Below are 57,671 nucleotides of genomic sequence, written 5' to 3'. Positions count from 1 at the left end.
TGGCGCGGGCGCTCAAGCACTTTGCGCTGGCCGAGGTGAGCGGCCATTTCCACGACACCTACGGCCAGGCGCTGGTCAACATCTACGCCTGCCTGCAGATGGGCGTGCACTGCTTTGACGCCAGCGTGGCCGGCCTGGGCGGCTGCCCCTATGCCAAGGGCGCCACCGGCAACGTGGCCACCGAAGACGTGGTCTTCATGCTCGACGGCCTGGGCATCGAGACCGGCATCGACCTGGATGCGCTGGTCGAGGCCGGCGGCTATATCAGCGATGTGCTGGGCCGGCCGCCGGTGTCGCGCGTGGGCCGGGCGCTGCTCACGCGCAAGGGCCGGGTGTTTGCATGAGCGAGCACGGCAACCCGAGCGCGCCGGACGCCGGCTTGAACGACCGGCCCGAGGGCTTTCGCCGCGTGGCCGCGGCGCTGGCCGAGCGCGGCCATCCGCACCCGGCGCGCTGGCTGGCGCAGTCGGCGCGCACCTGCGCCGAGGCCGCCCAGGCGCTGGAGGTGCAGGTGGGCCAGATCGCCAAGAGCGTGATCTTCCGGCGCAAGGCCGCCAACCCGGCCGACGAGGTGGCGGTGCTGGTGGTGGCCAGCGGCGACAAGCGAGTGGATACCGCCAAGCTCACCGCCCTGGTGGGCCCGGTGGGCCGCGCCGATGCCGAGTTCGTGAAGTCGCGCACCGGCTTCTCGATCGGTGGCGTGTCGCCGCTGGCGCACGCCACGCCGCCGGTGGTGCTGATCGACCGCGAGCTGTTCCGCTTTGACACCGTGTGGGCCGCCGCCGGCCATCCCAACGGCGTGTTTGCCGCGGCCCCGGCCGAGCTGCTGGCCCTGACCGGCGCGCCCGCTGTCGACGTGACGGAGGCCTCATGAACGCGCCGGGCCGCCCCAAGGGCCAACCCCCGACGGCTCGGGCTGACGATGGCCCCGTGGGCGCCGCCACGCCGGTGGCCAGCCCGTGCATCAATGTGTGCCGCATGAACGCGGCCAGCGGCTGGTGCGAGGGCTGCCTGCGCAGCCTCGACGAGATCGCCGCCTGGGGCCGGCTGGACGAGCACGCCAGGCGCGCGGTGTGGGCCCAGCTGGACCCGCGGCGCCAGCAGCTGGCGCAAACGCAGGCGCCAATACAGCCGCAAACGCAGGCGCAAAAGCTGACGCCGGCAGGCCCCACCCCCGAGCCGGGGCGCCGGGGTTTTCCCGGCTAAGTCCCGTTGTTTCCTGCATGGTGAAACAAAGCCTACGGGTTGCACCTGAAATTGTCAGCTTCTGTTGGCTTGGCGTCAGACATCGGTCAGACGTTGCTTCGACAGTCCGGCCCACGCGGCGTGCCATCCGGTGCGCTGCTCCTCGGAAAACGGAGACGTCAGCATGGCAACAGCCAACATGGGCATGAAAGGCGGTGGCGCGGCAGCGCCCATGACCGCCGAAGAGAAGAAGGTGATCTTCGCCTCGTCACTCGGCACGGTCTTCGAGTGGTACGACTTCTACCTCTACGGTTCGCTGGCGGCCATCATCGCCAAGCAGTTCTTCTCGGGCCTCGATCCGTCGGCGGCCTTCATCTTTGCGCTGCTGGCCTTTGCCGCGGGCTTCATCGTGCGCCCCTTCGGCGCGCTGGTGTTCGGCCGCCTGGGCGACATGATCGGCCGCAAGTACACCTTCCTGGTCACGATCCTGATCATGGGTCTGGCCACCTTCATCGTGGGCATCCTGCCCAACTACGCCACCATCGGCGTGGCCGCACCGGTGATCCTGATCGCGCTGCGCATGCTGCAGGGCCTGGCACTCGGCGGTGAGTACGGCGGTGCCGCCACCTACGTGGCCGAGCACGCGCCGCACGGCCGCCGCGGTGCCTACACCGCGTGGATCCAGACCACCGCCACGCTGGGCCTGTTTCTCAGCCTGATGGTCATCCTGGGCACCCGCACCATCATCGGCGAGGCGGCGTTTGCCGACTGGGGCTGGCGCGTGCCGTTCATCGTCTCGATCCTGCTGCTGGCCATCAGCGTGTGGATCCGCCTGTCGATGAACGAATCGCCGGCCTTTAAGAAGATGAAGGAAGAGGGCAAGGTCTCGAAGGCGCCGCTGTCCGAATCGTTCGGCCAGTGGAAGAACCTGAAGATCGTGATCCTGGCGCTGTTCGGCCTGGTGGCCGGTCAGGCCGTGGTCTGGTACTCGGGCCAGTTCTACGCGCTGTTCTTCCTGAGCAACGTGCTCAAGGTTGACGGCCCCACCGCCAACATCCTGGTGGCGGTGTCGCTGATCATCGGCACGCCGTTCTTCGTGGTCTTCGGCACGCTGTCCGACCGCATCGGCCGCAAGCCGATCATCATGGCGGGCCTGCTGCTGGCCATCCTCACCTACTTCCCGCTGTTCGAGGCGCTGACCAACGCGGCCAACCCCAAGCTGGCCGCTGCGCAGAAGAACGCCAAGGTGACGGTGACTGCCGGCGTGGGTGATTGCTCGTTCCAGGGCAACCCGGTGGCGCGCGAGATCGACTTCACCAAGTCCTGCGACATCGCCAAGCGCTACCTGGCGCAGCAGTCGGTGAGCTACGACAACGTCAACGCCACGGCCGCCGGCCCGGCCGTGGTGCAGATCGGCGACAAGCAGATCACCGCCCCGGTGGGCACCGTGGTGAACCAGAAGTTCGACGAAGCCAGCACCAAGGCCATCGCCGCGTTCAAGAAGGACGTGACCGAGGCGCTGAAGGCCGCCGGCTACCCGGCCAAGGCCGACCCGATTGCACCGCTGTCGGGCGCCTGGTGGAAGATCGTCGGCATCCTGAGCGTGCTGGTGATCTACGTGACCATGGTCTACGGCCCGATCGCCGCGATGCTGGTCGAGCTGTTCCCCACCCGCATCCGCTACACCTCGATGAGCCTGCCGTACCACATCGGCAACGGCTGGTTCGGTGGCCTGATGCCCACCATCGCCTTCGCGATGGTGGCCGCCAACGGCAACATGTACCACGGCCTGTGGTACCCGATCATCATCGCCTCGATGACGCTGGTGATCGGCATGCTGTTCGTGCGTGAGACCAAGGACGTCGACATCTACGCCGGCGACTGATCGCCTCGCGGCCGCGGCCGGTTGCCACGGTGGCAGCCAGCCCGGCGCGGCCCCGGCCCGAGCCGGTGCCGCGGGCAACACCAAGGTTCCGGCCGCAGTTCGCTGCGGCCGATTTCATTGCCGCGCGCCGATGGCCTGCCCGGCTGCCCCGGTGTCCGGGCGCTGCGGCACCGAGCGGCGCCTTGACAGTGCGCCGTCAGCGCCCGGCGCGATACTGGCCGGTCAGGCCCGCCGTCCCTGGCGGCGGCACCGCGGCCCGGTGTTTCGCGCCCCCTCTTTCCTCCTTCTTCTTTTTGCGGCAACGCGTCTTTCTTTCAGGAACACACAACCATGTGGAAGCTGGTTCTCGGATTCATCGTCTTCGCCGCGCTGGCGCTGTTCATCCTGGCCAAGAGCGGTGGCGACATCGACATGAGCGGTGAAAAGCACGGCGGTGACGTGGGCCACGGCCCGGCTGCGTCCGAGCCGGCCACGGCCGCGCCGGCTGCGGCCAGCGTGCCGGCGGTGGCGGCTTCGGCCGCTGCCAGCGCCGCGTCAAACTGATCTGGCGCAGGCCCCGCAGCGGGGCCGCCGCGCGGCCTGGCCCGCATTGACCAAGGTCAATGCGCAGACCGGGGTGCGCGGCCACCATGGCGGCAATCTCACTGCACTCCCACAGGGATCCGCCATGTTCAAGAACCTTTTCGTGCCGATTGACGGCAGCGCGCTGTCAGAGCGCGCCATGCAGACCAGCATCGCGCTGGCCAAGCAGCTGGGCGCCGCGATCACCGGCTTCGTTGTCGAGCCCGACGCGCCGCTGCCCACGCCCGGCGTGCAGATGTCGCAGTACGAGCGCAGCACCGCCGCGCACCTCGAGAAGACCGACACCCATGCGCGCAAGCTGCTCACCGCCTTCGAGGCGCGCGCGGCCGAGTCGGGCGTTCCTTTCACCGGCCTGCATGCCAATGCCACGGGCGTGGATCAGGCCATCGTCGAGCAGGCCGAAAGCGCCGGCTGCGACATGATCGTGATGGTCACCCACGGACGCGGCACCTTTGGCGAGCTGCTGTTCGGCTCGCACACCAAGACCGTGCTGTCGCACAGCAAGCTGCCGCTGCTGGTGCTGCACTGAGTCAGCGGCCCGGCCAGGCCAGGCCACAGGCGGGGGGCGCGGCGGCCCGGCCCTCGGCCCGGTTGGCCAGCCCTATGGCGTGGCCTGCAGCAGCGGCAGGCGGTTCAGGCGCTGCTCGATGCCTGCCAGCATGGCGCGGTAGGCCGGTGCATCCACACCGCCAAAGCGGCGCTGAAACTCCGGCTCGGGCAGGTTCTCGGGCAGGTCGCTCACATCGGGCAGCAGGTCGCGGTCACCCAGCGGTGCTGCCAGGCGCTGCTGCAGGGCCTGGGCATCGCGCCGGGCGCGCTGGCCCAGGCGGGTGCCGGCGCGGTCGGCCGTCAGGTCGTTGAAGCTGAAGCCCGAGCCGCCGCGCGAATCGGACACCTCCTTGTACAGGCCGATGGCATCGGCCAGCCGGCCACCGCCTTCGGCCGCCAGCACGGCCGACACCAGATAGTGCAGCGGCGTGTCGGAGCGCCCGTGCAACACCACCACCATCGGCCGCACACGGGCCCACTGGCGAGACGACGGCACCAGCTCGGCCAGCGCGCGCGGATGGGTGGCCACCAGGGTCAGGGCCAGCAGCGCGGCGCGGTTCTCCTGCTCGGCACTCTGGCCCGAATCGGTGCGCTGGCGCGCCAATGCAAACAACGGCGGCAGCAGCGCGGCCAGCGCCACGCGGCGGCTGGACTGGCCCGCCGGCGCCACGGCGGCCAGCCGCTCCACATACATGCGCAGGCGCTCCTGCTCGTCGGGCTGCAGCAGGCTGGCGGCCAGGGTTTCGCGCAGGTGGGCGGGCCAGGCAAAGGCCACCACGCCAAACTGGCCGGTGAACTGCACCCGGCTCACGATGCGTTGCGCCAGATCGCCCTGGGCCTGCAGGCCCAGGGCCTCGAGCAGTCGCGGCAGTGCGCGCTCGGCCAGCCAGCCGGGCACCGGCAGCGCGCCCAGGCGCAAGGCCTGCACCTCGGGCAGGGCCTGGGTCTCGGCCAGCGTCAGGTCGACATTGAGCCAGCCGCCCAGCGGATTGCTCGGCAGCGCCAGGCTGGCGCGCACCCGGGCCGTGCCGGGCAGCAGCGTGACCTGGGCGCGGGCCTGGCCGGCCGGGCCCAGGCGCTGGCTGGCCTGGTCGATCAGCAGCTCGATGTCGCGCGCGGTCAGGGCCACCGCGCGCTGCACGCCGGCCGGCGTGCGGCGCGGGTCGTGGCGCCTGAGCAGGGCGCGTGCGCGCTCGATGTCGGCGTGGCCCAGGCGCGGGCCGGCCGGCACCATCGGCTGCGCCTGCAGCGCCAACCACAGCGCGGCCAGCGCCAGCAGGGGCAGGGCAATCAGGCCGACCAGCAGGCCGCGAAGAAGCAAACGCATGACCGCAGTCTGCCATTGCGCACCGCAGCGGCCGGTGGGCGGATGCCTGCGCTTACCAGCAATCGATGAAGCGTGGGCCCGATGCCGGCGCGGCGCCACGCCCGGTGGCGCTGTCGAGCCCGCGCACCAGCCAGGCGCGGGTGTCGGCGGGGTCGATCACCGCGTCGATCTCCAAGGTTTGCGCCATGTTCAGTGCCGAGCCGTTGGCGTACTGCTGGGCCACCAGCCTGTCGTACAGCGCGTCGCGCTCGGGGCCGGCCGCGGCGGCCTCGAGCTCCTTGCGGAAGCCCAGGCGCACCGCGCCTTCCAGGCCCATGGCGCCAAACTCGCCGGTCGGCCAGGCCACGGTGAACACCGGCGCATCGAAGCCGCCCACGGCCATGGCCTGCGCACCCAGGCCGTAGCCCTTGCGCACCACCACCGTGAAGCAGGGCACCGTGAGGTGGGCCGCGGCCACGAACAGCCGGCAGGCATGGCGCACCTGGGCCTGGCGCTCGATCTCGGGGCCGACCATGAAGCCCGGCGTGTCGCACAGCGTCAGCACCGGCAGGCCATGGGCATTGGCCAGCTGCAGGAAGCGCGCGCCCTTGTCGGCGGCCTCGGGGTCGATGGCGCCGCCCAGGTGCTGCGGGTTGTTGGCCAGCAGGGCCATGGGCCGGCCTTCGATGCGGATCAGTGCCGTGACCATGCCGTGGCCGAAGCCGGCGCGCAGCTCGAGCACCGAGCCTGCGTCGGCCAGCGTGCCGACCAGCGCGCGCATGTCGTAGGCGCGCAGGCGGTTCTCGGGCACGCAGTGGCGCAGCGCGCGGGCATCGCCATAACGCCACAGATCAGCGCCCAGCCGGCCCTGGAAGTAGCCCAGGTACTGCTGCGTGGCGAGCACCGCGGCGGCTTCGTCATCCACCAGCAGGTCGATCACGCCGTTGCGCGCCAGATCGGCCGCCGGGCCGATCTCCTCGGGCTTGTAGACGCCCAGGCCGCCGCCCTCGATCATGGCCGGGCCACCCATGCCGATGTTGGCCGACCGGGTGGCGATGATGGTGTCGGCACAGCCCAGCAGCGCCGCATTGCCGGCAAAGCAGCGGCCATGCACGATGCCCACGAACGGCACCTGGCCCGACAGCGCCGCAAACTGGCTGAAGGTGTGGTTGTTCAGCCCGGCGACGATGGGCATGTCCACATCGCCCGGGCGGCCGCCACCGCCTTCGGCAAACAGCACGGTGGGCAACTGCCAGTCGTGGATCAGCTTCAGCAGCCGATCCTTCTTGTGGTGGTTGCGCCAGCCCTGGGTGCCGGCCAGCACCGTGTAGTCGTAGGCCAGCACCGCGGTGCGGCTGCGCTCGGGGCCGAACTCGCGGCTGTTGACCGCACCGATGCCGGTGACCATGCCGTCGGCCGGCGTGTTGCGCTGCAGGTCATCGAGGCTGCGGCGGCGCTGCTGCGCGGCAATGGCCAGGCCGCCGTACTCGATGAACGAGCCCTCATCGCACAGATCGGCGATGTTCTCGCGCGCGGTGCGGCCGCCCTGGGCATGGCGCCTGGCCACGGCCTCGGGGCGGGCGGCGTCGTCGGTGAGGGCGATGCGCTCGAGGGCGCGCTGCAGGTCGGGGCGGATGTGGTCGGGGCTGCGCAGGGCGGCTTCGTCCACTGCGCTGCCGGCGCTGTCCTCGGGGGTGAGCCACAGCAGCACCTGCCCGTCCTGCACGAAATCGCCCTCGGCCACCCGGCGCGCGGCCACGCGCGCGGCCAGCGGCGAGGCGATGCCGTGCTGCATCTTCATCGATTCCAGCACCAGGGCCTCGGCCCCATCGGCCAGCAGCCCGCCCTCGGCCACGCTGAACTGCACCAGGCGGCCGGCCATGGGCGCGCGCAGGGCCTGCAGGCCGGGCGGCGGGGTGTCGTCGGCCGCGGTGGGGGCTTGCGTGGCGGTGCTGGCGTGGTGGGCGTCGGCGTGCGCCGCCAGCAGCGGTTGCAGTGCGGGCCATTCGGCCTCGAGCCAGCGGGTGTGCACGGCATGCTCAGCCAGGGCCGGATGTTCGGCCAGTGCGCGCAGCAGCGGCAGGTTGGTGGCCAGGCCCTCGATGCGGCACTCACCCAGCGCGCGGCGCGAGCGGCGCAGCACATCGGCCCAGCCCTCGGCGCCATGGCCCGGGTGGTGCACGATCAGCTTGGCCAGCAGGGTGTCGTAGTGCGGCGAGGGCTGCAGGCCCTGGCGCGCCTGGCTGTCCACGCGCACGCCGGGGCCGGCGGCAAGCTCGCAGCGGGTGAGCAGGCCGCTGGCGGCCTGGGCCTGGCCTTGCGCATCCAGGCGCTCGGCGTTGATGCGCCATTGCACCGCAAAGCCGCGCGGCATGGGCGGCGCGGCCGGGTCGAGACCCAGCGCGGCCAGTGAGCGTCCGGCGGCAATGGCGATCTGCGCCGCCACCAGGTCGACGCCGGTGACCGCCTCGGTGACCGTGTGCTCGACCTGCAGGCGCGGATTGGCCTCGATGAACACGAAGGGCAGCTCAGTAGACGCCTCGTCGACCAGGAACTCGAAGGTGCCCAGGCTCTGGTAGCCGCTGGCGCGTGCCAGGGTCAGCGCGGCCTGCACCAGCTGCGCGCGAAGCGCATCGGGCAGGGTGGGGCTGGGGGCGATCTCCACCAGCTTCTGGAAGCGGCGCTGCAGCGTGCATTCGCGCTCGCCCAGCGCCATCACCTGGCGGCCATCGCCGATCAGCTGGATCTCGAGGTGGCGGGCGCGCGGCATCAGGCGCTCGGCATACACCGCGCCCAGGCCGAAGGCGGCCTGCGCCTCGGCGCTGCAGCGGGTGTAGGCCTCGGGCAGGTCGGCCGGCTGCAGCACCGCGCGCATGCCGCGGCCGCCGCCACCGGCCACGGCCTTGAGCATCAGGCCGCACTGCGGATCGTGCGCGCGCTGTTCGGCGAAGAAGGCCTGCAGTTCAGCCAGCGTGGCCGCGCCGGTGCCCGGCAGCAGCGGCACGCCGTGCTCGGCGGCCAGGGCGCGGGCACACGCCTTGTCGCCGAACAGGGCCAGCTGATCCGGCGTGGGGCCCACGAAGCACAGGCCGGCCGCCGCACAGGCACGGGCGAAGTCGGCCCGCTCGCTGAGGAAGCCGTAGCCCGGGTGCACCGCATCGCAAGCGTGGGCGCGCGCCGTGGCCACCAGCGTGGCGATGTCGAGGTAGGCCGCCGGGCCGGTGGCATCGAGCGCCACAGCCTCGTCGGCCAGCAGGGTGTGCGGCGCGCCCACGTCGTCGCGCGCATAGACGCTGACGGTGGCGATGCCCAGATCCTGCGCCGCGCGCAGGATGCGCAGCGCGATTTCGCCACGGTTGGCGACCAGCAGTTTCTTGAACATCAGGCGGGGTCCTTGAGCAGGCGGCGCAGCACCTTGCCGGCACCGGTGGCCGGCAGCGCATCGATGAAGCGCACGCTGCGCGGCGCCTTGTAGCTGGCCATGTTGTCGCGGGCCCAGGCGATCAGTGCGGCCTCAGCCACGTCAGCGCCCGGCTTCTTCACGATGAAGGCGCGCACCACCTCGCCCTTGTCGGCATCGGCCACGCCGATCACCGCGGCCTGGGCCACGGCCGGGTGCTTGATCAGGATGGTTTCCACCTCTTCGGGAAACACGCTGTAGCCCGACACCTTGATCATCTCCTTGAAGCGGCCGATGAAGGTGAGGTAGCCCTGGTCATCGAGCACGCCCATGTCGCCGGTGTGCACCCAGCCGTCGCGCAGGGTCTTGGCGGTGGCCTCGGGCTTGTTCCAGTAGCCCTGGAAGCTGCCGCGGCTTTTCAGCACGATCTCGCCCACCTCGCCGGTGGGCTTGTCGGCACCGGTGTCGGGATCGAGGATGCGGATGGTGACGCCCGGCGCCGGCTTGCCGTGCGTGCCCCAGCGCACGGCCTCGCGCGGCATGTAGGTGTCGCAGGTGTGGGTTTCGCTCAGGCCGTAGGCGGCCTCGAAGCTGTCGCAGCGGGGCGCATGCGCGCGCCACTGCGCGGCCAGCGGCGCCGTGAACGTGATGCCGAAGCTGGTGACCGGGTTGACGCGCAGGCTGGACAAATCCATCGCCTGCGCGCCCGGCACCTGCATGCAGGCCACGTTCATCGGCGCGATGCTGTACCACCAGCTGACGCGGTGCCGCTCAATGGCCTGCAGCGTGGCCAGCGGGTCGAAGCGGTGCAGCAGCACCGTGGTGGCGCCGGTGTACAGCGTCACATCGATGCCCATCAGCATGCCGGCGATGTGGTACAGCGGCGCAATGGCCAGCAGCACGTCATCGCCGGCCACGCCATTGCAGCCGGCGCAGGCGGCCGTCTTGTACAACGCGTTGTCGTGGCTGAGCATGGCGCCCTTGGGCAGGCCGGTGGTGCCCGAGGTGTAGGTCATCAGCGCGGTGTGGCTCAGGCCCACGCGCACCGGCGGACAGGGCGCGCCGCTGCGCATCACGGCGAGGAAGTCTTCGCACGCCAGGCCATCGATGGCCGGCATCTCGCGCGGCGCCTGGCGCAGCGCCTGCAACTCGGCGGGCAGGTCCAGCGTGGGCTGCTCGGGCAGCAGGTCGGCGTAGTGCACCACGAAGGCCTGCTGCAGTGCCGTCTGCGCCCGCACCTGGGCCACGATGGGCAGCAGCGGCGCGGCGGCCACGATCACGCGCGCCTGCAGGTCATCGAGCTGGTACTGCAGCTCGTGGGCCTTGTTCAGCGGCCCGCAGGGGCAGACGATGGCGCCGGCCTTCTGGATGCCCACATGCGCCACCACGTACTGCGGGCAGTTGCCCAGGAACAGCGCCACCGCTTCGCCCGCCTGCACGCCGCTGGCCAGCAGGCGCGCGGCAAAGGCGTCGCTGGCCGCGTCGAGCTGGGCATAGCTGAGTGCCGCGCCGTACCACAGGAAGGCCGGCTTGTCGGGCTGGGTGAGGGCGTGCTGGCGCAGGTAAGCGTGCAGCGGCGCGGCGAGCGGGATGTCGACGGTGCGTTCGCGCATGGCGGGCTCCGGTGCGGGTTGGGCCTGGGGGCGGGCTGCGGGTTAACGAGGGCCGGCACGGACTTGCCGGGCGCTACCGGCTGGTAGAAGATGCCGCGCAAATACTACTCAGCAGTAGCTGAGTCATGCGCTCGGTGAATCCACCTGTCTCCGCGGCGTCAGCCAGGGCCACGCGCAGCGCGCGCGGCCCGCGCCAGCGCCAGCCCACGGCCGCCACCGATGCCAAGCGCGAGGCCATCCTGCGCGCCGCCGAGGCGCTGTTCCACGCCCAGGGCTATGCCCGCACCACCATCGAGCAGGTGGCCGACAGGCTGGGTGTGACCAAGCCCTTCGTCTACTACTACTTCCGCAACAAGCAGGAGCTGTTCGAGACCCTGAGCTGGACGCCCGCCGTGGCCTGCTTCACCGTGCTGGACGACGGCACGCTGGCGGCGCTGCCGCCGCAGCTGCAGGCCGCGCAGGCCGTCGAGCGCCTGATCCGCGCCACGCTGGCGCATTACCCGGCGGCGTTTTTTGCCTACCGCGAACCACAGGCCTATCGCCCCGAATACATGGCCGAGCAAAGGCGCCTGGCCCACCACTTCTACGACCGGTTCTGCGCGCTGCTGGAGCGTGGCCGTGCCGACGGCACGCTGCACTTCGCGCCGGGTCAGGAGACGCGCATCACCGCGCTGGCGGCCTGCAGCCTGCCGGGCTTCCTGTACAGCTGGTACCGGCCCGAGGGCCGCCTGCCAGCCGAGGCCGTGGTGCAGCAGCTCAGCCGCCTGGCCTGGCGCGTGATCGGTCTGCCCGAACCGGCCCTGGCGCCCACCCGCACCCCCGAGGAGATCCCGCGCATGAACACACACCCGCCGCGCCGCCGCTGGCGTGCCGCCGCCACCGCCACCGCCACCGCCGTGGCCTGGATGGGCCTGGTGGCCACGCCCCAGGCGGCCGCCGCCGCCGAGCAAAGCTTCAAGCTGGCCTTCATCGACCCGTTGTCGGGCCCGTTTGCCTCGGTGGGCGAGCTGATGCTGGCGCATGTGCAGTTTGCGGTGGCCGACATCAATGCCAGGGGCGGCGTCAACGCCGGTGCGGCGGGCAAGGTAAAGCTGGAGCTGCTGCAGTTCGACAGCAAGCTTTCGGCGCAAGAAAGCCAGAGCGCGCTGCAGTCGGCCATTGACCAGGGCGCGCGCGCCATCGTCACCGGCGGTTCGGGCTCCACCGTGGTGGCGGCGCTGATCGACGCGGCGGCCAAGCACAACGAGCGCAACCCCGAGCGCCAGGTGATCGTGCTGAACCACTCGTCGATCGATCCCGACCTGACCGGCAAGCGCTGCAGCTTCTGGCACTTCCAGCTGGAGGCCAATACCGCGATGAAGATGAAGGCCCTGGCCAACACCATCAAGCGCACGCCCGAGGTCAAGAGCGCCTACCTGCTGAACCAGGATTACGCCCACGGCCGCCAGTGGGCCAAGTACGGCCAGGAGCTGGTGGGCCTGGCGCGGCCCGACGTGAAGTTCGTCGGCGGCGACTTCCACCCCATCGGCCGTGTGAAAGACTTCGCGCCCTACCTCAGCAAGGTGAAGGCCAGCGGCGCCGACACGCTGATCACCGGCAACTGGGGCCAGGACATGACCCTGCTGCTGCGCGCCGCGGCAGACGCCGGCATGAACCTGCGCTACTACAACCACAGCGCCGGGGCCTTTCCCGGCACCGTCACGGCCATGAGCCTGGCCAAGCTGGGCCAGCTGACCTGGGTGGCCGAGTGGCACCCGGGCCAGGCCGACACGCCCCGGGTGGACGCCCTGGCCAAGGCCTTCAAGGCCAAGACCGGCAAGGACTTTCTGGCACCCCGCATCGAGATGACGCCGCGCTTCGTGGCCGCCGCCATCGAGAAGGCCAAGTCGCTGGAGCCGATCAAGATCGCCCGCGCGATGGAAGACCTGAGCTTTGACACCAGCGTGGGCCCGGTGCGCATGCGCGCCGAAGACCACCAGCTGCTGCTGCCCCAGGTGGTGAACACCATCGCGCCGGTCGACGGCAAGGCGGTGAAGGCCGGCTACGAGGGCACGAACTGGGGCTTTCGCACCGATGCCAGCTACAGCGGCAACGAGCTGGCGCAGGGCACGGAGTGCAAGATGGTCCGGCCCTGAGCCTGGTCGCCCGGCCATGAAAAAGGGCCACCGCGGGTGGCCCAATTCTGTGCAGCCGGCCGAAGGCCGCTGGTGGCCTCAGGCCACCGTGCGCACCTCGCCCGCACCATGCAGGTTGCTGGTGCAGCGGCCGCACAGCGTGGGGTGGGCGCTGTCGTGGCCCACGTCGTCGCGCCAGTGCCAGCAGCGCTCGCACTTGGTGGCCGTGCTGGGCGTTACCGTGATCGCCAGTTCGGGCGCTTCGGCCAGTTGCGCCACTGAGGTGATGAACACGAACTTCAGATCCTCGCCCAGGCTGGCCAGCAGCGCGTGGGTTTCGGGCGGTGCGGCCACGGTCACATTGGCCTGCAGCGACGAGCCCACGCCGCCGGCGGTGCGCACCGCCTCGATGGCCTTGTTGGCCGCGTCGCGCACCTCGCGCACGGCGGACCACTTGGCCAGCAGCGCGGCATCGGGCGTGGCGCCCACGTCGGCAAAGTTCCAGTAGGTCTGCAGGAAGATGCTGCCCTGGCCGGGGGCAAAGATGGCCCAGGCTTCTTCGGCGGTGAAGCTGCAGAACGGCGCCATCCAGCGCAGCATGGCCTGCGTGATCTGCCACAGCGCGGTCTGCGCGCTGCGGCGCGCCAGGCTCTTGGGTGCGGTGGTGTAGAGGCGGTCCTTCAGCACATCGAGGTAGAACGCGCCCAGGTCTTCCGAGCAGTACACCTGCAGCTTGGACACGACGGGGTGGAACTCGTACACCTCGTAGTGCTTCAGGATCTCGGCCTGGAACTCGGCCGCACGGGCCAGTGCGAAGCGGTCGATCTCCAGCAGTTGATCGGCCGGCACGGCGTCCGCCTTCGGATCGAAGTCGCTCACATTGGCCAGCAGAAAGCGCAGCGTGTTGCGGATGCGGCGGTAGGCGTCCACCACGCGGGCCAGGATCTTGTCGTCGCCGGCGATGTCGCCCGAGTAGTCGCTGGCCGCCACCCACAGGCGGATGATCTCGCCGCCCAGCTTCTGGCTCACCGCCTGCGGCTCGATGCCGTTGCCCAGGCTCTTGCTCATCTTGCGGCCCTGGCTGTCCACGGTGAAGCCGTGGGTCAGCAGGCCGCGGTAGGGCGCGCGGCCGTAGATGGCGCAGGCCAGCAAGAGCGAGCTGTGGAACCAGCCGCGATGCTGGTCATGGCCTTCCAGGTACAGGTCGGCCTCGGGGCCGACATCGTGGTGGCCCAGGCTGCCGCCGGTGTTGGCATGGGTGCCGCGCAGCACATGCCAGAAGGTGGAGCCCGAGTCGAACCACACCTCGAGGATGTCGCTGCTCTTGCTGTAGTGCGGCGCGTCGGCGGCGCCCAGGATGTCTTCGGCCGTGGCGCGGCTCCAGGCCTCGATGCCGCCCTGCTCGACGATGCCGGCCGCCTGGTCCAGGATCTCCATCGTGCGCGGGTGCAGTTCGCCGGTCTCCTTGTGCAGGAAGAACGGCACCGGCACACCCCAGCTGCGCTGGCGGCTGATGCACCAGTCGGGCCGGTTGGCGATCATGTCGCGCAGCCTGGCCTTGCCGTTCTCGGGATAGAACTGGGTGTGGTCGATGGCGTCCAGCGCCATCTGGCGCAGGGTTTTGGGCGCCTTGTCCTGGGTGAACACGCCCTCGCCCTCGTCCATGCGCACAAACCACTGCGCCGCGGCGCGGTAGATCACCGGGCTCTTGTGGCGCCAGCAGTGCGGGTAGCTGTGGGTGATGGTCTCGGTGGCCATCAGGCGGCCGGCGTTCTTCAGCGCCTCCAGGATGACCGGCACGGCCTTCCAGATCTGCTGGCCGCCAAACAGCGGGAAGTCGGCCGCATACACGCCGTTGCCGCCCACCGGGTTCAGGATGTCGTCGACGCCCATGCCGTTGGCGCGGCAGGAGTTGAAGTCGTCCACGCCGTAGGCCGGCGACGAATGCACGATGCCGGTGCCATCGTCGGCGGTCGCGTAATCAGCCAGGTAGACGGGCGACAGGCGGTCATAGCCAGCGTCCACCTCGGCCAGCGGGTGGCGGAAGTTCAGGCCGCCCAGCTTCTCTCCCAGCGCGGTGGCCAGCACCGTGCCGCCGATGCCGTAACGTGCCAGACACTTGTCCACCAGGCTGGCGGCCAGCACCAGCAGGCCGCGCTCGGTGTCGACCAGCGCGTACTCGAGCGCCGGGTTGAGGTTCAAGGCCTGGTTGGCCGGGATGGTCCAGGCCGTGGTGGTCCAGATCACCACGAATGCAGGTTTGTCGATTTTTGCCAGACCAAATGCCGCCGCGAGTTTCTCGGGCTCGGCGCTGGGGAATGCAACATCCAGCGTCTGGCTTTTCTTGTCGGCATATTCGATTTCGAATTCGGCCAGCGACGATCCGCAATCAAAACACCAATAAACCGGTTTCAGGCCGCGGTAGACAAAACCCCGTTCAATCACGCGCTTGAAAGCGCGGATTTCTCCGGCCTCGTTGGCGAAATCCATCGTGCGATAAGGTTTCTTCCAGTCGCCCAAAACCCCCAGGCGCTGGAAATCCAGCATTTGCTGGCCAATTTGCTCGGTGGCGTAGGCGCGGCTCTTGGCCTGCATGTCGTCGCGGCTGAGCGTGCGGCCATGCTTTTTCTCGATGGCGTTCTCGATCGGTAGGCCGTGGCAGTCCCAGCCCGGCACGTACTGCGCATCAAAGCCGGCCAGCTGCCGCGCCTTGACGATCATGTCCTTGAGCACCTTGTTCACCGCATGGCCCATGTGGATCTGGCCGTTGGCATAGGGCGGGCCGTCGTGCAGGATGAACTTGGGCGCGTTGCAGCGCGCATCGCGCAGGCGCTGGTACAGGCCGTCGTCGTTCCACTGCTTCACCCAGCCCGGCTCGCGCTTGGGCAGGTCGCCACGCATCGGAAACGGGGTGTCGGGCAGGTTCAGCGTGGCACGGTAGTCCGGGGTGGTGGCGTCGGTCATGGCGGGCTGGCGCCGGCGGGGCGGCGCGTGGGCAATCGGGCGGAGAGGCGGGCCTGCGCCTGGAGTGGCGGCGCGGCCGGGCGGGTGGCGCAGCGGCTGTATGCCGCGCCGGGCGTCAACGCACTGCGCGTCGAATTCGGTCGCGCGTGGTCTGGCGGCGCGTCGCAGCGTAGACGCGGGCAACCAAGGCGGACGGGGCATGCATCGTGACATTGTACGGGCGGGGTGCTGCGCAGAACCCGCGCGGGCGCCGCGCGCCCCCGTGCCGCCGTCGCCGTGGGCAGGCGCCAAGGCCGTTTGGCGGGCGCGCGCGGCGGCGGGCACGGCTTCTGTCAGGCGCAGCACGCCAGGCATTCGGCGGGTGCTGTCATGCGCCGGCAGCGCAAACGATTCACGATCTGGCCAGTTTGACAACGCGCCACCATTGCCTGTTTCCGCCCGATGTGAAAACGTGTCGACCTTGTTGGGGGACAGGTTGTTGTCGGGAAACCTTACAGCGGCGAATGGAGGTCTTCGGCGCTGAACCCTAAGTGCTTGATCTGGAAGAACGGGCCTTCAGTGGCACAAAATTTGCTGAAAATGAAGGTTCGTGCGGAAGTGTGAACAAGCGCACGTCCGGTAAAACGGGCGCTGCGTAACAAGGTTTTTCATTTGGCTGGAGTGAACATGAAGTCGGTTTTCAAGTTTGTTGGTGCCGTCGCGGCCGGTGCATTTGCAATGGCTGGCAGCGCTCACGCCGCGCTGCAACTCGTGCCGGAGCCGGGCTCGATCGCCCTGGTGGGCCTGGCCGTTGGCGCCCTGGTTGTCGCCACGCGCAGCCGCAAGAAGTGATGTGGTCCGCGCGCCGGCACGTGCTTCACGTGCCGGTGGCGCGGTCCTGACGGCAGTCCGCGCGAGCGGGCTGCCGGCTTGATCGGCCGGTCGCGCAATACACCGCGGCGACCCCGGGGCCGATCCGGGATCCGATCCAGGCCCTGGGCGCCTGGTTGGATACCTTCCAGTTTGATGCCTGTCGCGCCGGGATGCCCCGGCGTGGCGGGCGTGTGCCGCCAGGTCAGCGCTGCGCTTACGCGCGCTGAATGTCGGCTTCGCAGGCCGGGTTCGTTTGTTGCCGATGGGTGACAGAGGGCCCGGGCGAAATATCCGTAGCCACGGACCAGTCAGTTCTGCAGAGATAGGCCAAGCCATGACCACTTTCACGATCCGAGTTTCTTCGTCTGCCACCAATGCGGCGGGCACTGCCTACGGTCAGCAGCCCGATCTGGGCGCACCGAGCTTCATGGATCTGGTGGTGACCAACAGCACGGACCCCGTGCTGGCCAATGGCCGCTACGACGGCTACTGCCTGAACCCGCTGCTGCCCATCTCGGTCAACACCGCCTACAGCGCCACCAACGGCGCAGGCAACGACGGTGCGTCGTTCACGCCCATCGGCTTTGGCAGCCTCTCGCAGAACCAGGTTGACCGCCTCAACTGGCTGCTGTCGCAGAACTTCACCTCCGACGCCAAGCACGGCGGGCAGTTCAACTACGGCGAAGTGCAGGTCGCCATCTGGAAGATCGTCGGCTTCACCGACGCCCAGATCGCCGGCGCCGGCCTCGAGCGATTCCTGAGCGACAACAACCGCCAGGTCGTGAACAGCGCCGATGCCAACTTCCTGGTGTCGGCTTCGCAGGCCGCCGTGGCCAGCGGCAATGGCACGGTGCCGACTGACGCGTACTTCACGCAGGTGATCGACCCGGCCGGCGACATCCAGCCCCTGATCGTGCAGCTGCAAAGCGCCAAGATCGGCAACTTCGTCTGGAACGACGACAACGCCAACGGCGTGCAGGATGCCGGCGAAGCCGGTGTTGATCAGGTGATCGTGCAGCTGTTCGACGGCAACGGCAACCTCATCGCCAGCACCCTGACCGGCGACGACCACAGCACGGCGGCGGTTGAGCAGGGCTACTACCAGTTCGCGGGTCTGAAGGCCGGCAACTACCAGGTCAAGTTCGTCTCGGCGACCCACGACTTCACCGCGCAAGACGCCAACGGCAACACGCAAGACGCCGCCGACAGCGATGCCAACGCCACCACCGGCCTCACCAGCGTGATCGCGCTGGCCGCCGGCGAGACCAACCAGACGCTCGACGCCGGCCTGGTGGCCAAGGCGCAAACGGCCAGCATCTCCGGCCATGTCTACTTCGACGCCAACAACGACGGCCAACGCGCCGGCGACGCCGGTCTGGCGGGCGTGACCGTGGTGCTCACCGGCACCAACGACCAGGGCCAGGCGGTGAGCGTGACCGCCACCACCGACGCCAACGGCTTCTACAGCTTCACCGGCCTGCGCCCGGGCAGCTACACGGTCAGCGAATCGCAGCCGGCCACCTACCTGGACGGCCAGGACACCGCAGGCACGGGTGCCACGGCCCAGATGGTCAGCGGCAATGACGCCATCGCCGTCACGCTGGCTGCCGGCCAGTCCAGCGTCGAGAACAACTTCGGCGAGATCCTGCCGGCCTCCGTGTCGGGCACGGTCTACCACGACGTCAACAACGACGGCAGCAACGCCGGCGAGACGGGCATTCCGGGCACGACGGTGACGCTGACGGGCACCAACGACCTGGGCCAGCCGGTGAGCGTGACCACGACCACCGACGCCAACGGCAACTACAGCTTCGACGGGCTGCGCCCGGGCAGCTACACGGTGAGCGAGACGCAGCCGGCGGGCTACCTGGACGGCAAGGACACCGCGGGCACCAACGGCGCGGCGGTGACGGCCAACGACGGCATCTCGGTGACGCTGGGCGCGGGCCAGAGCAGCACGAGCAACAACTTCGGTGAGGTCAAGGCCGCCAGCCTGGCCGGCAACGTGTTCTTCGACGCGAACAACGACGGTTCGCGCACGGGTGATACCGGCATCGGTGGCGTGACGATCACGCTGACCGGCACCAACGATCTGGGTCAGTCGGTGACGCTGACGACCACGACGGCGGCCGACGGCAGCTACAAGTTCGACGACCTGCGCCCGGGCACCTACTCGGTGAACGAAGGCACGGTGCCGGCGCCTTACCTGGACGGCAAGGACACGGCCGGCACGGTGGGCGGCGTGACCAGCGGCGTGGCGGGCAACGACGTGGTGAACACGGTGGTGCTCAAGTCGGGTGACGCGAGCATCGAGAACAATTTTGGCGAGATCGTGCCGGGCACGATCAGCGGCACGGTCTACCACGACGTCAACAACGACGGCAGCAACGCCGGCGAGACGGGCATTCCGGGCACGACGGTGACGCTGACGGGCACCAACGACCTGGGCCAGCCGGTGAGCGTGACCACGACCACCGACGCCAACGGCAACTACAGCTTCGACGGGCTGCGCCCGGGCAGCTACACGGTGAGCGAGACGCAGCCGGCCGGCTACCTGGACGGCAAGGACACCGCGGGCACCAACGGCGCGGCGGTGACGGCCAACGACGGCATCTCGGTGACGCTGGGCGCGGGCCAGAGCAGCACGAGCAACAACTTCGGCGAGGTCAAGGCCGCCAGCCTGGCCGGCAACGTGTTCTTCGACGCGAACAACGACGGTTCGCGCACGGGTGATACCGGCATCGGTGGCGTGACGATCACGCTGACCGGCACCAACGATCTGGGTCAGTCGGTGACGCTGACGACCACGACGGCGGCCGACGGCAGCTACAAGTTCGACGACCTGCGCCCGGGCACCTACTCGGTGAACGAAGGCACGGTGCCGGCGCCTTACCTGGACGGCAAGGACACGGCCGGCACGGTGGGCGGCGTGACCAGCGGCGTGGCGGGCAACGACGTGGTGAACACGGTGGTGCTCAAGTCGGGTGACGCGAGCATCGAGAACAATTTTGGCGAGATCGTGCCGGGCACGATCAGCGGCACGGTCTACCACGACGTCAACAACGACGGCAGCAACGCCGGCGAGACGGGCATTCCGGGCACGACGGTGACGCTGACGGGCACCAACGACCTGGGCCAGCCGGTGAGCGTGACCACGACCACCGACGCCAACGGCAACTACAGCTTCGACGGGCTGCGCCCGGGCAGCTACACGGTGAGCGAGACGCAGCCGGCCGGCTACCTGGACGGCAAGGACACCGCGGGCACCAACGGCGCGGCGGTGACGGCCAACGACGGCATCTCGGTGACGCTGGGCGCGGGCCAGAGCAGCACGAGCAACAACTTCGGTGAGGTCAAGGCGGCCAGCCTGGCCGGCAACGTGTTCTTCGACGCGAACAACGACGGTTCGCGCACGGGTGACACCGGCATCGGTGGCGTGACGATCACGCTGACCGGCACCAACGACCTGGGTCAGTCGGTGACGCTGACGACCACGACGGCGGCCGACGGCAGCTACAAGTTCGACGACCTGCGCCCGGGCACCTACTCGGTGAACGAAGGCACGGTGCCGGCGCCTTACCTGGACGGCAAGGACACGGCCGGCACGGTGGGCGGCGTGACCAGCGGCGTGGCGGGCAACGACGTGGTGAACACGGTGGTGCTCAAGTCGGGTGACGCGAGCATCGAGAACAATTTTGGCGAGATCGTGCCGGGCACGATCAGCGGCACGGTCTACCACGACGTCAACAACGACGGCAGCAACGCCGGCGAGACGGGCATTCCGGGCACGACGGTGACGCTGACGGGCACCAACGACCTGGGCCAGCCGGTGAGCGTGACCACGACCACCGACGCCAACGGCAACTACAGCTTCGACGGGCTGCGCCCGGGCAGCTACACGGTGAGCGAGACGCAGCCGGCGGGCTACCTGGACGGCAAGGACACCGCGGGCACCAACGGCGCGGCGGTGACGGCCAACGACGGCATCTCGGTGACGCTGGGCGCGGGCCAGAGCAGCACGAGCAACAACTTCGGTGAGGTCAAGGCCGCCAGCCTGGCCGGCAACGTGTTCTTCGACGCGAACAACGACGGTTCGCGCACGGGTGATACCGGCATCGGTGGCGTGACGATCACGCTGACCGGCACCAACGATCTGGGTCAGTCGGTGACGCTGACGACCACGACGGCGGCCGACGGCAGCTACAAGTTCGACGACCTGCGCCCGGGCACCTACTCGGTGAACGAAGGCACGGTGCCGGCGCCTTACCTGGACGGCAAGGACACGGCCGGCACGGTGGGCGGCGTGACCAGCGGCGTGGCGGGCAACGACGTGGTGAACACGGTGGTGCTCAAGTCGGGTGACGCGAGCATCGAGAACAATTTTGGCGAGATCGTGCCGGGCACGATCAGCGGCACGGTCTACCACGACGTCAACAACGACGGCAGCAACGCCGGCGAGACGGGCATTCCGGGCACGACGGTGACGCTGACGGGCACCAACGACCTGGGCCAGCCGGTGAGCGTGACCACGACCACCGACGCCAACGGCAACTACAGCTTCGACGGGCTGCGCCCGGGCAGCTACACGGTGAGCGAGACGCAGCCGGCCGGCTACCTGGACGGCAAGGACACCGCGGGCACCAACGGCGCGGCGGTGACGGCCAACGACGGCATCTCGGTGACGCTGGGCGCGGGCCAGAGCAGCACGAGCAACAACTTCGGTGAGGTCAAGGCGGCCAGCCTGGCCGGCAACGTGTTCTTCGACGCGAACAACGACGGTTCGCGCACGGGTGACACCGGCATCGGTGGCGTGACGATCACGCTGACCGGCACCAACGACCTGGGTCAGTCGGTGACGCTGACGACCACGACGGCGGCCGACGGCAGCTACAAGTTCGACGACCTGCGCCCGGGCACCTACTCGGTGAACGAAGGCACGGTGCCGGCGCCTTACCTGGACGGCAAGGACACGGCCGGCACGGTGGGCGGCGTGACCAGCGGCGTGGCGGGCAACGACGTGGTGAACACGGTGGTGCTCAAGTCGGGTGACGCGAGCATCGAGAACAATTTTGGCGAGATCGTGCCGGGCACGATCAGCGGCACGGTCTACCACGACGTCAACAACGACGGCAGCAACGCCGGCGAGACGGGCATTCCGGGCACGACGGTGACGCTGACGGGCACCAACGACCTGGGCCAGCCGGTGAGCGTGACCACGACCACCGACGCCAACGGCAACTACAGCTTCGACGGGCTGCGCCCGGGCAGCTACACGGTGAGCGAGACGCAGCCGGCCGGCTACCTGGACGGCAAGGACACCGCGGGCACCAACGGCGCGGCGGTGACGGCCAACGACGGCATCTCGGTGACGCTGGGCGCGGGCCAGAGCAGCACGAGCAACAACTTCGGTGAGGTCAAGGCGGCCAGCCTGGCCGGCAACGTGTTCTTCGACGCGAACAACGACGGTTCGCGCACGGGTGACACCGGCATCGGTGGCGTGACGATCACGCTGACCGGCACCAACGACCTGGGTCAGTCGGTGACGCTGACGACCACGACGGCGGCCGACGGCAGCTACAAGTTCGACGACCTGCGCCCGGGCACCTACTCGGTGAACGAAGGCACGGTGCCGGCGCCTTACCTGGACGGCAAGGACACGGCCGGCACGGTGGGCGGCGTGACCAGCGGCGTGGCGGGCAACGACGTGGTGAACACGGTGGTGCTCAAGTCGGGTGACGCGAGCATCGAGAACAATTTTGGCGAGATCGTGCCGGGCACGATCAGCGGCACGGTCTACCACGACGTCAACAACGACGGCAGCAACGCCGGCGAGACGGGCATTCCGGGCACGACGGTGACGCTGACGGGCACCAACGACCTGGGCCAGCCGGTGAGCGTGACCACGACCACCGACGCCAACGGCAACTACAGCTTCGACGGGCTGCGCCCGGGCAGCTACACGGTGAGCGAGACGCAGCCGGCCGGCTACCTGGACGGCAAGGACACCGCGGGCACCAACGGCGCGGCGGTGACGGCCAACGACGGCATCTCGGTGACGCTGGGCGCGGGCCAGAGCAGCACGAGCAACAACTTCGGTGAGGTCAAGGCGGCCAGCCTGGCCGGCAACGTGTTCTTCGACGCGAACAACGACGGTTCGCGCACGGGTGACACCGGCATCGGTGGCGTGACGATCACGCTGACCGGCACCAACGACCTGGGTCAGTCGGTGACGCTGACGACCACGACGGCGGCCGACGGCAGCTACAAGTTCGACGACCTGCGCCCGGGCACCTACTCGGTGAACGAAGGCACGGTGCCGGCGCCTTACCTGGACGGCAAGGACACGGCCGGCACGGTGGGCGGCGTGACCAGCGGCGTGGCGGGCAACGACGTGGTGAACACGGTGGTGCTCAAGTCGGGTGACGCGAGCATCGAGAACAATTTTGGCGAGATCGTGCCGGGCACGATCAGCGGCACGGTCTACCACGACGTCAACAACGACGGCAGCAACGCCGGCGAGACGGGCATTCCGGGCACGACGGTGACGCTGACGGGCACCAACGACCTGGGCCAGCCGGTGAGCGTGACCACGACCACCGACGCCAACGGCAACTACAGCTTCGACGGGCTGCGCCCGGGCAGCTACACGGTGAGCGAGACGCAGCCGGCGGGCTACCTGGACGGCAAGGACACCGCGGGCACCAACGGCGCGGCGGTGACGGCCAACGACGGCATCTCGGTGACGCTGGGCGCGGGCCAGAGCAGCACGAGCAACAACTTCGGCGAGGTCAAGGCCGCCAGCCTGACCGGCTACGTGTACCAGGACGCCGGCAACGACGGTGTCAAGGGCGCGGGCGAAGCCGGCATTGCCGGCGTGACCGTGACGCTGACGGGCACCAACGACCTGGGCCAGGTGGTGAGCGTGACCGCCACCACCGATGCCAACGGCTTCTACAGCTTCGCCAACCTGCGCCCGGGCACCTACGCGGTGGCCGAGACGCAGCCGGCCGGCTTCCTGGACGGCAAGGACACCGCCGGCACCACGGGCGGCACGGTGAGCAACGACCTGCTCAGCGCCATCGTGCTGAAGTCGGGTGATGCCAGCAGCAACAACAACTTCGGCGAGCTGAAGGGCGCGTCGATTGCCGGCACGGTCTACCACGACGTCAACAACGACGGCAGCAACGCCGGCGAGGCCGGCATCCCCGGCACCACGGTCAAGCTGACCGGCACGGATGATCTGGGCAACGCGGTGAGCGTGACCACGACCACCGACGCCAACGGCAACTACAGCTTCACCGGACTGCGTCCGGGCAGCTACACGGTGGCCGAGACCACGCCGGCGGGCTACCTCGACGGCAAGGACACCGCGGGCACCAACGGCGCGGCCGTGACTGCCAACGACACCATCGCGGTGACGCTGGGCAATGGCCAGAGCAGCGTCAGCAACAACTTCGGCGAGGTCAAGGCCGCCAGCCTGACCGGCTACGTGTACCAGGACGCCGGCAACGACGGTGTCAAGGGCGCGGGCGAAGCCGGCATTGCCGGCGTGACCGTGACGCTGACGGGCACCAACGACCTGGGCCAGGTGGTGAGCGTGACCGCCACCACCGATGCCAACGGCTTCTACAGCTTCGCCAACCTGCGCCCGGGCACCTACGCGGTGGCCGAGACGCAGCCGGCCGGCTTCCTGGACGGCAAGGACACCGCCGGCACCACGGGCGGCACGGTGAGCAACGACCTGCTCAGCGCCATCGTGCTGAAGTCGGGTGATGCCAGCAGCAACAACAACTTCGGCGAGCTGAAGGGCGCGTCGATTGCCGGCACGGTCTACCACGACGTCAACAACGACGGCAGCAACGCCGGCGAGGCCGGCATCCCCGGCACCACGGTCAAGCTGACCGGCACGGATGATCTGGGCAACGCGGTGAGCGTGACCACGACCACCGACGCCAACGGCAACTACAGCTTCACCGGACTGCGTCCGGGCAGCTACACGGTGGCCGAGACCACGCCGGCGGGCTACCTCGACGGCAAGGACACCGCGGGCACCAACGGCGCGGCCGTGACTGCCAACGACACCATCGCGGTGACGCTGGGCAATGGCCAGAGCAGCGTCAGCAACAACTTCGGCGAGGTCAAGGCCGCCAGCCTGACCGGCTACGTGTACCAGGACGCCGGCAACGACGGTGTCAAGGGCGCGGGCGAAGCCGGCATTGCCGGCGTGACCGTGACGCTGACGGGCACCAACGACCTGGGCCAGGTGGTGAGCGTGACCGCCACCACCGATGCCAACGGCTTCTACAGCTTCGCCAACCTGCGCCCGGGCACCTACGCGGTGGCCGAGACGCAGCCGGCCGGCTTCCTGGACGGCAAGGACACCGCCGGCACCACGGGCGGCACGGTGAGCAACGACCTGCTCAGCGCCATCGTGCTGAAGTCGGGTGATGCCAGCAGCAACAACAACTTCGGCGAGCTGAAGGGCGCGTCGATTGCCGGCACGGTCTACCACGACGTCAACAACGACGGCAGCAACGCCGGCGAGGCCGGCATCCCCGGCACCACGGTCAAGCTGACCGGCACGGATGATCTGGGCAACGCGGTGAGCGTGACCACGACCACCGACGCCAACGGCAACTACAGCTTCACCGGACTGCGTCCGGGCAGCTACACGGTGGCCGAGACCACGCCGGCGGGCTACCTCGACGGCAAGGACACCGCGGGCACCAACGGCGCGGCCGTGACTGCCAACGACACCATCGCGGTGACGCTGGGCAATGGCCAGAGCAGCGTCAACAACAACTTCGGCGAGGTCAAGGCGGCCAGCCTGGCGGGCTACGTCTACTTCGACGCCAACGACGATGGCGCACGCACCGGTGAAGCCGGCATCCCTGGCGCCACGGTCACGCTGACCGGCACCAACGACCTGGGCCAGCCGGTCACGCTGACCACCACCACCGACGCCAACGGTGCCTACAACTTCAGCAACCTGCGTCCGGGCACCTACACGGTGACCGAGACCCAGCCGGCTGGCTACATCGACGGCAAGGACACCGCCGGCTCCACCGGCGGCACGGTGACCAACGACGTGATCAGCGCCATCGTGCTGAAGTCGGGCGACGCCAGCGTCGAGAACAATTTCGGCGAGAAGGTGTGCCTGGTCGACATCGGCGACAAGGTCTGGCTGGACGCCGACAAGGACGGTCTGCAGGACGCTGGCGAGAAGGGCGTGGCCGGCATCTCGGTGACGCTGATCGGCGCCGGCGCCGACGGTGCGCTGGGCACGGCCGACGACACCACCCGCAGCACCACCACCGATGCCAACGGCAACTACCTGTTCCAGGACGTGGCCCACGGGACCTACAAGGTGCGCTTCGATGCGCCGTCCAGCCTCTACAGCTACACCACGGCCAACGTGGGCAGCAACGACGCCATCGATTCGGACGTGGTGGCCACGCTGGTCAAGGGCAGCACCAACCTGATCGTCAACGGCAGCTTCGAGAACCCGGTCACCGGCTACGGCCAGTTCGCCAGCATCGCCGGCTGGACCGGCAATGGCGACAAGATCGAGGTCGGCACGGCCTCGGGCTACGGCGTCACCGGCGCCACCGGCAACCAGGTGGTCGAGGTGGATGCCAACAACTGCGCGGTCGGCGGCCTGTATCAGGACGTGGCCACCACCGCGGGCCAGACCTACCAGCTGTCGGTGGACGTGGCCCAGCGTGCAGGCGTTGCCGCCTCGACCAACACGGTCGATGTGTACTGGGCCGGCACCAAGATCGCGACCATCGATCCCACCAGCACCGCGCTGAGCACCTACAGCTTCACCGTCAAGGGCACCGGCGGCAATGACCGCCTGGAGTTCAAGGAACAGTCGGCTGACGACGACAGCGTGGGCGGCATCATCGACAACGTGCGCCTGGTGACCTGCGCCACGGTGTACGAGACCGCGCCGATCACGATCAACACCTGCGCCGACAACCTGACCATCGACGCCGGCCTGACCGCCAACTTCAAGACCGGCATCGACGTCGAGAAGTACGTGTCGGGCACCACCTGCACCTACACGCAGAACACCGGCGGCGAAGGCGCTGACTGCAGCTACTGGAAGTCGGCCTGCACCACCACCAGCAGCCAGAGCTGGGTGTCGACCGGCTGGTACAGCGGCTACTGGCAGACAGTCACCACGCCCACCGGCTGGAGCGGCATCACCGGCTGCAAGGGCACCGAGAGCTTCAACAGCATCTTCGGCGTCAGCTGCACCGGCGGCGACAAGTCGATCTACCAGATCCTGTGCGGCACCGGCACCACGGCGCTGGACAAGCTGATGCGCGAATGCGTGACGGCCTACCTGAACAGCTGCCACGACAAGGTGGACTACTCGTACACCAAGGACCAGGTGTGCGCCCAGGTCAAATACGCGCTGAGCTGCGGCAAGTACGACGAGGTGTGCGCGCTGTTCAAGAACGAGAACGAGCAGGGTTGCAACTGGAACACCGGCAAGAGCAGCTACACCTGCACGGTCGACACCAAGCTGTACGACGCCGACACCCCGCCCGGACTGGAAGTGACCACCGGCAGCACCGTGACCTTCACCTACGTGGTGAAGAACACCGGCGACGTGGCCCTGGCCAACGTGGCCCTGGTGGATGACCGCATCGCCAACGTCACCTACATCAGCGGCGACACCGACAAGGACGGCCTGCTCGACACCAACGAGACCTGGACCTACACCGCCACCGAGGTGGCCCAGGCTGGCACGATCAAGAACATCGGCACCGTCACCGCCGTCGATGCGATCACCAAGTCGATCGGTGTCAGCGACAACGACCCGGCCTACTACACCGGCGTGGGCTCCACCGTGGCCAAGGCCTCGCTGGGCGACAAGGTGTGGTACGACTGCAATGCCAATGGCGTGCAGGATTCGGGCGAGGTGGGCCTGGCCGGCGTGAAGGTCACGCTGACCGGCGCCGGCACCGATGGCACCTTCGGCACCGCCGACGACATCACCGCCACCACCACCACCGCCAGCAACGGCCAGTACCTGTTCAAGGACCTGGTGGCCGGCAAGTACACCGTCAACTTCGACGGCCCCACCGGCTACGCCTTCACCAAGGCCGACCACGGCGGCAACGACGCCAAGGATTCCGACGCCAACGTCAGCACCGGCACCACCGGCGTGATCACGCTGACCGCGGGTGAACAGAACCTGTCGGTCGATGCCGGCCTCACCAAGGTGGGCATCGACGTCGAGAAGTACGTCTCCGGCAACCTGGTCACCAGCAGCAACAACTGCGGTGGCGAAGGCGCCTCGGTGAGCTGGTGGAAGAGCTGCCGGGTGTGGGATTCGTCGCTGAACGACTACAGCTGGGCAGGCACGGGCTGCAAGTCGAGCACCACTTTCAACCAGCTGTTCGGCGTGAACTGCACCGGCGGCACCCAGAGCATCTGGCAGGTGCTGTGCGGCACCGGCACCACGGCGCTCGACAAGATGATGCGCGAATGCGTGTCGGCCTACCTGAACGCCTGCCATGACAAGGTGGACTACTCGTACACCAAGGACCAGGTGTGCGCGCAGGTCAAGTACGCCATCGGTTGCGGCAAGTACGACGAGACCTGCAACGCCTTCTCCAGCCAGAACGAGCGTGGCTGCGACTGGACCACCACCAAGACCAGCTACACCAGCACGGTCGACACCAAGCTGTACGACGCCGACACCCCGCCCGGACTGGAAGTGACCACCGGCAGCACCGTGACCTTCACCTACCTGGTGAAGAACACCGGCGACACCGCGCTGAAGAACGTTGTCCTCACCGACGACCGCATCAGCACCGTCACCTATGTCAGCGGTGACACCGACGCCGACGGCCAGCTCGACACCAACGAGACCTGGACCTACACCGCCAAGGAGGCCGCCTCGGCCGGCACCATCAAGAACATCGGCACCGTCACGGCCGTCGATGCGCTGAGCGGCACCGAGAGCGTCACCGACAAGGACGCGGCCTACTACACCGGCGTCAACTCCACCGCCGCCAAGGGCGCCATCGGCGACCGCGTGTGGGAAGACTGCAACTTCAACGGCATCCAGGATGCCGGCGAGGGCGGCCTGTCGGGCGTGAAGGTCACGCTCAAGGGCGCGGGCACCGACGGCAGCTTCGGCACTGCCGACGACATCACCGCGGTCACCTACACCGGCAGCAACGGCGCCTACGCGTTCAAGGACCTGGCCGCCGGCAAGTACCAGGTGGTGTTCGGCGACGGCAGCAGCAGCGCCACCACCGGCTGGTACGTCACCAAGCAGAACCAGGGCACCAACGACGCCAAGGATTCCGACATCGACGCCACCGGCACCACCGGCGTGATCACGCTGGCCGCCGGCGAGCAGAACATGACGGTCGACGCCGGCGCCTACCGCAAGGCCAGCGTGGGCGACAAGGTGTGGGAAGACGCCGACCACGACAACGTGCAGGACGCCGGCGAGAAGGGCATCGGCGGCATCACCGTCAAGCTGATGGACTCGACCGGCACCACCGTGCTGGCCACCACCACCACCAACAGCAGCGGCAACTACCTGTTCTCGAACCTGGATCCGGGCGCCTACGTGCTGCAGTTCGACAAGACCAACGTGTCGTACTACTCGTCGACCTGGGGCGGCACCTACAACCTGTCGACCTGGAAGTGGGCCAAGAAGGACATCGGCAGCAACGACGGCATCGACTCCGACGTGGCGGGCGACGCGGTGGCCACCACCAACGTCAGCAAGACCTCGGCGTTCACGCTGGTCTCGGGCCAGTCCGACATGAGCAAGGACGCCGGCATCACGCCGATCGTCATCGACCTCAACGGCGACGGCATCCAGACCGTGGCGCGCTCGGCTTCGGACGCCACCTTCGACCTGTTCGGCAACGGCAGCGCCGTCAAGTCGGGCTGGATCTCGGGCAGCGACGGCTTCCTGGCGGTGGACAGCAACGGCAACGGCAAGATCGACGACATCACCGAGCTGTTCGGCGGCACGACCAAGGGCGCGGGTTTTGCGCAACTGGCCAGCTACGACAGCAACAGCGACGGCCAGGTCAACGCCGACGACGCCGCCTTTGCCGACCTGCGCATCTGGCAGGACGCCAACGGCAACCACCAGACCGACGACGGCGAGCTGGTGACGCTGGCCCAGGCCGGTGTGGCGGCGCTGACGGTGGGTTACACCGAGCTGCCCTTCCTTGACGCGCAGGGCAACCTGCACCTCGAGCGCAGCACGGCCACCCTGGCCGACGGCAGCAGCACCGACATGACCGACGTGTACTTCAACGTCGCCGCCGAGGATGCCCTGGCCGCCGGCGTGAGCCTGCCCACCATCGCTGACCTGCTGGGCGACGACCGCTCGCTCGACGGCGTGCTGGGTGCCAGCGCGGCCGTGCCGGTGGCGCTGGCCAGCGCCCAGGCCTGTGCCAGCGGCTGCGGCGCCGGCGATGCCAGCGAAGTGCTGCGCAAGCTGGCCGGTCTGTCGCAGGAGCAATGCCAGCAGACCAGCGCCGCCTGACCGCACGCCGACTTCCGCCGGGGCCGCAAGCCCCGGCGGGCGCCTGCCACCGCGCCACGCCACCCCGCCCGGGGTGCGTGGCGCGTCGTGCTTCAGGTGCCGCCGGCGCGCTGGGGCGGGCATTGCTGCGCGAAAAGCCGTGCCGCCGCCACCGCAGCCCGCTGGCCGGCCTGGGCCGGCGTCAAGCCGCAGGCAGAATCTCCGATAACGGTTTCGATGCGCCGGCTGCTGCGCAGTACCGGGCCTGCCGTGCCGAGGGCACAGGTTCCGGCGTTGTTCGTTCCCTGCCTTAGCCCCTGCCGACCATGAAGCACTCCAGCCCCACGACGCTGTCGCCCGATCTGTCGGGCGACACGCAGCAGCTGAGTCCGGTGCCCGTGCACGAGAGCGTGCTGTTCCTGGCGCGTTTTCTCGGCACCGCGGTGCAGCTGGAGCGCCTGCGCGACACCCTGGCCGGGCAGGACAGCTCGCGCCACGGCGAGATCGACCCCGATCTGCTGCGCCGCCTGCTGGCCAATGCCGGCCTGGTGGCCTCGCCGCTGTCGGCCAACCGCCAGCGCAAGCCCACCGAGATGCCGGCCCTGGTGGTGGGCGAGGGCGGCCAGACGGTGGCCGTGGTCAACCTCAAGGACGGGCGCCTGTTCGAGTGCCAGCTGCCGGGCATTGCCGGCACCACCTGGCTGGACGCCGCGGCGCTGGCCGCCGAGGTGCCGGGCGGGCGCTGGTACGCGGTGCGCCCGCGCCTGTTCTTCGACCAGCGCAGCCTGCTGTACGCGCTGCCCGAACCGGCGCGCTGGTTCTGGGGCGTGTTCCGCCGCAACCAGTGGATCTACCACTGGGCGCTGGCCGGCACCGTGGCGCTGAACATCTTCGGCGCCCTGGTGCCCTTCTATTCGATGGCGGTCTACGACCGCGTGATCCCCAACAACGCGCTCGGCAGCCTGGCGGTCCTGACCACCGGCGTGATGCTGCTGATCGTGTTCGAGTTCGTGATGCGGCTGATGCGCAGCCACCTGCTCGAAACCGCGGCGCGGCGCATCGACGTGGCGCTGTCGGCGCGGGTGTTCGCGCAGTGCCTGAAGCTGCGCGCGGCCAACCGGCCGGCCTCGGGCGGGGTGCTGGCCAACACCGTGCGCGACTTCGAGGCGGTGCGCGACTTCTTCGCCACCACCACGCTCACCGTGCTGGGCGACCTGCCCTTCCTGCTGCTCTACATCGCCATCATCTTCATGGTGGGCGGGCCGCTGGGCTGGGTGCCGGTGGCCTGCATACCGCTGCTGCTGGCGATCAGCCTGCTGTCGCGCGGTGCGCTGTCGCGCAAGGTCAACGAGTCGATGCGCGAGAGCTCGCAGCGCACCGCCCACCTGTTCGAGACCATGAACGGGCTCGACACGGTCAAGGCCATCGGTGCCGAGGCCTGGAGCCGGCGCAAATGGGAGGGCCTGACCCAGGCCATCGCCGAGAACAACCTCGAAACCCGCGAGATCATGGCGCGCATCAACTACGGCAATGCCGCGGTGATGGCGCTGTCCACGGTGGCGGTGGTGGCGGCGGGCTCGGTGATGGTGGCCGAGCAGGCCATCACGCTGGGCCAGATCATCGGCGTGAGCCTGCTGGCCGGCCGGGCGCTGGCCCCGGTGGCCCAGATCGCCAGCCTGATCGTGCGCTGGGAACAGACCAAGATGAGCTACGAGGCGCTCGACAAGATCATGAACGCGCCCACCGACGAGGCGCCCAACGCGCTGCAGGCGCCGCCGCTCACCGGCCAGCTCGAGTTCCGCGATGTCAGCTTTGCCTACCCGAACCAACCCCCGGTCGTTGAGCGCATCTCGCTGCGCGTGCGCCCCGGCGAGCGCGTGGGCATCATCGGCAAGCTGGGTTCGGGCAAGAGCACGCTGCTCAAGCTGATCCTCAACCAGTACGAGCCCAGCACGGGCAGCGTGCTGGTGGACAACCTGGTGACCACCCAGCTCGAGCCGCTGTCGCTGCGCCGCCAGATCGGCTATGTGCCGCAGGACGTGACCCTGTTCCACGGCACGCTGCGCGAGAACATCGAGCTCGGCCGCGTGCGCACCGACGACGCGCGCCTGCTCGAGGCCGCGCGCATCGCCTGCCTCGACGAGATCGTGGCCCAGCTGCCCGAGGGTGTGGGCACCCAGGTGGGCGAGCGCGGCGAGCGCCTGTCGGGCGGCCAGCGCCAGAGCGTGGCCATCGCCCGCGCGCTGCTCAACAAGCCGCGCCTGCTGCTGCTGGACGAGCCCAGCTCGATGGTCGATCCGGCCAGCGAGCAAAGGCTCATCGAGCGCATGCGCGGGCTGCAGAACACGACCATCGTGCTGGTGACCCACCGCATGGCCATGCTGGCCCTGGTGGACCGCCTGGTGGTGATGGACCGCGGCCGCATCGTGGCCGACGGCCCGCGCGACCAGGTGCTGCAGGCCCTGAGCGCACAGCGCCAGAGCGAAGACGCCGCCGCCGCCGCCCGGGCCGCCACCGCCCGCGCCGCCGCCGACGCCGCCAGCAGCGCGGTGAAGGGCCAGGCCGACAGCACGCCGCTGGGCCATGCCGCATCGCCCAGGGTGCCGCCAGCGGCCGGCAGCGGGTTCAGCAGCGCGGCCGGCAGCGCAGCAGCCAGCGCCGCGGCGGCGCCGCGCGGCGACCGCATCCGCCGCGATGGCACCACCGTGTCGGGAGACCTGTGATGAGCGGCCAAGCTGTGGCATTGCGGCCGCTGGCCTCGCCGCACCCCGATCCCGACCAGGGCCCGCGCCGCATGGCGCTGGGCGTGGTGGCCCTGGTGCTGGCCTTTCTGGTGGTGCTGATCACCTGGGGCGCGCTGGCCGAGCTGGACGTGGCCGCCCAGGCGCGCGGCGTGGTCGTGCCGCCCAGCCGCCTGCAGGAGGTGCAGAGCCTGGAAGGCGGCATCGTCAAGGAGCTGCTGGTGGCGCCGGGCGAGCGGGTGAAGAAGGGCCAGGTGCTGGCCCGGCTGGACACCGCCCAGACCACCGCCGATGTGGACGAAAGCCGCCAGCAGCGCCAGGCCGCGCTGGCCGCGCGGGCGCGCTCCGAGGCGCTGATCAACGGCACCATGCCGCGCTTCGACGACGAGCTGCGCCGTGAGGCGCCCGGCCTGGTCGAGAAGGAAACCCAGCTCTGGCGCGACGCCCAGCGCGAGTACCAGTCGGGCCAGGCCGTGGCGCGCGAGGCCGCCTCGCGGCGGCGCGGCGAGCTGGTCGAGGCCGAGGCGCGCATCGCCTCGGTGCAGGCCTCGATGAAGGTGGCCGAGGAGGCCTTCGCGATCGAGGAGCGGCTGTTCAAGGAAGGCGCCGGCGCACGCGCCGACTTTCTGGCGGCCCAGCAGCGCCTGCTGCAGGTGCGCACCGAGCTCGACGGCCTGCAGCAGTCGCTGCCGCGCCTGCGCGCCGGCCTGGCCGAGGCCCGCGCGCAGGCCGCCGAGGCCGAGGCGCGCGCCAAGGCCCAGTGGGGCACGCAGCGCGCCGAGTACGAGGTGAAGGTGGCCACGCTGGGCGCGGCCATCGGCGGCAAGCAAGACCGTGCCGACCGCCGCGAGCTGGTCTCGCCGATGGATGGCGTGGTCAATCGCGTGCTGGTCAACACCCTGGGCGGCGTGGCCCAGCCCGGCAAGGCGGTGCTGGAGGTGGTGCCCGACGAGGCCCGCCTGCAGCTCACCGCGCGCGTGCGGCCGGCCGACATCGGTTTCATCCGCGCCGGCCAGAAGGCCCACGTGAAGATGCTCACCTACGACTCGGGCACCTACGGCGCGCTGGATGCCGAGGTCGAGCGCGTGGGCGCCGACGCCATCGTCGACGACAAGGGCGAGTCCTATTTCGAGGTGCAGCTCACCGCTGCACGCGATCAGATCAAGCTGCACGGCAAGCCCTTGCCCATCACGCCGGGCATGCCCTGCGATGTGGGCATCCTCACGGGCCAGCGCAGCGTGCTGCAGTACCTGTTCAAGCCGGTGCTGCGGGGCATTCAGGGAGCTTTGCAGGAACGATGAACCGATCACAGCCCAGCCCGCCGGCCACCGGCCGCACCTCCACCCAGCGGCCGGCCTGGCCGCGCGCCGGCCTGCTGTGGCTGGCCCTCGGTGCGGCCACGCCGGGCGCGTGGGCGGCCGCCGGCGATGGCACGGCCAGCGCCAGCGCCAGCGCCGCGGCCACCACGGCGGCCAGTGCCGGCACCTCGGCGGCGGCGCAGGCCGCACCGCCGGTCGAGAGCCTGGGGGCCATGGTGGCCCGCGTGCTGGCGCAAGACCCGGCCGTGCGCGTGCAGGGCCACCTGCTGCAGGCCAGCGACGAGCGCCGCCAGCAGGCCGGCTCGCGCATGTGGCCCACCATCGGGCTGAGCAGCAGCCGCGGCAGCGCCAACGTCAGCGAAGAAAGCCTGTTCGGCAGCGCCACGCCCTTCGAGCGGCGCACCGACCGCACCGAAGCCACGGTGCGCTGGAACCTCTACAACTACGGCAACGATGGCGCCGAGCTGCGTGGTGCCGCGCGCGACCTGGCCGCCGCCACCGAAGAGCTGCGCCGCGCCCGCGAAGAAACCGCCGAGCGCATTGCCGAGGTGTATGCCGACCTGCTGCGCGTGCAGCAGATCGTGCCGCGCTCGGCCCAGCGCCTGGCCGCGGTGCGGCGCCTGGTGCAGCAGGTGGGGCGGCAGAACGAGGCCGGCAAGGTGTCGGATGCCGACCTGCAGCAGGCCCAGGCCTCGCTGCTGGACGCCGAGGTGGTGCACGAGCAGTGGCTGGCCGACCTGAGCAGCGCGCGCGAACGCCTGGCCGCGGTGACCGGCAGCGAGATGCGCGAGGCCGTGCCGGTGCAGCTGCCGGCCGCCGCCGCCACCGTGGAGCCCGGCAACGGCCAGGTCAACGCGGCGCGTGAGCGCGCCCAGGCCGCGCGTGAACGGGTGCGGCCGGTGATCTCGCTGGCCGCGCCGAAGGTGGATGTGGAATACCGCCACCGCCTCAGCGACCGCACCACGCCGGCCAGCACCACCACCGAGCGTTACGGCTGGACCCTCAGCGCACGCTGGGACATCCCCGTCGGCGGCGAGAGCATGGCCCGCCGCAACGAGGGCGAGCGCCGCGCCGAGGCCGCCGCCGCCGAGGCCGAGCGGGTGCAGCGCGCCGCGATGACCGAGCTGGTCACGCTGCCGCCGCGCATGGCGCAGGCCACCCAGGCCATGGCCCAGATCGAGCGCCAGATCGAGCAGTACAACACCCTGGTGCGCGCCGGCGAGCTGCAGTTCGAGGCCGGCCGCCGCACCCTGCCGCAGCTGGTGCAGCTGCACGACAGCCGCTTTGCCGCCGAGCAGCGCCGGGTGGAGCAATCGCACCGGCTGTTGCAGGCGCGGCTGCGCCAGCTGTCGCTCAGCGGCGGCCTGCTGCCGGCGCTGAACCTCGAGAACTGACCCGCGCAGTGCCGGCCACGCGGTGCGAGCGGGCCCGGCCGGCCGGGTGCGCCGGCCACGCCGCCGGCCCTAGACCCCGCGCGGCGGGTGTGCGCTGAACCAGGCGCGCGCGTCGGCGGTGTCTTGCGCAATGCCGGCGCGCAGGGCGTCCAGCGACGGGTACTTGCGCTCGTCGTGCAGCTTGTGCATCAGCTCGACCGTGATGCTGCGGCCGTAGGCGGCTTCGCTGCCCAGGCTGCCGGGCCAGTCGAGGCAATGGGTTTCCAGCAGCACGCGGCCGGCGTCTTCCACCGTGGGCCGCACGCCCAGGCTGGCCACGCCCGGCAGCGGCTGCCCGGCCAGGCCACGCACCTGCACCACGAAGATGCCCTGCGCCGCCGGCTTGGCATGCGCAAAGCGCAGGTTCAGCGTGCGAAAGCCCAGTTCGCGGCCCAGCTTGCGGCCATGCACCACATGGCCGCTGATGGCGTAGGGCCGGCCCAGCAGCGCGGCGGCGCGGGCCATGTCGCCGGCGGCCAGCGCCTCGCGCACGGCCGAGCTTGAGACGCGCAGGCCGTGCACCTCGTAGCTCATCATGCGGGCCACGTCGAAGCCTTGCTGCTCGCCCAGGGCGTCGAGCAGCGCATAGTCGCCGGCCCGGCGCGCCCCGAAGCGGAAGTCGTCGCCCACCAGCACATAGCGCGCGCCCAGGCCCTGCACCAGCACGCGCTGCACGAAGTCTTCGGGGGCCAGGCCGGCCAGGGCCTCGTCGAAGCGCAGCACCACGGCCTGGTCGATGCCGCAGCGCTCGAGCTCCTGCAGCTTGTCGCGCAGCGTGGCGATGCGTGCCGGTGCCAGCTCGGGCTTGCCCAGGCGCGCGGCAAAGAAGTCGCGCGGGTGCGGCTCGAAGCTCATCACGCAGCTGGCCAGGCCGCGGTGGCGGGCCTCGCTGATCAGCAGCGCCAGCATGGCCTGGTGGCCGCGGTGCACGCCGTCGAAGTTGCCGATGGTCAGCGCGCAGGCCGCGGCGCGACGCGGGTGGTGGAAGCCGCGAAAGACCTTCATGCCGGCCCCGCGCCCGGGCGGCGCCTCGGCCGCCGGCCCAAGGCGATCACCGGCCGGGCTGGCCCTGGACCGGCACCACCCGGCCCGCTTGCGCTCATCATCTGCTGGCCCATCGCGGCATTATCCGGCGGCCGGCGCCGGCTTGCCGCCACCCTTGCCGGCGGCCAGCAGCGCGGCGCGCTCGGCCGCGCTGACGAAGCGCCAGCGCCCCGGCGCCGGATCGGCCTCGGCCGGCGGCTCGGGCACGGCGATGGCGCCAAAGCCGCTGCGGTGCAGCGCCTCGCAGTGGTTGCCCACCGCCGCCACCATGCGCTTGACCTGGTGGTACTTGCCCTGCACCAGGGTCAGGCGCAGGTGCTGCGGGCCGATGATCTCGCAGCCCTCGGCGTGCACGGCCACCGGGTCGTCGAGCAGCACCACGCCCTCGCGCAGGCGCTTGACCTGGGCCTCGTCGACCGGGCGCGCGGTGTGCACCTCGTAGACCTTGGGCACATGGTGCTTGGGCGAGGTGAGGCGGTGGATCAGGCTGCCGTCGTCGGTGAGCAGCAGCGCGCCGGTGGTGTCCTGGTCGAGCCGGCCCACCGGCTGCACGCCGCGGGTGCGCAGCGGCGGCGGCAGCAGCAGCATCACGCTGGGCCAGGCGCCGGGTTTTTGCGAGCACTCGTAGCCCGCCGGCTTGTTGAGCAGCACCAGGGCCGTGGCCTGCACCGGCCAGGCCTGGCCCTCGACCTCGAGCACCAGGCCATCGGCCGCGAACAGCGCGCCGGGGTCGGTGACCGTCTCGTCGTGCACCCGCACCAGGCCTTGTTCGATCAGGCCGGCACACACCCGCCGTGTGCCGAAGCCCTGGCTGAACAGCAGTTCGTCCAGGCGTTCGGGCTTGCCGGGTTTGGTCTTGTGGGTGCTCATTCGTGCAGCTCGATCAGGGTCACATGGCCCTCCTTGGCCGGCCAGCCGCGGCCGACGATGCGCTCGGCAATCGGCCCCGAACGAAACTCGGCCACCACCGGCCGGTCGGGCTCGGCCAGCAGCTTCTTGCTGCTGGACACGCCGGCCACGCCGGGCGCGATGCCGGGCGCCGGGGCGCCATCCAGCAGCACCACGTCGCGCGGCAGGCCGAAATAGCCGCGCGGGCGGCTGAGGTTGACCACCGCCGCAGCGGCCTGGGCGTCGGCCGGCAGCAGGCGTTCGGGGCGCAGGTGCACCACGGCCGACGAGCGCGCAAACGGCGCGCGGTAGACATGCGTGGTGGCCAGGCCCGGCACCGCCAGCACAAACTCGAGCGCCGTGCGCGCATCGGTGGCCAGCGGGCCCCAGCGGCCGTCGGCGGCCACGGTCTTGTCGAGCAGCGGCGCGCCCAGGCGCGCGCCGGTGGCGGCATCCACCGCGTACACGCTCACGCGCGCGCCGGGCGCCGGCTGGTTGCTGGGGCTGCCCGCGGTGATGCCGGTGGCCAGGCCATCGAGCAGCACCCGTTCTTCGGGCTGCACCGCGGTGCTGGCCGGCGCGCGGCCGGTGACGAAGCGCCAGGCCTGCGCAAAGGCTTCGGCGTGGTAGCTCACCTCGCGGTGATCACGCCCGGGCAGCACCACGTTGTCGGCGCCGCGCAGCGCCGGGCCCTCGGCGGTGACGTTGGTTGGCGTGCCCTTGGCGCCGATCCACAGGCCGTCGGGCTGCGCGAACTTGTCGTTGTTGTCCGAGCGGATCGTCATCCACCGCAGGCCGGGCGTGACCTCGACACCCACCGCGCCGGCCGGCAGCAGCTGGCCATCGGGGCCCTTGGGCGCGTTCAGTGCGGTCAGGAACGGGCCGGCGCCATTGAACTCGTTGTTCGGCCGGAAACCGGGGTTGGCCCACACGCCGTGGTTGGGCGTGCCGCCCAGGATGGCATGCGACACCTTGCCGGCGCAGCCGCCGCTCTGGATGCAGTGGCGGATGGCGTTGCCGCCGCGCGAATTGGCCATCAGCACCACCTGCCTGGCCCCGGTGGCGGCGAGCACGCGGTCGACCTCGGCGGCCAGAAAGTCGCGCTGCTCGGCCGTGCCGCTGCGGCCGGCCTGGGCCTGGGTGTCGTCGTCGCGCGCCAGCGGGTTGGCAAAGTTCACCGCATGCAGGCGCGCACGCGGCCAGCCCTGGCTCTCCCAGCGCCACAGCGTGGTCTGCCAGGTGGCGGCCGAGTCGCCATTGCCGTGCACGAACACGATGGGCGGCTGCGCGTCGGTGCGGCCCGGGCCCAGGCCGGCGCAGGCCGACAGCAGGGCGCTGGCGGCCAGGGCGATCCAGGCGCGGCGGGGCAGGGCGGGCATGGGGGCGGGCATGGGCATGGGCGGGGTTGCAGTGGGGTGGTGGTGGGGTGGTGGTGGGGTGGTTGAGGGGAGCGCCGGCTTCAGGCCAGGCCGAGCTCGCGCGCCGAGGGCAGATCGGGCTCGGCCAGGCCGTGGGCGGCGCGCACCGCGTTCAGCACTGCGCGGGCTGTCACCTCGGCGGCCAGCGCACCCAGCACGCTGAGGTGGCCGGGCTTGCCGCTGCCGCCGGTGGCCACGGCGAACAAGGCATCGCCGTCGGTGGCGGTGTGCACCGGGTTGATGCTGCGCGCCAGGCCGTCGTGGGCCATGCTGGCCAGCTTGTTGGCCTGGGCCTTGGTGAGCCGGGCATCGGTGGCCACGATGCCGATGGTGGTGGCCATGCCGTCCATCAGGTGCGCGGGGAGCTGGCCATCGCACAGGGCGGCCAGGGTGTCCAGCGGCGTGCGGCCATCGGGCCCGCGCGCACCGGCGATGACGCGGCCGCTGGCCGGATCGACCACGTCGCCGATGGCGTTCACCGCGATCAGCGCGGCCACGGTGATGGCGCCAACCTTGATCGACGCGGTGCCGATGCCGCCCTTCATCGCGCTGTGGATGCCGAACAGCTTGCCCACCGTGGCGCCGGCGCCGGCACCCACGCTGCCCTGGGCCGGGTGAGCCGTGCTGGCGGCCACGCAGGCGGCGTGGCCGGCGGCGGCATCGGGGCGGATGCGGGCATCGCCCACCCACAGGTCGAACAGCACCGCGGCGGGCACGATGGGCACCCGGATCGGCCGGTCGGACGATCCTTCCCGGGGCTTCGGGCCCACCTGCACGCCATGGCCGTGCTCTTCCAGCCAGCGCATCACGCCGGTGGCGGCATCCAGGCCGAAGGCGCTGCCGCCGGTCAGCAGCAGCGCGTGCACGGTCTCCAGCGTGGCCAGCGGGTGCAGCAGATCGGTCTCACGCGTGCCGGGGGCGGCGCCGCGCACGTCAACGCCGGCCACGGCGCCCTGCGGGCACAGCAGCACGGTGCAGCCGGTGGGGCGCTGCGGGCTGGTCCAGTGGCCGACGGCAAGGCCGGCGATGTCGGTGATGGCGCCTGGGTACATGGGTTCCCTTCGAAGCGTCTGCGGCGCCTTCCGCCAGGGGGGCGTCGCCAGCGGCCCGGCGGCGCCGGTTCCGCGGCGACGGCCGGGTGGGCAAGGGCCGGGCGGTGGGTTCGAAAGTGGATGGGGCCCGGTCTGGGCTGACCCGGCATCGTAGGCGAGAACGCCACACCGGCGGTCGCCGTGCCGCGAGGCGTGTCGGCGCTGTGACACACTGGCCCGCACCTTCCGGCCCGGGGCTGCGGGCCGGCCAACCCACCTGGATCTGCCGCCGCCATGAATCCTGCCCTGACCCACCGCCCGCAGCGCCTGTCGCTGGCCGTGGCTGCCGCGCTTGGCAGCCTGTCCGCCCTGTGGACGCCGCCGCTGGCGGCCCAGGCGAGCGCCTCGGCCGCGCCCGCCGACGAACGTGTGGTCATCGTCGGCTCGCGCCGCGCCGCGCCGGTGAGCACCGCGCTCGACACCACGGTGCCGGTCGATCTGTACTCGCTCGGCCGCACCGCCGAGAGCGGCGGCCAGTTCGACCTGGCGCAGTCGCTGCAGTACCTGTCGCCCTCGTTCAACTCCACCCGCCAGACCGGCGCCGACGGGGCCGACCTGGTCGACTCGGCCGCGCTGCGCGGCCTGGGCAGCGACCAGACCCTGGTGCTGGTGAACGGCAAGCGGCGCCACACGGTGGCCCTGGTCAACCTGTTTGGCGCGCGCAACCGTGGCAACACCGGCACCGACATGAATGCGCTGCCGCTGCTGGCCATCGACAACCTGCAGGTGCTGCGCGACGGCGCGGCGGCGCAGTACGGCTCGGACGCGATTGCCGGCGTCATCAACGTGGCGCTGAAAAAACGCGTGGGCTGCGAAGGCGTGGCCGCCGCCGGCCAGTACAGCGCGGGCGATGGCCGCAACGGCCTGGTCTCGGCCTACTGCGGCTGGAAGCTGGGCGCCGGCACGCTGGCCATCACCGGCGAGTGGCAGGACCGCGGCCGCTCGAACCGCGCCGAGGCCGACAGCCCGCGCACCATCGGCGACAGCCAGGTGCGCAACCAGACGCTCTACCTCAACGGCGAATGGCCCACCGGCGGCGATGCCCGGCTGTACACCACGCTGGGCCTGCAGCAGCGGCGCGCCTCGTCGGCGGCCTGGGCGCGTGGCGGTGTGGGCAGCGACGACATCCCGTCGCGCAACTCGGCGGCCATGTACCCCGACGGCTTCGTGCCCTACATCAACGCCGACATCGACGACCGCTGGGGCACGCTGGGCTGGAAGGCCGGCGTTGGCGGCGGCTGGACGCTGGACCTGTCGCAGACCCATGGCTTCAACGAGATGCGCTACGACATCAGCCGCACGCTGAACGCGTCGATCGCCAACCTCGACCTGCTCAACGGCGGCGCCGGCCTGAGCCCCAGCCGCTTTGATGCCGGCGGCTTCTCGTTCCGCCAGGACACCAGCAACCTCGACGTGTCGCGCTACTTTGATGGCGTGCTGGGCGGCACCAACCTGGCCTTCGGCGCCGAGTACCGGCGCGAGCAGTACCGCATCGTGGCCGGCGAGGCGGGCTCGTACAACGATGTGGATGGCGTGGGCTTTGGCGGCAACGCCGGCAGCCAGGGCTTCCCGGGCTTCCAGCCGGGCGATGCCACGCGCAAGCGCCGCTCCAGCCGGGCGCTCTACCTCGAGCTGGAAAGCACGCCCACGGCGGCCCTGACCACCCAGGCCGCGCTGCGCCACGAGCGCTACTCCGACTTTGGCGCCACCACCACCGGCAAGCTGGCCGGCGCCTGGAAGCTCGGCCCGGCGGCGCTGCTGCGCGGCTCGGCCAGTTCGGGCTTTCGCGCGCCCAGCCTGCAGCAGGTGTTCTTCTCGTCCACCTTCACCGACTTCATCAACGGCAACCCGATGGACGTGGTGCTGGCGCCCAATGGCGGCGCGGTGGCCAATGCCGCCGGCATCCCCAAGCTCAAGCAGGAGCGCAGCAAGCACTTCACGCTGGGGGGCAGCCTGAAGCCGGCGCCGGGCTGGACCTTCACCGCCGACCTGTACCACATCGACATCCGCGACCGCATCGTGCTGTCGGGCCGCTTCGACGACAGCAACTACCCGGCGCTCGGCAGCCTGCTGGCCTCACTCGGCGTGGGCCAGGCGCAGTTCTTCGTCAACTCGGTCGATACGCGCACCCAGGGCATCGACCTGACCGCCGCGCACACCCTGAAGCTGGCCGGCGGCCAGCTCGACACCCGGCTGGCGCTGAACAAGGGCCGCACCCGCGTGACCGGCGTGCATGCGCCGGCGTCGCTGGTGGGCTTCGAGGATGTGCTGCTGTCAGAGCGCGAGCGCCTGTTCATCGAGCAGGGTGCACCCAGCCTGAAGGCCACGCTGGGCTTCGAATACCAGCAGGGCGCCTGGACCACCGATTTCAAGATCATCCACTTCGGCAGCCAGACCCTGGGCACCTTCTCGGGCACGGCCGCGGGCGTGCCCAATGCGCGTTATGCGCCGCGCACCTCGGCCGACCTGTCGGTGAGCACCGCGCTGGCCAAGAACGTGCGCATCACGGTGGGCGGCAACAACATCTTCAACGTCAAGCCGTCCACCCAGGACGCCAACGAAACCGACAACGGCTTCAAGTACGACAGCGTGCAGTTCGGGCTGAGCGGCGCGTCCTATTTCGCGAAGCTCCACGTGATGTTTTAGCCCCCCCCGAAGCGGCTTCGCCGCCTCCCCCCGAGGGGGCGCCGCCAGCGGCCCGGCGGAGCCGGTTCCGCGGCGGCCGCTGGGTGGGGTTACCTCAGGCGAAGACCCCTGCGGTGTCCTGCATGCGCTCAGACACCTCGCCCAGGTGGTGCAGCGTGTCGCCGTAGGCCATCTCCAGCATCGTGAGCCGCTTGAAGTAGTGGCTGCTGATGTACTCGTCGGTCACGCCGATGCCGCCGTGGATCTGCGTGCAGTGCTGGCCCACGAAGCGCATGCTGTTGCCCAGCTGCACCTTGGCCTGGCTGATGGCGCGGCGGCGCTGCGGTGCGGCCTCGCCCAGCTTGAGCGTGGCAAAGAAGCTCATCGAGCGGCCCAGCTCCAGCTGCATCTTCACATCGGCAATGCGGTGGCGCAGTGCCTGGAAGGTGGCCAGCGTGGTGCCGAACTGCTTGCGCGTGTTCATGTAGTCGACCGTGATCGCCACCATGCGGTCCATCGCGCCCACGCCCTCGGCACAGGCCGCGGCAATGCCCACGTCCACCGCCTGCTCCAGCGTGGCCCAGCCGTCGGTGGTGATCAGCGTGGCGGTGGCGTTGGCCAGCTTCAGCTCGCCGGCGCGGCCGCCGTCCTGCGTGGCATAGCCGGTGGTGCTGACGCCCGGGCCGCCCTGTTCCACCAGGAACAGGCCGATGCCGGCGGTGTCGCTGGTGCCGCCCGACAGGCGGGCCGGCACGATGAAGGCATCGGCCTCGTCGGCCGCCGGCACCACGCTCTTCTGGCCGCTGAGCTGCCAGCCGCCGTTGGCCGGCGTGGCGGTGGTGGTGACGTGGCTGAGCTTGTAGCGCGCGGCGCGCTCCTGCAGCGCCGGCACCACCAGGGCCGAGGCGTCGGCCACCTTCGGCAGCCAGGCGGCCTGCACCTCGGCCGGCGCGGCCTGCAGCAGCACCGGGCTCATCAGCGCGCCGGCGGCGAAGGGCGCGTTCACCAGGCCGCGGCCCAGTTCTTCCATCACCACCATGGCTTCCACGGCGCCAAAGGCCATGCCGCCATGGGCCTCGGGCACGGCCATGCCGGTGAGGCCCAGTTCGGCCAGCTCGGCATAGACCGCGCGGGTCTTGCCACCGGCCTTGGCCAGCGCATGCCGGCGCGAGAAATCAAAGCCCTTGTCGACCCACTTGGCCACTGCGTCGCGCAGCGAGACCTGGTCGTCGGTGAATTCGAAGTCCATGTGTCTTTCTCCTGATCAGCCGAGCACGGTCTGCGCAATGATGTTGCGCTGCACTTCGTTCGAGCCGCCGTAGATGGTGGTCTTGCGCATGTTGAAGTAGGTGCCGGCCAGCGGCGCCACGGCGGCAGCACCGGCAAAGTCGCCCTGCCAGCCGGCCTCCATGGCCTCGTGCGCATAGAGCTGGGTCACAGGGCCGGCGGCCAGCATCATCAGCTCGGTGTAGCGCTGCTGCATCTCGCTGCCGCGGATCTTCAGCAGGCCGGCGATGTCCAGGCTCTGCTTGCCGCTCTTCTCGGCCGACAGCACGCGCAGCACCAGCATCTCGAGCGCCACCACGTCCACTTCCAGCAGCGCGATCTGGTCGCGAAAGCGCGGCTCGTCGTACACGCCCTCGGCGCGGGCCACGCGCTTCAGGCGCTCGAGCTCGCGCTTGGCGCGGTTGACGTCGGCGATGTTGGTGCGCTCGTGCGCCAGCAGGTGCTTGGCGTAGGTCCAGCCCTTGTTCTCTTCGCCGATCAGGTTCTCGGCCGGCACCTCGACGTTGTCGAAGAACACCTCGTTGACCTCGTGCTCGCCATCGAGCGTGATGATCGGCCGCACGGTGATGCCGGGGCTCTTCATGTCGATCAGCAGGAAGCTGATGCCGGTTTGCGGCTTGCCCTCGGTGCTGGTGCGCACCAGGCAGAAGATCCACTCGCCAAACTGGCCCAGCGTGGTCCAGGTCTTCTGGCCGTTGACGATGAACTTGTCGCCCTGGCGTTCGGCGCGGGTCTTCAGCGACGCCAGGTCGGAGCCCGAGCCCGGCTCGGAGTAGCCCTGGCTCCACCACACCTCGCCCGAGGCGATGCCGGGCAGAAAGCGCTGGTGCTGCTCGGGCGTGCCGAAGGCCATGATCACCGGCGCCACCATCACCGGGCCGAAGGGCACGATGCGCGGCGCACCGGCCAGCGCGCACTCTTCCTCGAACAGGTGCTTCTGGATCGCCGTCCAGCCCGGGCCGCCAAACTGCTTGGGCCAGCCATAGCCCAGCCAGCCCTTGGCGCCGAGGATCTTGGCCCAGCGCTGCATGTCGTCGCGCGACAGGCGCAGCGAGTTCAAAACCTTGTGGCTCAAGTCCTTGGGCAGGCTCTCGGCCACCCATTGCCGGATCTCGGCGCGGAAGGCGAGTTCTTCCGGGGTGAAGTTCAGGTCCATGGCGGGCGTGTCTCCTGGGCGTGCGGGGAGGCCGGCTGGGGCCGGCGGATGGGGCGTGCGCAGTGCGGAACGGCCGGCTGTGCACAACGCCGGATTTTTAGCACGACCGTTCGATTTTTCCTTGTCCCTGCTGCGACAAGCGGGGCTCGGGATAATCGCCCCAGATGACTCAACGCAGCGATCCGCCAGGTGGAATGGCCGCAAACGGCGGGGCGGGCGGCCCCGGCTACTGGGCCACCGTGGCGGGCCTGGCCGTGGGCCAGGTGCTGGCCTGGGCCGTGTTGTTCTATGCCTTCTCGAGCCTGGTGCTGCCGATGGGCCGCGAGCTGGGCTGGCAGCAGGCCACGCTGATGGGGGCCTTCACGCTGGGCCTGGCGGTGAGCGGGGTCACGGGCTACGCGGTGGGTGCGGCCATCGACGCCGGGCGCGGCCGCCGGGTGATGACCGCCGGCGCCGTGCTGGGCGGCCTGGGCTGCCTGGGCTGGAGCCTGGTGAGCGCGCCCTGGATGCTGTACGCCGTGTGGGCGGTGTTGGGCGCGGCCATGGCCATGACGCTGTACGAGCCCGCCTTTGCGGTGTTGACCAAGCGCTACCCCGAGCGTTATGCGCATGGCATCACCATGCTCACGCTGCTGGGCGGTTTTGCCAGCACGCTGAGCTTTCCGGCCGTGGCCTGGCTGCTGCAGTGGGGTTGGCGCGCCTCGCTGCAGGTGATGGGCCTGCTGCTGTTGCTGGGCGTGGCGCCCTTGCATGCCTGGGCGCTGCGCGGGCCGATGCTGGTGGCCACGCCGCCACGTGCCGACGCGCAGGCCGATGCCACGCTGCACCAGGCGCTGCGCCACAGTGCGTTCTGGCTGCTGACGCTGTGCTTCACGCTGTACTCGTTTTCGCAATCGGCCTTCTGGTCGCATGTGATGCCGGCCTTTGCCGATCGCGGGGCCACCGAGGCCGAGGCCGTGAAGGTGCTGATGATCATCGGCCCGGCCCAGGTGGCCGGCCGCCTGCTGTACGTGTTTGCCGGCCGTGCCTGGAGCCTGCGCGTGGTGGGCGTGGGCGTGCTGCTGACCCTGCCGCTGTCGTATGCCTTGCTGGCCCTGGGGTCGGGGCCGCTGGTGTGGGTGGCCTTCGCCACCGCCTTCGGCATTGCCAACGGCCTGGTCACCATCGTGCGCGGGGCGCTGGTGCCGCAGTTTTTCGGCCGCGCGCACATCGGCCGCATCGGTGGGCTGATGGGCGGCATCGGCGCGGTGAGCCGGGCCTTTGCGCCGGTGGCGGCTTCGGGCCTGCTGGTGTGGCTGGGGGGCTATCGGGGCTTGCTGCTGGCCTTGTGTCTGTTGGGCTTGGTGGCGGTGGTTTGTTTTGGCTTGGCTCGTCGGCCCTCTGCTCGATAGCTTTTTTTGGTCTGGTTTGGCTTTGGCTTTGGCTTTGGCTTTGGCTTGCTGGGGGTTGAGCGGGCCAAGCCGTGCCCGGGTGTCCGGCACAGCGAATCTGCGCTGGCGAGGAGCGCAGCAGGCGTGGCCGCGCATCGCAACTCGCTGCGTTCGCTGACGCTCACTGCGCTCGAACAGGCGATGCGAGTCAGAGGGTCGATGCGCGCTCACGCGCGCGGCCACGCCTGCTGCGCTCCTCGCCAGCGCAGATTCGCTGTGCCGGACACCCGGGCACGGCTTGGCGGCACGGTCTGCGCATGCGGCGGTGAACACAAATCACTCGGGCATCGCATGTTGCTTTCGGCACGCCGCAGTGCCTTGGCCTCGCTCAATACGCAGCAAGCGAGCGACGGGAAGAGAAGGATTCAAGCCGAGGCCGCAGCCGCCTTCACCATCGCCCGCGCAATCACGATCTGCTGGATCTGCGTGGTGCCTTCGTAGATGCGGAAGATGCGCACATCGCGGTAGAAGCGCTCGATGCCGTATTCGCTCATGTAGCCGGCGCCGCCCAGGATCTGCACCGCGCGGTCGGCCACGCGGCCGCACATCTCGCTGGCGAACATCTTGCAGCAGCTGGCTTCCAGCGCCACGTCGCGGCCCTCGTCGCGCTTGCGGGCGGCGTCCAGCGTCATGCACTCGGCCGCGTACAGCTCGGCCTGGCTGTCGGCCAGCAGGGCCTGCACCAGCTGAAACTCGGCGATCTTCTGGCCGAACTGCTGGCGCTCCATCGCGTACTTCAGCGCATCGTCCAGCATGCGCCGGGCCACGCCCACGCACACCGCGGCAATGTGGATGCGGCCCTTTTCCAGCACCTTCATCGCGGTCTTGAAGCCGCGCCCTTCCACGCCGCCGATCAGGTTGGCGGCCGGCACGCGCACGTTGTCGAACACCACGTCGCAGGTGTGGGCGCCGCGCTGGCCCATCTTCTGATCGGGCTTGCCCAGCGAGATGCCGGGGCTCTTGGCATCGACGATGAAGGCCGACACGCCGCCCGCGCCCTTGTCGGCAGGGTTGGTGCGCGCCATCAGCGTGAACACCCCGGCCTGCGGCGCGTTGGTGATGTAGCGCTTGCTGCCGTTGACGACGTAATGGTCACCCTGCCGGATCGCCGTGGTGCGCAGCGAGGCCGCATCTGACCCCGACTCGGGCTCGGTGAGCGCAAAGCTGGCCATCACCTCGCCGGTGGCCATCTTGGGCAGCCACAGATCCTTCTGCGCGGGCGTGCCATCCATCAGGATGCCCATCGCGCCAATGCCCACCGTGGTGCCGATCACCGAGCGAAAGGCCGGCGAGGTCTGGCACAGCTCCAGCAGCACGCGCACCTCTTCTTCCATCGTCAGGCCCAGGCCGCCGTACGACTCGGGGATGGTCAGCCCGAACAGCCCCAGCTCGCGCATCTGCTGCACGATGTCTTCGGGGATCTGGTCGGTCTCGGCCACCTCGTGTTCGGCCGGAACCAGGCGCTCGCGCACGAAGCGGCGCACGGCGTCGCACAGGGCGGTCAGGGTGTCGGCATCGCGGATCATCGGCGGCGCCTGCTCAGAGCGTTTCGGCCGTGCCGAGAATGGCCGTGGCCTGGCTGCTCAGCGTGCCGCCATTGCCGTGGCACAGCGCCAGCTTCGCACCGGCCACCTGGCGCTCGCCGCCCTGGCCGCGCAGCTGGCGCACGCCCTCGATCAGCGTGTAGATGCCGTACATGCCGGGGTGCACGCAGGACAGGCCCCCGCCATTGGTGTTGACCGCCAGCCGCCCGCCCGGGGCGATGGCGCCACCTTCCACGAACGGCCCCGCCTCGCCCTTGGCGCAAAAGCCCAGGTCTTCCAGGAACAGCAGGGTGTTGATGGTGAAGGCGTCGTACAGCGCCACCACGTCCATGTCCTTCGCGGCCAGGCCGGCCATCGCATAGGCCTGCGCGCCCGACTGGCTGGCGGCGGTGACGGTGAGGTCGGGCATGCTGCTGATCTGGCGGTTCCAGCAGGCGGTGGCAGCGCCCAGCACATGCACCGGCTTGTGCGGCAGATCCTTGGCGCGGTCGCTGCGCACCAGCACCAGGGCGCCGCCGCCATCGGTCACCAGGCAGCAGTCGCGCACGCTCAGCGGGTCGCTCACCATGCGCGCGTTCAGCACATCGTCGATGCTGAGCGGCTCGCGCATGAAGGCCTCGGGGTTCAGCTGCGCCCAGGCGCGGGCCGCCACCGCAACTTCAGCCAACTGACGCCGCGTGGTGCCGTACTGGTGCATATGGCGCGAGGCCGCCAGCGCATAGGCACTGGCCGGCATGAAGGGCTCATACGGCTGCTCGTAGGGCTGGGGGTCGAGCGCGCGGCGGGCCTGGCCGATGGCGCCGCGGCTGAGCGTGCTGGTGCGCTGCGCGCTGCCGTAGCACACCAGCACCGCATTGCACTGGCCGCTGGCCAGCGCGCGCATGGCCGGCAGCAGGTGGGCGATGAAGCTGCTGCCGCCCAGCATGGTGCCGTCGATGTAGTTGGCGTTGATGCCCAGGTGCTCGATGGCGGGCATCACCCACATCGATGCGCCGGCGCTGCAGGTGGCGATGCCGTCGATGTCGTCCATCGTCAGGCCGGCATCGGCCACCGCCAGCCGCGCGGCTTGGGCCAGCAGCGACATGTCGTCGTGGCCATGGGCTTCGCCACAGCCGAAGGTGGCCACGCCGGCGATGGCGCAAGCGCCGCGCAGCGCGCGGTTGTCGGGGGTGCGGGCGGGGCGCATCAGGCGGCTCCTGCTGGGGTGGCGGTGGCTGCGGTGAGCGGATCAAAAAGCACCAGGCCCTTGCCGTCCTTGCTGACCTGCACGCGTGCGGCCACGCGCTGGCCGATGCGCACCTCGGCGGGCGGCACGCCTTCCACGCGGCTCATCAGGCGGCAGCCTTCGTCCAGATCGATCAGGGCCACGTTGTAGTCGCCGCCCTCGGCCGGCTTGCGCCGCACCACGGTGGTGGCGTAGACGGTGCCGGTGCCGGCCGGCGCCTCGAAGGCCAGCCTGCCATGGCCGCAGTGCGGGCACAGCTCGCGCGGCTGGAACACGGCCTGGGCGCAGCCGCCGCAGCGCTGGATCAGGAAGCGGCCTTCGTCCAGCGCGCGCTGCCAGGCCTGGTGGGCGTTGCCCGTGGGTTCGTTGGCGTCGGACATGGCGTCAGTCGAGTTTGATGTTCAGGTCCTTGATGAGCCGGGCGTACAGCGGCCCGTCCTTGCGGATGGCTTCGGCAAAGGCCTCGGGCGTGCTGCCCACCGGCACCTGGCCCAGCTCGTCGATGCGCTTGCTCACCTCGGGCAGGCGGGTGATGCGGGCGATCTCGGCCGAGAGCTTGCTGATCACCGGTGCCGGCGTGCCGGCCGGCACGAAGAAGCCGAACCAGCCCTTGGGATCGAAGTGCTGGTAGCCCAGCTCGGACAGCACTGGCGCGTCGGGTGCCATCTTCAGGCGCTCGGTGCCGGTGACGGCCAGCACCTTGAACGCGCCGGCGCCCACATGGGCGCGTGCGGTGCCGGCATCCACGAAGGCGGCGCTGATCTGGCCGCCCAGCAAGTCGGTGACCATGGGCGCGGCGCCCTTGTAGGGCACATGCACCAGGTCGAGCCCGGCCTGGGCCTTGAGCGCCTCGCCCTGGATGTGCGAGCTGCTGCCGGCGCCATAGGTGCCGTAGCTGTGCTTGCCGGGCTGGCTCTTGACCAGGGCCACGAACTCGGCCACGTTCTTCACCGGCAGGGTCTTGGGCACGGCCAGCAGGCTGGTGCTGCTGGCCAGCATGGCCACCGGCGCCAGGTCCTTGTACGGGTCGTAGGGCAGCTTCAGCAGCGTGGCGCTCTGGATGATGGCGGTGATGCCCAGCAGCACGGTGTGGCCGTCGGGCGCCGACTTGGCCACCGCGTCGTTGCCCAGCACGCCGCTGGCGCCGGGCCTGTTCTCGACCACCACGTTCTGGCCGAGACCGGTTTGCAGATGGGTGGCCACCAGGCGGGCCAGGATGTCGGTGGCGCCGCCGGGCGCATAGGGCACCACCAGCTTGATCGGCTTGCTGGGCCAGGCGGGCGCCTGGGCCATGGCGGTGCCGGGCAGGGTGGTGCCGGCCAGCGCGGCCGCCATGGCGCAGGCCAGGGCCAGCAGGCTGCGGCGGGGCAGGGGGTGGGGTTCATGGCTGTTGTCTCCTGGGGTGGGCGGGGCGGCCAGTCATTTCTCCATCGCGCGGGCGATGAGCTCCTTCATCACCTCGTTGCTGCCGCCGTAGATGCGGCCCACGCGGGTGTCGGCATACAGCCGGGCGATCGGGTACTCCATCATGTAGCCGTAGCCGCCGTGCAGCTGCACGCATTCGTCCACCACCTGGCACACGGCATCACTCACCCAGCACTTGGCAATGGCCGAGGTCGGCAGGTCGAGTTCGCCGCGCAGCGAGCGCGCCACCAGGTCGTTGACAAAGCTCTCGGCGATGCTGGCCTTCATCTGGCACTCGGCCAGCTTGAAGCGGGTGTTCTGCATGCTCATCAGCGTCTGGCCGAAGATGCTGCGCTGCTTCACGTAGGCCACGGTGTCGGCAATGGCGCGCTGCAGGGTGGCCACGCCGCCGGCGGCGATGATCAGGCGCTCGCGCGGCAGCTCCTCCATCAGCTGCACGAAGCCGCGGCCTTCCTGCGTGCCCAGCAATTGGCTTTGCGGCACGCGCATGTCCTCGAAGAACAGCTCGGCGGTGTCCACCGTGTGCTGGCCCACCTTGTCGAGCAGCTTGCCGCGGCGAAAGCCCTTGGTGCTGGCGTCCACCAGCACCAGGCTCACGCCCTTGCCGCCTTTTTCTTCGCCGGTGCGGCACACCAGCACCACCAGGTCGGCGTGGTGGCCGTTGGTGATGAAGATCTTGCTGCCGTTGATGACGTAGTCGCCGCCCTCCTTCACCGCACGGGTGCGGATGGCCTGCAGGTCGGTGCCGGCGCCGGGCTCGGTCATCGCGATGGCGGCCACGCACTCGCCGGTGGCCATCTTCGGCAGATAGTGCTGCTTCTGCGCCTCGGTGCCATAACGCAGCAGGTACTGGGCCACGATGCCCGAGTGCACGCTGTTGCTGAAGCCGCCGGCCATCTGCCGTGCCCAGGTCTGCAGGATGACCATGTCGTGGCGGAAGTCGCCACCACCGCCGCCGTATTGCTCGGGGATGCTGGCGCACAGCAGGCCGGCCGCGCCGGCCTTGTTCCAGAGCGCGCGGTCGCCATGCTTCTGCTCACGCCAGCGGGCGTCGTTGGGCAGCATTTCCTTCTCGGCGAACCGGGCGGCCGTGTCGGCCAGCATCTCGAGGTCGGGCGTCAGCCACTCGGGCTTGGGGGTCTGGATCATCTGGTCGTCCTGTTCAGATCGCCACCACGGCGTCGCCGGTCAGCTTCACCTGGCCGGCCTGGTTGACGGTCTTCAGTTCCAGCCGCGCGCGGCGTTCGCCGGCCTGCTCGAAGATCTCGGTCACCGTGCCGCTGCAGGTGATGGCGTCGCCCACCTGGGTGATGGCGACAAAGCGCACGCCGTACTCGCGCAGGCGCTGCTGCGGCACCCAGTTGGTGAGCAGGCGGCTCAGGTAGGCCATCGACAGCATGCCGTGGGCAAACACATCGGGGTAGCCGGCGCGCTTGGCAAAGTCGGTGTCTACATGGATCGGGTTGTGGTCACCCGAGGCGCCGCAGTACAGCGCCAGCGTCAGGCGCGAGACGGGCTCGGTGGTGAAGGCGGGCAGGGCGTCGCCCACCTTCAGTTGGCTCAGATCGGTCATGTCAGTTCTCCATGCTTCTCGGCAGCACGCTTGAGGCACTGCTCAGGCCCGAGGCCAGCGGTCGCCGCGGAACCGGCTTTGCCGGGCCGCAGGCGGCGCCCCCTGGGGGGAGGCGCCGAAGGCGCTTCGGGGGGGGCTATCCATTCCTCACCACGGTGGTGCCGACCAGATCGGCCACATGCTCGCCGCGCTGGTTGGTGACGCGGGTTTCGCGCACCACGAACTCCAGCGCGCCGTTCTTCTTGTCGTAGATGTCAGCAATGCGCTGCTGGAAGCTCAGCCGGTCGCCGGCATGGGCGCCGCGGTGGTAGCGAAAGCGCTGCTCGCCGTGCAGCACCTTGGCGATGTCGATGTCGAGCAGCTCGCGCAAAGCGCCGGGGTTGGGGGCGTCCATCTCCAGGCAGAACAGGAAGCTGGGCGGCACCGGCAGGCCGGGATGGCCGGCGGCCCGGGCCGCGTCTTCGTCGGTGTAGACCGGGTCGGTCTGGCCGATGGCCTGGGCGAAGAACTTCAGCCGGCCTTGCTCGACATCCACCGTGAAGGCGGGCAGCTCGTGGCCGATGTAGGCTTTGTTCATCATCTCAATGGCTCCTCTCGTAGAGCGTGACGACGCAAGCGCCGCCCAGGCCCAGGTTGTGCTGCAGCGCCAGCCGCGCGCCTTCCACCTGGCGCTGCTCGGCCTGCCCCCGCAGCTGCCAGGTCAGCTCGGCACATTGCGCCAGGCCGGTGGCGCCCAGCGGGTGGCCCTTGCTGAGCAGGCCGCCCGAGGGGTTGGTGACGACGCGTCCGCCGTAGGTGTTGTCGCCGTCCAGGATGAACTTCTCGGCCGTGCCCGGCGGCGTGAGGCCCAGCGCCTCGTAGGTGATCAGCTCGTTGGCGGTGAAGCAGTCGTGCAGCTCCACCACGTCGATGTCTTCGGGGCCGATGCCGGCGGCTTCGTACACCTTCTTCGATGCGGCCAGCGCCATGTCGGCGCCCACCAGCTTGCGCATGTCGTGGCTGCCGAAGGTGCTGGCGGTGTCAGTGCTCATGGCCTGGGCGGCGATGCGCACGCGCAGGTCCAGGCCGTGGCGGCGGGCAAAGTCTTCGCTGCACACGATGGCGGCCGCGGCGCCGCAGGTGGGCGGGCAGCACTGCAGGCGGGTGAGCGGGTCGAACACGGTGGGCGAGGCCAGCACCTCGTCCAGCGTGACGGTCTGGCGGAACACCGCCAGCGGGTTGCGCGCCGCGTGCTGGCGCGCCTTGACCGAGATGCGCGCAAAGGTGCTGGCGGCGATGCCATGCTCGGCCATGTAGGCGCGCGCCGCGCCACCAAAGAACTGCGCCGCGCGCGGCAGGGCTTCGTCATAGCCCTGGTCTTGCGCCATGGTGTCGAGAAAGCGCGCCAGCGGGCTGGGCCGGTCGGTCCACGCGCCCTTCAGCGGGCCGGGCACCATCTGCTCGAAGCCCAGCGCCAGCGCGCACTCGATGGCCCCCGAGGCCACGGCCTGCCGCGCCAGGAACAGCGCGGTGGAGCCGGTGGCGCAGTTGTTGTTGACGTTGATCACCGGCACGCCGGTGAGGCCCACCTCGTACACCGCCGCCTGGCCGGCGCACGAGTCACCGAACACATAGCCCACGTAGGCCTGCTCGATGCGTGCAACATCGAGGCCGGCATCGGCCAGGGCGCGGCGCGCGGCCTCGGCACCCATCTGCGGATAGGGCGCGCTGGCGCCCGGCTTGGTGAACGGGATCATGCCCACACCCACCACATGCACCGATGTGCCCATGCCTTGTCTCCTGCTCGGCCTGCGTTGTGCTTCGAGTGTGCGCGCCGGCTGCCGGATGGGGCAATGGCAGGGATGGTGGCTGGCGATTGGCTGAAACGCTCAGGCTTCGGCCTGGGTTTACGAGGGGTTCAGGATTTGTGGTGGCGGGCGCTTGCTGCTGTTGCGGTTGAGCTTGCTGGGGTGGGCGCGGGCCAAGCCGTGGCCGGGTGCCCGGCGGCGCTCAACTGCGCCGGTCCGCCGCAAGCGGCGGACTTCGTTGCGGTGCTCGGGCCCGTGGCCGCGCATCGCAACTCGCGCCGTTCGCTGTCGCTCACTGTGCTCGAACAGGCGATGCGAGTCAGAGGGACGATGCGCGCTGCGCGCGCGGCCACGCGCCCTGCGCGCCTCACCGGCGCAGATTCACGCCGCCGGGCACCCGGCCACGGCTTGGCGGCACCACCGCGACATGCGGATCGTCGCGTGCCACAGTGTCTCGGGACGAGGACGTCGGGTATCGGGCTGACGCAGGTAAAGGAGGAGCCGGGTCGCGGGAGCGGCCTGGCGGGGGACACGGAGTCAGCCCGGTACCCGGCGGCCTTGGCCGTGCACCGGCCTGGGCAAGCCAAACAGGCTGGGCAGGCGACAACAGAATCAAACCCGCCCCGGCCCATCCCCCGTGGCCGGCGCCCGGTAGCGGAACGTGCCCATGCTCTTGGCGATGACATGGCCGTGGTCGTCGCGGATCTCGGCCTCGCAAAAGCACACCGAGCGGCCACCGCCGGTGGCGCGGCCGGTGGCCTGCAGCCGGCCGCTGGCGGGGTGCATGAAGGCGATGTGCATGTCCACCGTCACCACCTCGCGGCTGTAGTCGATGCGGCTCAGCGCCGCATGGGCCATGGCGCAGTCGAGCAGGGTCATCATCACACCGCCATGGCCGCCGCCATGGTTGTTGCACAGCTCGGGCCGCAGCGTGAGCTCGATCAGCGCCTCGCCATGGTCGGCCCGCACGCGGTGGATGCCCAGGTGCGCAATGAAGGGCACATGGCGCTCGCGCCCGTGCAGTGCAGGCTCGGGTGGCGAGGCCTCGTCCGGGGCCGAGGGCGAGGCTGCTGCGGGTGGCGTGGTGGGGTGTGACGTCATGCTGGGGCCCGAGCATGCCGCAAGCCTGGCCGCACTGGCGATGGCCGGGCCGGCCGCCGCGATTGGCCGGAACGCTCATCTCGGCGGCCGCCGTGGCAGCATGGGCGGGTCTGGCCGCCCTGGCCGTTGTTGCCGCCTTGGCAGGCCGGGGCGCTGCGGCGCAAGGCTTGCGGGGTGGTGGCTTCGGGTGTCATGCCACTGTCATCTGCCGGGCCAAGCATGCAGGCACCGTTGTTTCACCCCTCCCGGCGTTTCGACGCCCGCACCGCACCGGCCCCGCGCCGTCGTCCGCATGACCCTGCCCCCTGACCATGACGCGCTCATCGAGCGCATCCGCCGCGATCTGCTCGATGGCTACGACGAGGAACTCGAGCTCGAGATCGAGGACCGCACCGTCGACGAGGCCCTGGCCGGGCTGGACGCCTCGCCCGACGAGTCGGTGGCGCGCAGCGAGCGCGTGGCCTATTTCAAGGAGCTGTTTCGCCTGCAGCGCGAACTGGTCACGCTGCAGGACTGGGTGGCGCACACGCGCCAGAAGGTGGTGATCCTGTTCGAGGGGCGCGACGCGGCGGGCAAGGGCGGCGCCATCAAGCGCATCACCCAGCGCCTGAACCCGCGCGTATGCCGCGTGGTGGCGCTGCCGGCGCCCAACGACCGCGAGAAGACCCAGTGGTACTTCCAGCGCTATGTGCCGCACCTGCCGGCGGCCGGCGAGATGGTGCTGTTCGACCGCAGCTGGTACAACCGCGCCGGCGTCGAGCGGGTGATGGGCTTTTGCTCGGAAGACGAGGTGGAGGAGTTCTTCCGCTCGGTGCCCGAGTTCGAGCGCATGCTGGTGCGATCGGGCATCACGCTGATCAAGTACTGGTTCTCGATCACCGACGAGGAGCAGCATGTGCGCTTCCTCGGCCGCATCCATGATCCGCTGAAGCAGTGGAAGCTCAGCCCGATGGACCTCGAAAGCCGCCGCCGCTGGGAGGAGTACACCAAGGCCAAGGAGGCCATGCTCGAGCGCACCCACATCCCCGAGGCGCCGTGGTGGGTGGTGCAGGCGGTGGACAAGAAGCGCGCGCGGCTGAACTGCATCCAGCATCTGCTGGCGCAGTTTGACTACCACGAGGTCGAGCGCGCCGAGATCCTGCTGCCGCAGCGCGAGCGCCATGCCGACTACGTGCGCAACCCGGTGCCGCCGGAGATGTTCGTGCCCGAGCGGTACTGAGTTCGGGCACCCGGCGGCGCGGGCACGCCACGCCGCCCGCCCGGTGTGCACGGGCCGGCCCGGGGCGGCCCGGCGGCGCCATCAAGCCGTTGCGGTGAGGCCGCTGGTGGCCTGCGAGGCGGTGTAGGCCGCGTAGTGCTGGGCGATCTTCTCGATCATGGCCTTGGCGTCGAAGCCGGTGGCCGTGCCGCTGGATGGGGTGGCGGTGGCGGTGGTGCTGGACGTGGCCGTGGTGGTGGTGGTGGTGGCCGTGCCGGTCGTCGTGCTGTCGTCCTCGCCCGCTGGCGGCGGGGGCGGCGGGCCACGGTGCGGGCCGCGCGGGCCTTCGGTGGCTTGCGTGCCGTCGGTGGCGCTGCTGCCCTGGCTGCCGCTGGCGCGTTGGGCCTCGTGCGCGGCCATCATCTGCTCGCGCATCGCGGTGATCTCGTCGCTGCTCAGTGCGCCGTCGCCGCTGGTGTCGATGGCCGAGAAGAACTGCTGGGCCGCGTCGCTGGCGCTGTCGAGGCCGAACTCGCTGCCCGAGACGCTGCCGTCGCCGTCGCTGTCGAGCGAGGCGATCGGGTCTTGCGGCGCGCCACCGCCAGCGCCCATCGCGGCGAACTGCATCGTCGACAGGCCGGCCGTGGCGCTGCTGCTGCCGGCGGCATCGGGCGGCGGGCCCGGTGGCGGGCCGCCGCGGCCGCCTTCGCCGCCCTGGCGGGCCACCGCGGCGTAGTCGCTGCTGCTGGCGCTGGTGGCGCTGCTGCCCTGGCTGGCGCCGGCCGAGGCCGCGCGCATGGTCTGCATGGCCCAGGCCTGGCTGGCCTGCATCGAGGAGGAGGAGACATTCATCGTGAACCTTTCGTGGCGTGGATCGCGTCGTGAGCGAGGAGTGCTGCCGGTCGCCCGTCAACGCGCCCTTTGGCGGTCACGGAATGCCGGTGATGTGATCGTCGGCGCCGTCTGTCAATCCGGTGTCGCCTTGGTGTGAGGCGTTTGACACCATCGGCGCGCGCAGCGACCCAGCACGCCGGATGAGCGGCTCGAAGCAGTAGCCGGCGCCACGCACGGTGCGGATCAGGCGCGGCATCTGCGGGTCGTCGCCCAGCGTGCGGCGCAGGCGCGAGACCAGCAGGTCGATGCTGCGCTCGCGCTGCGCCTCGGCGGCGCCGAGCGCCAGGCTCAGCAGATCGGCGCGCTGCAGCGGCCGCCCGGGCTGCTGCATCAGCGCCCGCAGCAGCCTGAACTCGCTGGCCGACAGCGCGATGAACAGCTCGCCGGCCGCGTCGCCATCGGTGCCGTCCGGGGCGTGCACGCCGCGGCGCGCGGCATCCAGGCGCCAGCCGCCGGCGGCGGCCGGGCCTTCGGCGGGCAGGCCGCGCCGATCGTCGCGGTGGCGGCGCAGCAGCGCGGCCACGCG

General features: G+C 70.2%; 36 protein-coding genes and 1 pseudogene (2 of these 37 cut by a window edge). 16 read left to right on the top strand and 21 right to left on the bottom strand.

Going from position 1 to position 57,671, the window contains the following annotated elements; genetic code table 11:
* The 6 genes from N4G63_RS19630 to N4G63_RS19605 all read left to right on the top strand — a co-directional run.
* On the top strand, positions 1-344 hold the final stretch of the coding sequence (locus N4G63_RS19630; protein WP_260787181.1) for a hydroxymethylglutaryl-CoA lyase. It extends 583 nt beyond the left edge of the window; only the last 344 of its 927 coding nucleotides appear in the window; the start codon falls outside the window, past its left edge; the stop codon is at positions 342-344.
* Positions 341-874 (top strand): YbaK/EbsC family protein, encoded by a 534-nt coding sequence (locus N4G63_RS19625; RefSeq protein ID WP_260787182.1) that lies wholly within the window; start codon positions 341-343, stop codon positions 872-874. The genes N4G63_RS19630 and N4G63_RS19625 overlap by 4 nt, the downstream gene beginning before the upstream one ends.
* 56 nt (positions 875-930) lie before the next feature.
* Positions 931-1,206 carry a DUF1289 domain-containing protein gene (locus N4G63_RS28350; protein ID WP_443112070.1) on the top strand — a complete coding sequence of 92 codons (276 nt, stop codon included), beginning with the start codon at positions 931-933 and terminating at the stop codon, positions 1,204-1,206.
* A gap of 163 nt (positions 1,207-1,369) precedes the next feature.
* Positions 1,370-3,070, top strand: coding sequence for an MFS transporter (locus N4G63_RS19615; protein ID WP_314600087.1), 1,701 nt, complete (start codon positions 1,370-1,372; stop codon positions 3,068-3,070).
* 330 nt (positions 3,071-3,400) lie between these two features.
* Positions 3,401-3,613, top strand: coding sequence for a hypothetical protein (locus N4G63_RS19610; protein WP_260787183.1), 213 nt, complete (start codon positions 3,401-3,403; stop codon positions 3,611-3,613).
* A gap of 124 nt (positions 3,614-3,737) precedes the next feature.
* The gene (locus N4G63_RS19605) at positions 3,738-4,181 is read left to right on the top strand and encodes a universal stress protein (protein ID WP_260787184.1); all 444 of its coding nucleotides are present in this window, start codon (positions 3,738-3,740) and stop codon (positions 4,179-4,181) included.
* A gap of 72 nt (positions 4,182-4,253) precedes the next feature.
* Here the strand turns inward: N4G63_RS19605 and N4G63_RS19600 are convergent, their stop codons facing one another.
* The 3 genes from N4G63_RS19600 to N4G63_RS19590 are packed head-to-tail and all read right to left on the bottom strand — an operon-like array spanning position 4,254 to position 10,520.
* A complete protein-coding gene (locus N4G63_RS19600) occupies positions 4,254-5,528 on the bottom strand; it encodes a hypothetical protein (protein ID WP_260787185.1) in 1,275 nt (424 codons plus the stop codon).
* A gap of 52 nt (positions 5,529-5,580) precedes the next feature.
* A complete protein-coding gene (locus N4G63_RS19595) occupies positions 5,581-8,889 on the bottom strand; it encodes an acetyl-CoA carboxylase family protein (protein WP_260787186.1) in 3,309 nt (1,102 codons plus the stop codon).
* Complete coding sequence (locus N4G63_RS19590; RefSeq protein WP_260787187.1) at positions 8,889-10,520, bottom strand: AMP-binding protein; 1,632 nt, start codon at positions 10,518-10,520, stop codon at positions 8,889-8,891. Before N4G63_RS19590 ends, N4G63_RS19595 begins: the two co-directional genes overlap by 1 nt.
* A 125-nt stretch (positions 10,521-10,645) precedes the next feature.
* Here N4G63_RS19590 and N4G63_RS19585 point away from each other — a divergent pair.
* Positions 10,646-11,287: pseudogene (locus N4G63_RS19585) on the top strand (TetR/AcrR family transcriptional regulator); the annotation flags it as partial.
* Between the two features lie 138 nt (positions 11,288-11,425).
* Positions 11,426-12,655 (top strand): branched-chain amino acid ABC transporter substrate-binding protein, encoded by a 1,230-nt coding sequence (locus N4G63_RS19580; protein ID WP_314600223.1) that lies wholly within the window; start codon positions 11,426-11,428, stop codon positions 12,653-12,655.
* A 78-nt stretch (positions 12,656-12,733) separates the two neighbouring features.
* Here N4G63_RS19580 and ileS read toward each other — a convergent pair whose 3' ends face one another.
* On the bottom strand, positions 12,734-15,598 hold the full coding sequence (gene ileS, locus N4G63_RS19575; RefSeq protein ID WP_314600086.1) for an isoleucine--tRNA ligase: 2,865 nt from the start codon (positions 15,596-15,598) through the stop codon (positions 12,734-12,736).
* Between the two features lie 666 nt (positions 15,599-16,264).
* On the opposite strand from ileS, the gene N4G63_RS19570 reads away from it, so the two are divergent.
* The 5 genes from N4G63_RS19570 to N4G63_RS19550 all read left to right on the top strand — a co-directional run bounded on the left by N4G63_RS19570 (position 16,265) and on the right by N4G63_RS19550 (position 35,420).
* Positions 16,265-16,429, top strand: a complete 165-nt coding sequence (locus N4G63_RS19570) for a PEP-CTERM sorting domain-containing protein (protein WP_260787189.1) — start codon at positions 16,265-16,267, stop codon at positions 16,427-16,429.
* A gap of 355 nt (positions 16,430-16,784) precedes the next feature.
* The gene (locus N4G63_RS19565) at positions 16,785-29,987 is read left to right on the top strand and encodes an SdrD B-like domain-containing protein (RefSeq protein ID WP_314600085.1); all 13,203 of its coding nucleotides are present in this window, start codon (positions 16,785-16,787) and stop codon (positions 29,985-29,987) included.
* Between the two features lie 305 nt (positions 29,988-30,292).
* Positions 30,293-32,689 carry a type I secretion system permease/ATPase gene (locus N4G63_RS19560; RefSeq protein ID WP_314600084.1) on the top strand — a complete coding sequence of 799 codons (2,397 nt, stop codon included), beginning with the start codon at positions 30,293-30,295 and terminating at the stop codon, positions 32,687-32,689.
* Positions 32,689-34,008 carry an HlyD family type I secretion periplasmic adaptor subunit gene (locus N4G63_RS19555; RefSeq protein WP_260787194.1) on the top strand — a complete coding sequence of 440 codons (1,320 nt, stop codon included), beginning with the start codon at positions 32,689-32,691 and terminating at the stop codon, positions 34,006-34,008. Before N4G63_RS19560 ends, N4G63_RS19555 begins: the two co-directional genes overlap by 1 nt.
* Positions 34,005-35,420, top strand: coding sequence for a TolC family protein (locus N4G63_RS19550; protein ID WP_314600083.1), 1,416 nt, complete (start codon positions 34,005-34,007; stop codon positions 35,418-35,420). The genes N4G63_RS19555 and N4G63_RS19550 overlap by 4 nt, the downstream gene beginning before the upstream one ends.
* Positions 35,421-35,489: 69 nt before the next feature.
* On the opposite strand, the gene N4G63_RS19545 is transcribed toward N4G63_RS19550, so the two are convergent.
* The 4 genes from N4G63_RS19545 to N4G63_RS19530 all read right to left on the bottom strand — a co-directional run bounded on the left by N4G63_RS19545 (position 35,490) and on the right by N4G63_RS19530 (position 39,861).
* Complete coding sequence (locus N4G63_RS19545; protein WP_260787197.1) at positions 35,490-36,464, bottom strand: bifunctional riboflavin kinase/FAD synthetase; 975 nt, start codon at positions 36,462-36,464, stop codon at positions 35,490-35,492.
* Positions 36,465-36,584: 120 nt separating this feature from the next.
* Positions 36,585-37,373 carry a pseudouridine synthase gene (locus N4G63_RS19540; RefSeq protein WP_260787198.1) on the bottom strand — a complete coding sequence of 263 codons (789 nt, stop codon included), beginning with the start codon at positions 37,371-37,373 and terminating at the stop codon, positions 36,585-36,587.
* Positions 37,370-38,770, bottom strand: coding sequence for a twin-arginine translocation pathway signal (locus tag N4G63_RS19535; protein WP_260787199.1), 1,401 nt, complete (start codon positions 38,768-38,770; stop codon positions 37,370-37,372). Before N4G63_RS19535 ends, N4G63_RS19540 begins: the two co-directional genes overlap by 4 nt.
* An 80-nt stretch (positions 38,771-38,850) precedes the next feature.
* On the bottom strand, positions 38,851-39,861 hold the full coding sequence (locus N4G63_RS19530) for a P1 family peptidase (RefSeq protein WP_260787200.1): 1,011 nt from the start codon (positions 39,859-39,861) through the stop codon (positions 38,851-38,853).
* A 273-nt stretch (positions 39,862-40,134) separates the two neighbouring features.
* On the opposite strand from N4G63_RS19530, the gene N4G63_RS19525 reads away from it, so the two are divergent.
* Complete coding sequence (locus N4G63_RS19525; RefSeq protein ID WP_314600082.1) at positions 40,135-42,546, top strand: TonB-dependent receptor plug domain-containing protein; 2,412 nt, start codon at positions 40,135-40,137, stop codon at positions 42,544-42,546.
* Positions 42,547-42,640: 94 nt separating this feature from the next.
* Here the strand turns inward: N4G63_RS19525 and N4G63_RS19520 are convergent, their stop codons facing one another.
* Both N4G63_RS19520 and N4G63_RS19515 read right to left on the bottom strand, forming a co-directional pair.
* Positions 42,641-43,774 carry an acyl-CoA dehydrogenase family protein gene (locus N4G63_RS19520; protein WP_260787203.1) on the bottom strand — a complete coding sequence of 378 codons (1,134 nt, stop codon included), beginning with the start codon at positions 43,772-43,774 and terminating at the stop codon, positions 42,641-42,643.
* Positions 43,775-43,789: 15 nt separating this feature from the next.
* Positions 43,790-44,968, bottom strand: coding sequence for an acyl-CoA dehydrogenase family protein (locus N4G63_RS19515; RefSeq protein ID WP_260787204.1), 1,179 nt, complete (start codon positions 44,966-44,968; stop codon positions 43,790-43,792).
* Between the two features lie 194 nt (positions 44,969-45,162).
* On the opposite strand from N4G63_RS19515, the gene N4G63_RS19510 reads away from it, so the two are divergent.
* Positions 45,163-46,359, top strand: coding sequence for an MFS transporter (locus N4G63_RS19510; RefSeq protein ID WP_314600081.1), 1,197 nt, complete (start codon positions 45,163-45,165; stop codon positions 46,357-46,359).
* A gap of 404 nt (positions 46,360-46,763) precedes the next feature.
* Here N4G63_RS19510 and N4G63_RS19505 read toward each other — a convergent pair whose 3' ends face one another.
* The 9 genes from N4G63_RS19505 to N4G63_RS19465 all read right to left on the bottom strand — a co-directional run bounded on the left by N4G63_RS19505 (position 46,764) and on the right by N4G63_RS19465 (position 55,053).
* Positions 46,764-47,924 carry an acyl-CoA dehydrogenase family protein gene (locus tag N4G63_RS19505; RefSeq protein ID WP_260787206.1) on the bottom strand — a complete coding sequence of 387 codons (1,161 nt, stop codon included), beginning with the start codon at positions 47,922-47,924 and terminating at the stop codon, positions 46,764-46,766.
* 13 nt (positions 47,925-47,937) lie between these two features.
* Positions 47,938-49,128, bottom strand: coding sequence for a thiolase family protein (locus tag N4G63_RS19500; RefSeq protein ID WP_260787207.1), 1,191 nt, complete (start codon positions 49,126-49,128; stop codon positions 47,938-47,940).
* Entirely contained in the window at positions 49,128-49,547 is a 420-nt protein-coding gene (locus N4G63_RS19495) for a Zn-ribbon domain-containing OB-fold protein (protein ID WP_260787208.1), read from the bottom strand. Before N4G63_RS19495 ends, N4G63_RS19500 begins: the two co-directional genes overlap by 1 nt.
* 4 nt (positions 49,548-49,551) lie before the next feature.
* Positions 49,552-50,502 carry a Bug family tripartite tricarboxylate transporter substrate binding protein gene (locus N4G63_RS19490; protein WP_260787209.1) on the bottom strand — a complete coding sequence of 317 codons (951 nt, stop codon included), beginning with the start codon at positions 50,500-50,502 and terminating at the stop codon, positions 49,552-49,554.
* Positions 50,503-50,586: 84 nt separating this feature from the next.
* Positions 50,587-51,741 (bottom strand): acyl-CoA dehydrogenase family protein, encoded by a 1,155-nt coding sequence (locus N4G63_RS19485; protein ID WP_260787210.1) that lies wholly within the window; start codon positions 51,739-51,741, stop codon positions 50,587-50,589.
* Positions 51,742-51,754: 13 nt separating this feature from the next.
* A complete protein-coding gene (locus N4G63_RS19480; protein ID WP_260787211.1) occupies positions 51,755-52,165 on the bottom strand; it encodes a MaoC family dehydratase in 411 nt (136 codons plus the stop codon).
* 136 nt (positions 52,166-52,301) lie between these two features.
* Positions 52,302-52,745 (bottom strand): MaoC family dehydratase N-terminal domain-containing protein, encoded by a 444-nt coding sequence (locus N4G63_RS19475; protein ID WP_260787212.1) that lies wholly within the window; start codon positions 52,743-52,745, stop codon positions 52,302-52,304.
* A gap of 1 nt (position 52,746) precedes the next feature.
* Positions 52,747-53,934: a lipid-transfer protein gene (locus N4G63_RS19470; RefSeq protein ID WP_260787213.1), complete on the bottom strand. Its 1,188-nt coding sequence runs from the start codon at positions 53,932-53,934 to the stop codon at positions 52,747-52,749.
* Between the two features lie 630 nt (positions 53,935-54,564).
* Positions 54,565-55,053: a PaaI family thioesterase gene (locus N4G63_RS19465; RefSeq protein WP_260787214.1), complete on the bottom strand. Its 489-nt coding sequence runs from the start codon at positions 55,051-55,053 to the stop codon at positions 54,565-54,567.
* A 292-nt stretch (positions 55,054-55,345) separates the two neighbouring features.
* On the opposite strand from N4G63_RS19465, the gene ppk2 reads away from it, so the two are divergent.
* On the top strand, positions 55,346-56,272 hold the full coding sequence (ppk2, locus tag N4G63_RS19460) for a polyphosphate kinase 2 (RefSeq protein ID WP_260787215.1): 927 nt from the start codon (positions 55,346-55,348) through the stop codon (positions 56,270-56,272).
* 81 nt (positions 56,273-56,353) lie between these two features.
* On the opposite strand, the gene N4G63_RS19455 is transcribed toward ppk2, so the two are convergent.
* Positions 56,354-57,103 carry an EF-hand domain-containing protein gene (locus tag N4G63_RS19455; RefSeq protein WP_260787216.1) on the bottom strand — a complete coding sequence of 250 codons (750 nt, stop codon included), beginning with the start codon at positions 57,101-57,103 and terminating at the stop codon, positions 56,354-56,356.
* Between the two features lie 76 nt (positions 57,104-57,179).
* Positions 57,180-57,671: the 3' portion of a winged helix-turn-helix domain-containing protein gene (locus N4G63_RS19450; RefSeq protein ID WP_260787217.1), read on the bottom strand. It continues 414 nt past the right edge of the window; the window shows 492 of its 906 coding nt (coding positions 415-906); its start codon lies beyond the right edge, outside the window; it ends in the stop codon at positions 57,180-57,182.

It is taken from the genome of Aquabacterium sp. OR-4 (assembly GCF_025290835.2).
In the GTDB taxonomy this organism is placed as follows: Bacteria; Pseudomonadota; Gammaproteobacteria; order Burkholderiales; family Burkholderiaceae_C; genus Pseudaquabacterium.
The sequence above is the reverse complement of the archived record's forward strand: the minus strand, read 5'-3'. Positions and strand labels throughout refer to the sequence as shown.

What these genes read in the sequence shown, in the direction of transcription:
- N4G63_RS19625 (WP_260787182.1), top strand. Translation starts at nt 341, where the DNA reads ATGAGCGAGCACGGCAACCCGAGCGCGCCGGACGCCGGCTTGAACGAC.
- N4G63_RS19615 (WP_314600087.1), top strand. Translation starts at nt 1,370, where the DNA reads ATGGCAACAGCCAACATGGGCATGAAAGGCGGTGGCGCGGCAGCGCCC.
- N4G63_RS19610 (WP_260787183.1), top strand. Translation starts at nt 3,401, where the DNA reads ATGTGGAAGCTGGTTCTCGGATTCATCGTCTTCGCCGCGCTGGCGCTG.
- N4G63_RS19605 (WP_260787184.1), top strand. Translation starts at nt 3,738, where the DNA reads ATGTTCAAGAACCTTTTCGTGCCGATTGACGGCAGCGCGCTGTCAGAG.
- N4G63_RS19600 (WP_260787185.1), bottom strand. Translation starts at nt 5,528, where the DNA reads ATGCGTTTGCTTCTTCGCGGCCTGCTGGTCGGCCTGATTGCCCTGCCC.
- N4G63_RS19595 (WP_260787186.1), bottom strand. Translation starts at nt 8,889, where the DNA reads ATGTTCAAGAAACTGCTGGTCGCCAACCGTGGCGAAATCGCGCTGCGC.
- N4G63_RS19590 (WP_260787187.1), bottom strand. Translation starts at nt 10,520, where the DNA reads ATGCGCGAACGCACCGTCGACATCCCGCTCGCCGCGCCGCTGCACGCT.
- N4G63_RS19580 (WP_314600223.1), top strand. Translation starts at nt 11,426, where the DNA reads ATGGGCCTGGTGGCCACGCCCCAGGCGGCCGCCGCCGCCGAGCAAAGC.
- ileS (WP_314600086.1), bottom strand. Translation starts at nt 15,598, where the DNA reads ATGACCGACGCCACCACCCCGGACTACCGTGCCACGCTGAACCTGCCC.
- N4G63_RS19570 (WP_260787189.1), top strand. Translation starts at nt 16,265, where the DNA reads ATGAAGTCGGTTTTCAAGTTTGTTGGTGCCGTCGCGGCCGGTGCATTT.
- N4G63_RS19565 (WP_314600085.1), top strand. Translation starts at nt 16,785, where the DNA reads ATGACCACTTTCACGATCCGAGTTTCTTCGTCTGCCACCAATGCGGCG.
- N4G63_RS19560 (WP_314600084.1), top strand. Translation starts at nt 30,293, where the DNA reads ATGAAGCACTCCAGCCCCACGACGCTGTCGCCCGATCTGTCGGGCGAC.
- N4G63_RS19555 (WP_260787194.1), top strand. Translation starts at nt 32,689, where the DNA reads ATGAGCGGCCAAGCTGTGGCATTGCGGCCGCTGGCCTCGCCGCACCCC.
- N4G63_RS19550 (WP_314600083.1), top strand. Translation starts at nt 34,005, where the DNA reads ATGAACCGATCACAGCCCAGCCCGCCGGCCACCGGCCGCACCTCCACC.
- N4G63_RS19545 (WP_260787197.1), bottom strand. Translation starts at nt 36,464, where the DNA reads ATGAAGGTCTTTCGCGGCTTCCACCACCCGCGTCGCGCCGCGGCCTGC.
- N4G63_RS19540 (WP_260787198.1), bottom strand. Translation starts at nt 37,373, where the DNA reads ATGAGCACCCACAAGACCAAACCCGGCAAGCCCGAACGCCTGGACGAA.
- N4G63_RS19535 (WP_260787199.1), bottom strand. Translation starts at nt 38,770, where the DNA reads ATGCCCGCCCTGCCCCGCCGCGCCTGGATCGCCCTGGCCGCCAGCGCC.
- N4G63_RS19530 (WP_260787200.1), bottom strand. Translation starts at nt 39,861, where the DNA reads ATGTACCCAGGCGCCATCACCGACATCGCCGGCCTTGCCGTCGGCCAC.
- N4G63_RS19525 (WP_314600082.1), top strand. Translation starts at nt 40,135, where the DNA reads ATGAATCCTGCCCTGACCCACCGCCCGCAGCGCCTGTCGCTGGCCGTG.
- N4G63_RS19520 (WP_260787203.1), bottom strand. Translation starts at nt 43,774, where the DNA reads ATGGACTTCGAATTCACCGACGACCAGGTCTCGCTGCGCGACGCAGTG.
- N4G63_RS19515 (WP_260787204.1), bottom strand. Translation starts at nt 44,968, where the DNA reads ATGGACCTGAACTTCACCCCGGAAGAACTCGCCTTCCGCGCCGAGATC.
- N4G63_RS19510 (WP_314600081.1), top strand. Translation starts at nt 45,163, where the DNA reads ATGGCCGCAAACGGCGGGGCGGGCGGCCCCGGCTACTGGGCCACCGTG.
- N4G63_RS19505 (WP_260787206.1), bottom strand. Translation starts at nt 47,924, where the DNA reads ATGATCCGCGATGCCGACACCCTGACCGCCCTGTGCGACGCCGTGCGC.
- N4G63_RS19500 (WP_260787207.1), bottom strand. Translation starts at nt 49,128, where the DNA reads ATGCGCCCCGCCCGCACCCCCGACAACCGCGCGCTGCGCGGCGCTTGC.
- N4G63_RS19495 (WP_260787208.1), bottom strand. Translation starts at nt 49,547, where the DNA reads ATGTCCGACGCCAACGAACCCACGGGCAACGCCCACCAGGCCTGGCAG.
- N4G63_RS19490 (WP_260787209.1), bottom strand. Translation starts at nt 50,502, where the DNA reads ATGGCGGCCGCGCTGGCCGGCACCACCCTGCCCGGCACCGCCATGGCC.
- N4G63_RS19485 (WP_260787210.1), bottom strand. Translation starts at nt 51,741, where the DNA reads ATGATCCAGACCCCCAAGCCCGAGTGGCTGACGCCCGACCTCGAGATG.
- N4G63_RS19480 (WP_260787211.1), bottom strand. Translation starts at nt 52,165, where the DNA reads ATGACCGATCTGAGCCAACTGAAGGTGGGCGACGCCCTGCCCGCCTTC.
- N4G63_RS19475 (WP_260787212.1), bottom strand. Translation starts at nt 52,745, where the DNA reads ATGATGAACAAAGCCTACATCGGCCACGAGCTGCCCGCCTTCACGGTG.
- N4G63_RS19470 (WP_260787213.1), bottom strand. Translation starts at nt 53,934, where the DNA reads ATGGGCACATCGGTGCATGTGGTGGGTGTGGGCATGATCCCGTTCACC.
- N4G63_RS19465 (WP_260787214.1), bottom strand. Translation starts at nt 55,053, where the DNA reads ATGACGTCACACCCCACCACGCCACCCGCAGCAGCCTCGCCCTCGGCC.
- ppk2 (WP_260787215.1), top strand. Translation starts at nt 55,346, where the DNA reads ATGACCCTGCCCCCTGACCATGACGCGCTCATCGAGCGCATCCGCCGC.
- N4G63_RS19455 (WP_260787216.1), bottom strand. Translation starts at nt 57,103, where the DNA reads ATGAATGTCTCCTCCTCCTCGATGCAGGCCAGCCAGGCCTGGGCCATG.